General features: G+C 66.3%; 46 protein-coding genes, 1 pseudogene and 1 riboswitch (2 of these 48 only partly in view). Of the genes and pseudogenes, 29 read left to right on the forward strand and 18 right to left on the reverse strand.

Annotated features, from left to right (window positions below):
* The 8 genes and pseudogenes from ftsW to lpxC all read left to right on the forward strand — a co-directional run.
* Window positions 1-322, forward strand: partial view of a putative lipid II flippase FtsW gene (ftsW, locus tag ACZK29_RS03280; RefSeq protein ID WP_106549217.1) — the 3' end only. It extends 998 nt beyond the left edge of the window; only the last 322 of its 1,320 coding nucleotides appear in the window; the start codon falls outside the window, past its left edge; the stop codon is at window positions 320-322.
* On the forward strand, window positions 319-1,404 hold the full coding sequence (murG, locus tag ACZK29_RS03285; RefSeq protein ID WP_111205193.1) for an undecaprenyldiphospho-muramoylpentapeptide beta-N-acetylglucosaminyltransferase: 1,086 nt from the start codon (window positions 319-321) through the stop codon (window positions 1,402-1,404). Before ftsW ends, murG begins: the two co-directional genes overlap by 4 nt.
* 40 nt (window positions 1,405-1,444) lie before the next feature.
* Window positions 1,445-2,881, forward strand: a complete 1,437-nt coding sequence (gene murC / locus ACZK29_RS03290) for a UDP-N-acetylmuramate--L-alanine ligase (RefSeq protein ID WP_111205194.1) — start codon at window positions 1,445-1,447, stop codon at window positions 2,879-2,881.
* Entirely contained in the window at window positions 2,878-3,840 is a 963-nt protein-coding gene (locus ACZK29_RS03295) for a D-alanine--D-alanine ligase (RefSeq protein ID WP_111205195.1), read from the forward strand. The genes murC and ACZK29_RS03295 overlap by 4 nt, the downstream gene beginning before the upstream one ends.
* A pseudogene (locus tag ACZK29_RS03300) lies at window positions 3,837-4,514 on the forward strand (cell division protein FtsQ/DivIB); the annotation flags it as partial. The gene ACZK29_RS03295 and the pseudogene ACZK29_RS03300, both read left to right, overlap by 4 nt.
* A 68-nt stretch (window positions 4,515-4,582) precedes the next feature.
* On the forward strand, window positions 4,583-5,818 hold the full coding sequence (ftsA, locus tag ACZK29_RS03305; RefSeq protein ID WP_005408083.1) for a cell division protein FtsA: 1,236 nt from the start codon (window positions 4,583-4,585) through the stop codon (window positions 5,816-5,818).
* Between the two features lie 170 nt (window positions 5,819-5,988).
* Entirely contained in the window at window positions 5,989-7,224 is a 1,236-nt protein-coding gene (ftsZ, locus tag ACZK29_RS03310; protein ID WP_049428898.1) for a cell division protein FtsZ, read from the forward strand.
* A 193-nt stretch (window positions 7,225-7,417) separates the two neighbouring features.
* Window positions 7,418-8,329, forward strand: coding sequence for a UDP-3-O-acyl-N-acetylglucosamine deacetylase (lpxC, locus tag ACZK29_RS03315; RefSeq protein ID WP_004143722.1), 912 nt, complete (start codon window positions 7,418-7,420; stop codon window positions 8,327-8,329).
* 282 nt (window positions 8,330-8,611) lie between these two features.
* Here lpxC and ACZK29_RS03320 read toward each other — a convergent pair whose 3' ends face one another.
* Window positions 8,612-9,061, reverse strand: coding sequence for a DciA family protein (locus ACZK29_RS03320; RefSeq protein WP_111205197.1), 450 nt, complete (start codon window positions 9,059-9,061; stop codon window positions 8,612-8,614).
* Window positions 9,062-9,073: 12 nt separating this feature from the next.
* Here ACZK29_RS03320 and ACZK29_RS03325 point away from each other — a divergent pair, with 12 nt between their 5' ends.
* From ACZK29_RS03325 to ACZK29_RS03335, 3 genes are all read left to right on the forward strand, one after another.
* A complete protein-coding gene (locus ACZK29_RS03325) occupies window positions 9,074-10,030 on the forward strand; it encodes a M23 family metallopeptidase (protein ID WP_033834438.1) in 957 nt (318 codons plus the stop codon).
* Window positions 10,031-10,234: 204 nt separating this feature from the next.
* Window positions 10,235-12,967 (forward strand): preprotein translocase subunit SecA, encoded by a 2,733-nt coding sequence (gene secA / locus ACZK29_RS03330; protein ID WP_111205198.1) that lies wholly within the window; start codon window positions 10,235-10,237, stop codon window positions 12,965-12,967.
* A gap of 101 nt (window positions 12,968-13,068) precedes the next feature.
* Entirely contained in the window at window positions 13,069-14,025 is a 957-nt protein-coding gene (locus tag ACZK29_RS03335) for a Nudix family hydrolase (RefSeq protein WP_164146636.1), read from the forward strand.
* A gap of 87 nt (window positions 14,026-14,112) precedes the next feature.
* Here ACZK29_RS03335 and ACZK29_RS03340 read toward each other — a convergent pair whose 3' ends face one another.
* Both ACZK29_RS03340 and metF read right to left on the reverse strand, forming a co-directional pair.
* Window positions 14,113-14,697: a DUF4124 domain-containing protein gene (locus tag ACZK29_RS03340; protein WP_111205200.1), complete on the reverse strand. Its 585-nt coding sequence runs from the start codon at window positions 14,695-14,697 to the stop codon at window positions 14,113-14,115.
* A gap of 40 nt (window positions 14,698-14,737) precedes the next feature.
* Window positions 14,738-15,565: a methylenetetrahydrofolate reductase [NAD(P)H] gene (gene metF / locus ACZK29_RS03345; RefSeq protein ID WP_111205201.1), complete on the reverse strand. Its 828-nt coding sequence runs from the start codon at window positions 15,563-15,565 to the stop codon at window positions 14,738-14,740.
* Window positions 15,566-15,768: 203 nt separating this feature from the next.
* Between metF and ACZK29_RS03350 the strand changes: the two genes are divergently transcribed.
* The 3 genes from ACZK29_RS03350 to ACZK29_RS03360 are packed head-to-tail and all read left to right on the forward strand — an operon-like array spanning window position 15,769 to window position 18,494.
* Window positions 15,769-16,695, forward strand: coding sequence for an alpha/beta fold hydrolase (locus tag ACZK29_RS03350; RefSeq protein WP_111205202.1), 927 nt, complete (start codon window positions 15,769-15,771; stop codon window positions 16,693-16,695).
* 24 nt (window positions 16,696-16,719) lie between these two features.
* The gene (locus ACZK29_RS03355) at window positions 16,720-17,766 is read left to right on the forward strand and encodes a sensor histidine kinase (protein ID WP_478446669.1); all 1,047 of its coding nucleotides are present in this window, start codon (window positions 16,720-16,722) and stop codon (window positions 17,764-17,766) included.
* Window positions 17,763-18,494 carry a LytR/AlgR family response regulator transcription factor gene (locus ACZK29_RS03360; protein ID WP_459047841.1) on the forward strand — a complete coding sequence of 244 codons (732 nt, stop codon included), beginning with the start codon at window positions 17,763-17,765 and terminating at the stop codon, window positions 18,492-18,494. The genes ACZK29_RS03355 and ACZK29_RS03360 overlap by 4 nt, the downstream gene beginning before the upstream one ends.
* A gap of 6 nt (window positions 18,495-18,500) precedes the next feature.
* Here the strand turns inward: ACZK29_RS03360 and ACZK29_RS03365 are convergent, their stop codons facing one another.
* Window positions 18,501-20,018: an amidohydrolase family protein gene (locus tag ACZK29_RS03365; RefSeq protein WP_478446670.1), complete on the reverse strand. Its 1,518-nt coding sequence runs from the start codon at window positions 20,016-20,018 to the stop codon at window positions 18,501-18,503.
* Between the two features lie 135 nt (window positions 20,019-20,153).
* Here ACZK29_RS03365 and ACZK29_RS03370 point away from each other — a divergent pair, with 135 nt between their 5' ends.
* Window positions 20,154-20,711, forward strand: a complete 558-nt coding sequence (locus ACZK29_RS03370; protein ID WP_478446671.1) for a DUF3228 family protein — start codon at window positions 20,154-20,156, stop codon at window positions 20,709-20,711.
* A 75-nt stretch (window positions 20,712-20,786) separates the two neighbouring features.
* On the opposite strand, the gene ACZK29_RS03375 is transcribed toward ACZK29_RS03370, so the two are convergent.
* Complete coding sequence (locus tag ACZK29_RS03375) at window positions 20,787-21,272, reverse strand: hypothetical protein (protein WP_478446672.1); 486 nt, start codon at window positions 21,270-21,272, stop codon at window positions 20,787-20,789.
* The gene (gene ybaK / locus ACZK29_RS03380) at window positions 21,272-21,745 is read right to left on the reverse strand and encodes a Cys-tRNA(Pro) deacylase (protein ID WP_106549233.1); all 474 of its coding nucleotides are present in this window, start codon (window positions 21,743-21,745) and stop codon (window positions 21,272-21,274) included. The genes ACZK29_RS03375 and ybaK overlap by 1 nt, the downstream gene beginning before the upstream one ends.
* Before the next feature lie 154 nt (window positions 21,746-21,899).
* Between ybaK and ACZK29_RS03385 the strand changes: the two genes are divergently transcribed.
* Together ACZK29_RS03385 and ACZK29_RS03390 are read left to right on the forward strand one after the other, a co-directional pair.
* The gene (locus ACZK29_RS03385) at window positions 21,900-23,975 is read left to right on the forward strand and encodes a DEAD/DEAH box helicase (RefSeq protein ID WP_478446673.1); all 2,076 of its coding nucleotides are present in this window, start codon (window positions 21,900-21,902) and stop codon (window positions 23,973-23,975) included.
* A gap of 123 nt (window positions 23,976-24,098) precedes the next feature.
* Window positions 24,099-24,626 (forward strand): DUF2290 domain-containing protein, encoded by a 528-nt coding sequence (locus ACZK29_RS03390; RefSeq protein WP_478447065.1) that lies wholly within the window; start codon window positions 24,099-24,101, stop codon window positions 24,624-24,626.
* A gap of 177 nt (window positions 24,627-24,803) precedes the next feature.
* Here ACZK29_RS03390 and ahcY read toward each other — a convergent pair whose 3' ends face one another.
* Window positions 24,804-26,249, reverse strand: coding sequence for an adenosylhomocysteinase (gene ahcY / locus ACZK29_RS03395; RefSeq protein WP_014036003.1), 1,446 nt, complete (start codon window positions 26,247-26,249; stop codon window positions 24,804-24,806).
* A gap of 36 nt (window positions 26,250-26,285) precedes the next feature.
* Window positions 26,286-26,369, reverse strand: a riboswitch (S-adenosyl-L-homocysteine riboswitch).
* Between the two features lie 120 nt (window positions 26,370-26,489).
* Here ahcY and ACZK29_RS03400 point away from each other — a divergent pair.
* Window positions 26,490-29,006 (forward strand): S9 family peptidase, encoded by a 2,517-nt coding sequence (locus ACZK29_RS03400; protein ID WP_111205208.1) that lies wholly within the window; start codon window positions 26,490-26,492, stop codon window positions 29,004-29,006.
* A 309-nt stretch (window positions 29,007-29,315) separates the two neighbouring features.
* On the forward strand, window positions 29,316-32,027 hold the full coding sequence (ppc, locus tag ACZK29_RS03405; RefSeq protein WP_111205209.1) for a phosphoenolpyruvate carboxylase: 2,712 nt from the start codon (window positions 29,316-29,318) through the stop codon (window positions 32,025-32,027).
* A gap of 88 nt (window positions 32,028-32,115) precedes the next feature.
* Here the strand turns inward: ppc and ACZK29_RS03410 are convergent, their stop codons facing one another.
* On the reverse strand, window positions 32,116-32,622 hold the full coding sequence (locus ACZK29_RS03410; protein ID WP_010481883.1) for an acyl-CoA thioesterase: 507 nt from the start codon (window positions 32,620-32,622) through the stop codon (window positions 32,116-32,118).
* A 139-nt stretch (window positions 32,623-32,761) separates the two neighbouring features.
* A complete protein-coding gene (gene metK / locus ACZK29_RS03415) occupies window positions 32,762-33,973 on the reverse strand; it encodes a methionine adenosyltransferase (protein ID WP_164146633.1) in 1,212 nt (403 codons plus the stop codon).
* Between the two features lie 324 nt (window positions 33,974-34,297).
* Here metK and olsF point away from each other — a divergent pair, with 324 nt between their 5' ends.
* From olsF to ACZK29_RS03430, 3 genes are all read left to right on the forward strand, one after another.
* The gene (gene olsF, locus ACZK29_RS03420) at window positions 34,298-36,013 is read left to right on the forward strand and encodes a bifunctional ornithine lipid synthase OlsF (RefSeq protein ID WP_478446674.1); all 1,716 of its coding nucleotides are present in this window, start codon (window positions 34,298-34,300) and stop codon (window positions 36,011-36,013) included.
* Window positions 36,010-36,810, forward strand: coding sequence for a UDP-2,3-diacylglucosamine diphosphatase (locus ACZK29_RS03425; RefSeq protein WP_478446675.1), 801 nt, complete (start codon window positions 36,010-36,012; stop codon window positions 36,808-36,810). Before olsF ends, ACZK29_RS03425 begins: the two co-directional genes overlap by 4 nt.
* Before the next feature lie 114 nt (window positions 36,811-36,924).
* Window positions 36,925-37,983 carry a metal-dependent hydrolase gene (locus ACZK29_RS03430; protein WP_164146632.1) on the forward strand — a complete coding sequence of 353 codons (1,059 nt, stop codon included), beginning with the start codon at window positions 36,925-36,927 and terminating at the stop codon, window positions 37,981-37,983.
* Window positions 37,984-38,033: 50 nt separating this feature from the next.
* Here ACZK29_RS03430 and ACZK29_RS03435 read toward each other — a convergent pair whose 3' ends face one another.
* The 5 genes from ACZK29_RS03435 to ACZK29_RS03455 form a co-directional block, all read right to left on the reverse strand.
* Complete coding sequence (locus ACZK29_RS03435; RefSeq protein WP_478446676.1) at window positions 38,034-39,044, reverse strand: glycosyltransferase family 2 protein; 1,011 nt, start codon at window positions 39,042-39,044, stop codon at window positions 38,034-38,036.
* Window positions 39,041-40,867, reverse strand: a complete 1,827-nt coding sequence (locus ACZK29_RS03440; RefSeq protein ID WP_478446677.1) for a DUF7657 domain-containing protein — start codon at window positions 40,865-40,867, stop codon at window positions 39,041-39,043. Before ACZK29_RS03440 ends, ACZK29_RS03435 begins: the two co-directional genes overlap by 4 nt.
* A 162-nt stretch (window positions 40,868-41,029) precedes the next feature.
* A complete protein-coding gene (locus ACZK29_RS03445) occupies window positions 41,030-41,857 on the reverse strand; it encodes a class I SAM-dependent methyltransferase (protein WP_478446678.1) in 828 nt (275 codons plus the stop codon).
* A gap of 60 nt (window positions 41,858-41,917) precedes the next feature.
* The gene (gene dusB, locus ACZK29_RS03450; protein WP_478447066.1) at window positions 41,918-42,913 is read right to left on the reverse strand and encodes a tRNA dihydrouridine synthase DusB; all 996 of its coding nucleotides are present in this window, start codon (window positions 42,911-42,913) and stop codon (window positions 41,918-41,920) included.
* Window positions 42,914-43,327: 414 nt separating this feature from the next.
* Window positions 43,328-44,245 carry a LysR family transcriptional regulator gene (locus tag ACZK29_RS03455; RefSeq protein ID WP_478446679.1) on the reverse strand — a complete coding sequence of 306 codons (918 nt, stop codon included), beginning with the start codon at window positions 44,243-44,245 and terminating at the stop codon, window positions 43,328-43,330.
* Between the two features lie 92 nt (window positions 44,246-44,337).
* On the opposite strand from ACZK29_RS03455, the gene ACZK29_RS03460 reads away from it, so the two are divergent.
* On the forward strand, window positions 44,338-45,558 hold the full coding sequence (locus ACZK29_RS03460; RefSeq protein ID WP_478446680.1) for an MFS transporter: 1,221 nt from the start codon (window positions 44,338-44,340) through the stop codon (window positions 45,556-45,558).
* 64 nt (window positions 45,559-45,622) lie between these two features.
* Here the strand turns inward: ACZK29_RS03460 and ACZK29_RS03465 are convergent, their stop codons facing one another.
* Window positions 45,623-46,588 (reverse strand): ribokinase, encoded by a 966-nt coding sequence (locus ACZK29_RS03465; protein ID WP_478446681.1) that lies wholly within the window; start codon window positions 46,586-46,588, stop codon window positions 45,623-45,625.
* Window positions 46,589-46,613: 25 nt separating this feature from the next.
* The gene (locus ACZK29_RS03470; protein WP_111205213.1) at window positions 46,614-47,912 is read right to left on the reverse strand and encodes a NupC/NupG family nucleoside CNT transporter; all 1,299 of its coding nucleotides are present in this window, start codon (window positions 47,910-47,912) and stop codon (window positions 46,614-46,616) included.
* A 193-nt stretch (window positions 47,913-48,105) separates the two neighbouring features.
* On the opposite strand from ACZK29_RS03470, the gene ACZK29_RS03475 reads away from it, so the two are divergent.
* From ACZK29_RS03475 to ACZK29_RS03495, 5 genes are all read left to right on the forward strand, one after another.
* Window positions 48,106-49,077 (forward strand): aldo/keto reductase, encoded by a 972-nt coding sequence (locus ACZK29_RS03475; RefSeq protein WP_111205228.1) that lies wholly within the window; start codon window positions 48,106-48,108, stop codon window positions 49,075-49,077.
* A 271-nt stretch (window positions 49,078-49,348) separates the two neighbouring features.
* The gene (gene hemP / locus ACZK29_RS03480; protein ID WP_005412278.1) at window positions 49,349-49,543 is read left to right on the forward strand and encodes a hemin uptake protein HemP; all 195 of its coding nucleotides are present in this window, start codon (window positions 49,349-49,351) and stop codon (window positions 49,541-49,543) included.
* A gap of 153 nt (window positions 49,544-49,696) precedes the next feature.
* On the forward strand, window positions 49,697-51,889 hold the full coding sequence (locus ACZK29_RS03485; protein ID WP_478446682.1) for a TonB-dependent hemoglobin/transferrin/lactoferrin family receptor: 2,193 nt from the start codon (window positions 49,697-49,699) through the stop codon (window positions 51,887-51,889).
* Between the two features lie 4 nt (window positions 51,890-51,893).
* Window positions 51,894-52,493 carry a ChuX/HutX family heme-like substrate-binding protein gene (locus ACZK29_RS03490; protein ID WP_106550134.1) on the forward strand — a complete coding sequence of 200 codons (600 nt, stop codon included), beginning with the start codon at window positions 51,894-51,896 and terminating at the stop codon, window positions 52,491-52,493.
* Between the two features lie 73 nt (window positions 52,494-52,566).
* Window positions 52,567-53,493, forward strand: a complete 927-nt coding sequence (locus ACZK29_RS03495) for a DUF6607 family protein (protein ID WP_111205216.1) — start codon at window positions 52,567-52,569, stop codon at window positions 53,491-53,493.
* A 99-nt stretch (window positions 53,494-53,592) separates the two neighbouring features.
* On the opposite strand, the gene ACZK29_RS03500 is transcribed toward ACZK29_RS03495, so the two are convergent.
* Window positions 53,593-56,106, reverse strand: coding sequence for an ABC transporter permease (locus ACZK29_RS03500; RefSeq protein ID WP_478446683.1), 2,514 nt, complete (start codon window positions 56,104-56,106; stop codon window positions 53,593-53,595).
* The gene (locus ACZK29_RS03505; RefSeq protein ID WP_478447067.1) at window positions 56,103-56,750 is read right to left on the reverse strand and encodes an ABC transporter ATP-binding protein; all 648 of its coding nucleotides are present in this window, start codon (window positions 56,748-56,750) and stop codon (window positions 56,103-56,105) included. The genes ACZK29_RS03500 and ACZK29_RS03505 overlap by 4 nt, the downstream gene beginning before the upstream one ends.
* Window positions 56,751-56,825: 75 nt before the next feature.
* Between ACZK29_RS03505 and ACZK29_RS03510 the strand changes: the two genes are divergently transcribed.
* Window positions 56,826-56,995, forward strand: partial view of an arylesterase gene (locus ACZK29_RS03510; RefSeq protein WP_459047830.1) — the beginning only. 475 nt of this gene lie beyond the right edge of the window; the window shows 170 of its 645 coding nt (coding positions 1-170); the start codon lies at window positions 56,826-56,828; the stop codon falls past the right edge of the window.

Consider the following 56,995-nt stretch of genomic DNA (forward strand, 5'->3'; position numbering starts at 1 on the left):
CGTGAACCTGGGCATCCTGCCGACCAAGGGCCTGACCCTGCCGCTGATCTCCTCCGGCGGTTCGTCGGTGCTGATGACCTGCGTGGCGATGGGCCTGCTGCTGCGCGTGTCCTATGAACTCAAGCGCGCCGAGCGCCGCCAGGCGGTGCGCATCGGTGGCGCCGAAGACGTTGCTGCCGAGCCGAGCGACGAGCCGGCCGCGCCGGTGGCCGCCAGCGTCCCGATGAGCGCCGAGCCGGTGGCTGCCGCTGCGCCGAACGCTGCGCGTGGCACCAGCCGCCTGCAGTCGCGCATCGAACCGACCTTCGGGAGGCTGTCATGAGCAGCGCTTCCAGCGCCCGCCCGGTGATGATCCTGGCCGGAGGTACCGGCGGTCATATCTTCCCCGGCCTGGCCGTGGCCCGCGTGCTGCGCGAACGTGGCGTGCCGGTTACCTGGATGGGCGCCGAAGGTGCGATGGAAACCCGCCTGGTGCCGCAGCACGACATCGCGATCGACACGCTGGCCATCACCGGCCTGCGTGGCAAGGGCAAGCTGGCGTTGCTGGCTGCGCCGTGGCGGCTGATGCGTGCGCTGCGCGCGGCTGGCATGATCATCCGCAAGCGCCAGCCGCGTGCAGTGGTGGCCTTCGGTGGCTTTGCCTCCGGCCCCGGTGGCATGGCCACGCGCCTGCATGGCCTGCCGCTGATCGTGCATGAGCAGAACCGCGCACCGGGCCTGACCAATCGCATCCTGTCGCGCTATGCGCGCCGCCTGCTGACCGGTTTCCCGGGCACCTTCGCCGCGCGCGAGGAGTTCGTCGGCAATCCGGTGCGTGCGGAAATCGCCGCCATCGCACCGCCGGAACAACGCTTCGCCGACCGCCACGGCCCGCTGCGCGTGCTGGTGGTGGGTGGCAGCCAGGGTGCACGTGCACTCAATGCCGGCGTGCCGCAGGCGATTGCCGCGCTGGGCGCCGGCGTGCCGGTGCAGGTGCGCCACCAGAGCGGCGAGAAGATGCATGCCGAGGCGGTCGAGGCGTATGCCAAGGCCGGCGTGCAGGCGGAAATCACGCCGTTCATCGCCGACATGGCCGAGGCCTTCGCCTGGGCCGATCTGGTCGTATGCCGCTCCGGCGCGTCCACGCTGGCCGAGCTGTGCGCGGTCGGTGTCGGCAGCGTGCTGGTGCCATTCCCCGCTGCCGTCGACGATCACCAGACCCGCAATGCGGAGTACCTGGTCGAGCGCGGTGCGGCGGTATTGCTGAAGCAGGACGGAACGCTGGCCGACGGCATTGCCGCACTGCTGCGCGATCTGTCCGAAAATCCCGCCCGCCGCATGCAGATGGCGCAAGCCGCGCGTGCCCTGGCCAAGGTCGATGCCGCCGAGCGCATCGCCGATATCATTCTCGAGGAAGCTGTATGAACAAGGCATGCCACCGCGCCTGCCCTGCGCGAGGCCGCGCATGATCCGTCGCCTGCACGACACCAACGACCTGGTGCGCGCGTTCCCGCGCGTGCATTTTGTCGGTATCGGCGGCACCGGCATGAGCGGTATCGCCGAAGTGATGCTGACGCTGGGCTATGAAGTGTCCGGCTCGGACAACGCCGACAACGGCGCGACCCGCCGCCTGGCCAGCCTGGGTGCGCGCATCATGCGCGGCCATTCGGCGGCCAACGTGCTGGGCACCGACTGCGTGGTGGTCTCCAGCGCGATCCGCGAAGACAACCCGGAACTGATGGAAGCGCGCAGCCAGCGCATTCCGATCATGCCGCGCGCAGCCATGCTGGCCGAGCTGATGCGTTTCCGCCGCGGCATCGCGGTGGCAGGTACCCATGGCAAGACCACCACCACCAGCCTGACCGCTGCGGTGCTGAGCGAAGGCGGCCTGGACCCGACCTTCGTGATCGGCGGCCAGTTGCTGGCGGCCGGTGCCAACGCCAAGCTGGGTGGTGGCCAGTGGCTGGTGGCCGAGGCCGACGAAAGCGATGGCAGCTTCCTGCGCCTGAACCCGCTGATGTCGATCATCACCAACATCGATGCGGACCACCTGGAGAACTACGGCAACGATTTTGCCCGTGTGCAGGCCGCGTTCGCCGAGTTCCTGCAGCGCCTGCCGTTCTACGGCCTGGCGGTGCTGTGCATCGACGACCCGGAAGTGGCTGCGCTGGCTGCCAAGACCCCGCGCCACGTGATGAGCTACGGCATGAGCCCGCAGGCCGACGTGCGCGCCGAGAACGTGGTGCAGGAAGGTTCGCGCATGCGCTTCACCCTGCGCTTGCCGCAGGGCACCAGCCAGGAAGTGGTACTGGCACTGCCGGGCAGGCACAACGTGCTGAACGCACTGGCCGCCGCCGCAGTGGGCTGGCAGCTGGGCGTGGCCCCGGATGCCATCGCCCGCGCGCTGGAAGCATTTGCCGGTGTCGGCCGTCGCTTCAACGATCTGGGCGAAGTGACCACTGCCAGTGGTGCCAAGGTCCGCATCATTGATGACTACGGTCATCACCCGAGCGAGCTGGAGGCCGTGTTCGCCGCCGCCCGTGGTGGCTGGGCCGACAAGCGCCTGGTGGTGGCCTTCCAGCCGCACCGCTACAGCCGTACCCGCGACCAGTTCGACAAGTTTGCCGCCGTGCTGTCCAGCGTCGATGCGCTGGTGTTGAGCGAGGTCTACCCGGCCGGTGAAGAGCCGATTGCCGGTGCCGATTCGCACGCGCTGGCCCGCGCCATCCGTGCGCGCGGCCGCAGCGAGCCGGTGGTGGTGGGCAAGGCTGCCGAACTGGCCAGCGTGCTGCCGGATGTGCTGCAGGACGGTGACCTGCTGCTGATGATGGGGGCGGGCGATATTGGCGCCGTGGCCACCCATATCGCCGTGGAAGGTTTCAAGGCGGAGGGTGAAGCGTGAGCACGCTGACGTTCCCGCCGCTGCGCGTGACCGACCCGGCCGTGTTCGGCCGCGTCGCCGTGCTGCTCGGTGGCAGCTCCAGCGAACGCGAAGTGTCGCTGGACTCCGGCCGCAACGTACTGGAAGCGCTGCAGTCGCGCGGTGTCGATGCGTTCGCGGTGGACGGCATTCCGGCGCTGGCCAAGGCGCTGGCCGTCGGTGGCATCGACCGTGTGTTCAACATCCTGCACGGCCACAACGGTGGTGGTGAGGACGGCATCGTGCAGGGCCTGATGGACGCCTTCGGCGTGCCGTACACCGGCTCGAACGTGCTGGGCTCGGCGCTGAGCATGGACAAGATCCGCACCAAGCAGGTGTGGCTGTCGCTGGGCCTGCCGACCCCGCAGTACCGGAAGGTCGATGCGTCCAACGTGCATGCGCTGGCGGCCGAACTGGGCCTGCCGGTGGTGGTGAAGCCGGCCAACGAAGGTTCAAGCGTAGGCATCAGCCGGGTGACCGATGATGCCGGCCTGGATGAGGCCGTGGCGCTGGCCGCGCGCTACGACGGCCAGCTGCTGATGGAGCAGATGGTGGTCGGCGACGAACTGACCGTGGCCATTCTCGGTGACGTTGCGCTGCCGTCGATCCGCATCGTGCCCAAGGGCCAGTGGTACGACTACAACGCCAAGTACATCGCCGAGGACACCCAGTACCTGTGCCCGGGCCTGGACGGTGACGAAGAAGAAGAAATCCGCCGCGTCGCGCTGGCGGCGTTCCGCGCTGCCGGTTGCCGTGGCTGGGGTCGCGTGGATGTCATGCGTGATCGCAGCAGCGGCCGTTTCTTCCTGCTGGAAGTGAACACCGCGCCGGGCATGACCAGCCATTCGCTGGTACCCAAGGCGGCCGGCCAGGCCGGCATCAACTTTGAAGAGCTGGTGTGGCGCGTGCTGGAACAGACCCTGGAGGCCTCGCACGCATGAACGCGGTGCTGCGCATCTTCGTCTGGCTGTTGGCGCTGTCGGTGGTTGCACTGCCGGTGGTGGCCGTGGTCAATGGCTGGGTCGGCGCCGAGCGCTGGCCGCTGGCGAAGCTGCGCGTGCACGGTGAGTTCAAGCGTGTACCGGCCGAACAGCTGCAGCAGGTACTGCTGCCGTATGCGCGCGCCGGGTTCTTCGCGGTCAAGCTGCAGGATGCCCAGGACGCACTGGAAAAGCTGCCGTGGGTGGAAAGCGCGCGGGTACGCAAGCAGTGGCCGGATGTGCTGGAAGTGACCCTGGTCGAGCACAAGCCATTCGCGCGCTGGGGCAACGACCGCCTGGTCTCCGAGCAAGGCAAGCTGTTCCCCACGCCGAAGAAGCTGGCCGACCTGGCGCTGCCGGAACTGGACGGTCCGGACAGCCAGACCGCAGAAGTGATGAAGCTGTACAGCGACTCGCGTGCATTGTTCGCACCGGCCGGCGTCGATGTGCGCCGGGTGACGATGGATGCACGCGGCAGCTGGTCGCTGGTGCTGAGCAACGGCACCGAAGTGGTGGTGGGCCGTGACGACGCGCGCTCGCGCATGCAGCGCTTCGTCAAGGTGCTGCCGCAGTTGAACCGCCAGGACGCGCCGATCGAGCGCGCCGACCTCCGTTACACCAATGGTTTCACGCTGAGCTGGGGTACCCCGGCCACGCCGGCGAAAACGCCGGCGACCCCGGCCAGCAGGACGCAGGAAAGGACATGAATCGCAAGGGTGACAAATCGCTGATCGTTGGCCTGGACATCGGCACCTCCAAGGTGGTGGCGCTGGTGGGCGAGTATTCGCCGGGCAACCCGATCGAAGTGATCGGGATCGGCTCGCACGAGTCGCGCGGTTTGAAGCGCGGCGTGGTCGTGGACATCGAATCGACCGTGCAGTCGATCCAGCGCGCGGTGGAAGAAGCCGAGCTGATGGCCGGCTGCGAGATCCGCTCGGTGTACGCCTCGATCTCCGGCAACCACGTGCAGTGCAAGAACTCGCCGGGCATCGTGCCGATCCGCGACGGGGAAGTGACCTGGGGCGACCTGGATCGCGTGCTCGATGCGGCCAAGGCGGTGGCGATTCCGGCCGACCAGAAGATCCTGCACGCGATCCCGCGCGAGTACGTGCTGGACGACTCGCAGGAAGGCATCCGCAACCCGGTCGGCATGACCGGCGTGCGCCTGGAGGTGCATGCGCACCTGGTGGTGTGCGCGCAGTCGGCCGCGGCCAACATCAGCAAGTGCGTGCAGCGCTGCGGCCTGCAGGTGGACGACCTGGTGCTGTCCTCGCTGGCGTCCAGCGTGGCCGTGCTGACCGCCGACGAGCGCGAACTGGGCGTGGTGCTGGTCGACATGGGCGCCGGCACCACCGATATCGCCGTATTCGTGCAGGGCGCGATCTGCCACACCGCCTCGCTGCCGATCGCTGGCGACCACGTGACCAACGACATCGCGCACATGCTGCGCACGCCGACCCCGGAAGCCGAGCAGATCAAGGTGCGCTATGCCTGCGCCCTGGCCCAGCTGGCCACCGCCGAGGAAAGCATCCAGGTGCCGTCGGTGGGCGACCGCCCGCCGCGCCGCATGCCGCGCCATTCGCTGGCGCAGGCGGTGCAGGGCCGTTACGAGGAGATTTTCGAGATGGTGCAGGCCGAACTGCGCCGCTCCGGCTTCGAGGAACTGGTGCGTGCCGGCATGGTGCTGACCGGCGGCGCTTCGAAGATGGAAGGCGTGGTCGAGCTGGCCGAGGAAATGCTGCAGATGCCGGTGCGCGTGGGCATTCCGCAGCACGTCACCGGGCTCGGCGAAGTGGTGGGCAACCCGGTGCATGCCACCGGCGTGGGCCTGCTGCTGATGGGCAGCCAGATCGAGCACCCGCGGCGGCCGTCGCTGCCGACCGGGCGCGCCGGAAGCATGTTCAAGAAACTCAAGACCTGGTTCCGCGGCGAGTTCTGACGCTGAACCCGTAATACCGGGCCTGGCCCGGTCGCAGTACCCGCAGTACCCGCATCACAACGCAACACCGGCAACACACAACCCACACAGCCGCAACGTCGGCATGCAGCAGGACGGCAGGACGCCCGAATGCTCATGCCAGCCAAAGCGGATACAACGAGGACACGGACATGGCGCATTTTGAACTGATCGAAAAGATGGCACCCAATGCGGTGATCAAGGTGGTTGGCGTGGGCGGCGGCGGCGGCAATGCCGTGGCGCACATGGTCAACTCGGCAGTGGATGGCGTGGAATTCATCACCGCCAACACCGACTCGCAGGCCATCAAGAATTGCGGTGCCAAGCTGCAGCTGCAGCTGGGTACCAACGTGACCAAGGGCCTGGGCGCAGGCGCGAACCCGGAAGTCGGCCGCCAGGCCGCGCTGGAAGACCGTGAGCGCATCATGGACGCCCTGCAGGGTGCGGACATGGTGTTCATCACCGCCGGCATGGGCGGTGGCACCGGTACCGGCGCTGCACCGGTGGTGGCGCAGCTGGCCAAGGAAATGGGCATCCTGACCGTGGCCGTGGTCACCAAGCCGTTCCCGTTCGAAGGCCGTCGCCGCATGCAGGTGGCGCTGAAGGGCATCGAGGAACTGAGCCAGCACTGCGACTCGCTGATCACCATTCCGAATGAGAAGCTGATCACCGTGCTGGGCCGCAACGCGACCATGATCCAGGCCTTCCGCGCCGCCAACGACGTGCTGCAGGGCGCCGTGCAGGGCATCGCCGACCTGATCGTGCGTCCGGGCCTGATCAACGTCGACTTCGCCGACGTGCGCACCGTCATGTCCGAAATGGGCCTGGCGATGATGGGTACCGGCACCGCCCGTGGCGATGACCGCGCCCAGGCCGCTGCCGAATCGGCCATCCAGAACCCGCTGCTGGACGACGTGAACCTGGCCGGTGCCAACGGCATCCTGGTCAACATCACCGCCGGTGCGGACTTCACCATGGCCGAGTTCGACGAGATCGGCCGCACCATCGACGGCTTCGCTTCGGAAGACGCCACCGTGGTGGTCGGCACCGTGCTCGACCCGGACATGCAGGACGAAGTGCGCGTGACCGTGGTTGCCACCGGCCTGAACCGCGTGTCGGCCAGCAAGACCCAGCGTCCGGGCGAGCGTGCGCCGATCAAGCTGGTCCGCAACGCCACCACCGGCCAGCCGGAGTTCGGCGACTTCGACAACGGCGGCGACGCCGTGTCCAAGGCCGTGGGCGGCATGGGCCTTGGCCTGCGTCGTGCCAGCAGCGACACCGCTTCCGCTTCTGCGCCGTCGGCTCCGGCCGCTTCGGCTCCGGCGGCCGCTGAACTGCCCAACGATTACCTGGACATCCCGGCGTTCCTGCGCCGTCAGGCGGACTAAGCGGCCCGGGCCCGGGGTTGTCCTCCCCGGGTTGCGCCACCATGTCCTGAAAACGCGGGCGCCGGGCCAGGATGGGCCCGGCCGCCCTGCTTCATGTGCGTCCCATTGGCGCGCCGGTGTGTCCTGCCTGCCTTTCAGCCGGGGTAGGGGACCGTGCGTGTTAATCTAATGTGTCACTTCCGGTCCATCCCCCATGATCCAGCAACGCACCCTCAAGAACACGATCCGCGCCACCGGCGTTGGCCTGCACAGCGGTGACAAGGTCTACATGACCCTGCGCCCGGCACCGGTCAACCATGGCATCGTGTTCCGCCGCGTGGACCTGGACCCGGTGGTGGAAGTGCCGGCCAAGGCCGAGCTGGTCACCGAAGTGACCCTGTGCACCGGCCTGACCTGCAACGACGCCAAGATCCAGACCGTCGAACACCTGATGTCGGCGCTGGCCGGCCTGGGCGTCGACAACATCATCGTCGAACTGTCCTCGGCCGAGCTGCCGATCATGGACGGTTCGGCCGGCCCGTTCGTGTTCCTGCTGCAGTCGGCGGGCATCGTGGAACAGGATGCGCCCAAGCGCTTCATCCGCGTGCTGAAGACCGTGGAAGTGACCGAGGGCGACAAGGTGGCCCGCTTCACCCCCTATGAGGGCTACAAGCTGGGCTTCACCATCCAGTTCGACCACCCGATGATCCCGGCCAAGCAGTCGCGCCAGGAAATCGAGTTCTCGACGCTGGCCTACACCAAGGAAATCTCCCGCGCGCGCACCTTCGGCTTCATGCGCGACCTGGAATACATGCGCGAGCGCAACCTGGGCCTGGGCGGTTCGATGGACAACGCCATCGTGCTGGACGAGTTCCGCGTGCTCAACGAAGACGGCCTGCGCTACGCCGACGAATTCGTGCGCCACAAGATCCTCGACGCGATCGGCGACCTCTATCTGGCCGGTGGCCAGGTGCTGGGCGCCTACGAGGGCTTCAAGTCCGGCCATGCGCTCAACAACAAGCTGGTGCGGGCACTGATGGCCGACGCCACCGCCTGGGAATGGGTCAGCTTCGACTCGCCGGCCACGCCGGATCCGGTCGAATACGCCACGCCGGCCTACGCCTGATTCCTGCAGGTTGTTGAATGTAAAGACAAAAGCGCCGCCCGGAAGGGCGGCGTTGTCGTTTCCGCAACGCGCATCGCATTCAGCATGCTTGACGGCCATCAAGGCCGGTTCGAGGTCACGGTTTTGTGAACCTGTTGGATCGGAAGCCTGAATTTAACGCGGTTTTAACAACAATCTAACGACAGGCCCCCGGATGGCAGCTAGGATGCGACCCGGCCCCCGAAATGTTTCACGCCGTGGTGACACGCGCGACGGGGAGCGGAGCCGGATGCTCCGTTGTCGTCAGGACTGCTTCTTCGGCTTCGAAGGAACGTCCTGCAGGCAAGCCAAGGCGTCGCGTAGCCCTTTGTGCGTGGCGGCTGAAACTGCGTGGGGGCCATTCCGGTTGTCGATCGCTGGGGAGCGTGAGGGAGTGGTGGACGCAGTCTTGATGGTCACCCTGGTGGCCTTCAGCCCGATGGAACGGGCCGCGTCGAGCAACTGGGCCTCGGCAAGCCGCAACTTGGCATGCCAGACCGGGGACTCGACGAGAAAAACGAGGTGTTCCCCGTCCACATTGGCCAGCCGGCAACGGCTGCGCAGAGGTGGCGGCAACTGGGGGCGCAACTGACGGTCCAGCGCGTCGAGCCACAAGGCACGCCGCAGCGGGTTCCCGCTTTTGTCCGCCATCACCGCATCCAGCGCCGGTTTCGGCACTGACGCGGGGCGAACGCTGGATTTCGGCTCAGACATGAAAACTCACTGATGGCATTCAAAAAGATCGTAATCAAAACGCGTGAAGGACAGGCCAAGTCGTCGCCGATCGCGCGTTTGCGGTTCTATTTCGAGGACCGCCCCCGTGCCCTGCTGGGCAGCGTGCTTGGGGTAGGCTGCATTATCGGCCTTGCTGGCGGCATTGGCGCCAGCGCGCTGAATGATTCCCGGCTGCAGGCCAAGGTCGAGCGCCAGGATGCGGAACTGGCCAAGGTCAAGCGCGATGCGCAGACCCAGGTCAACGCGCTGGCGGCCCGCCTCGGCGAGCTGCAGGCGCAGGCCACCCGCCTGAACGCCCTTGGCGAACGGCTGACCCAGATGGGCAAGCTGGAAGATGGCGAGTTCGACTTCAACGAGACCCCTGGCCTCGGTGATGGTGACGCCGGCGGCCCGACCAGCGACATCCCGGTCAAGGACGTCAACGCCGACTTACAGGTGCTGGAGCAGCGCTTCGCTGCTTCAGGTCGCCAGCTGTCGGTGATGGAATCGCTGATGTTCGACCACCAGCTGCAGCAGAACGCCGTGCCCTCGCGCATGCCGATCCGCAACAGCTACGTGACCTCCGGCTTCGGCACCCGTGCCGACCCGTTCGGCCGCGGTGCCGCCACCCACAAGGGCATGGACTTCCACGCCAAGGTCGGTGACCCGGTGATGGCCGTGGCCGAGGGCGTGGTCAGCTTCGCCGGTGTGAAGGGCGGCTACGGCAACGTGGTCGACGTCGACCACGGTAATGGCTACGTCACCCGCTACGCGCACAATTCGCGCTTGGTGGTGAAGGCCGGTGACCTGGTCCGTGCGGGCCAGGAAGTGGCCAAGGCCGGTTCCACCGGCCGTTCGACCGGCGCCCACGTGCACTTCGAGGTGTGGGAGAACGGCAACGTGGTCAACCCACGCAAGTTCCTCGGCGACGGCGGCAACACGCCGGTCGGGCGGGTCAGCCGCGGTTGATTCCAACGCCGGGCATGGCCCGGCGCTACCGGTTTGCCGAATCCGGGGCGATCGCGACCCGATCGGCGCTTGAAACCTCAGCCGCCCGTCCCAAGCTACAATGGGTGTTGCCATCGACAGGGCGCCAGGCGCCCTGTTTCGTTTGCGGCGGACGGATCCCAAGGGGGAGGCCGGGCGTCGTGTCCATCCAACCCGGTTCCTTCAATGATCAACAGCCTGCTTACCCGCGTATTTGGCAGTCGTAACGAACGACAGCTGCGCCAGCTCAACCGCATCGTCGCCAAGATCAATGCGCTGGAGCCGGAGATCGAGAAGCTTTCCGACGAGCAGCTTCAGGCCAAGACGCCGGAGTTCAAGCAGCGCATCGCCGACGGTGAAGCCCTGGACAAGGTGCTGCCGGAAGCCTTCGCGGTCTGCCGCGAAGCCGGCCGCCGCGTGCTGGGCATGCGCCACTACGACGTGCAGCTGATCGGCGGCATGGTGCTTCACCTGGGCAAGATCGCAGAAATGCGCACCGGTGAAGGCAAGACCCTGGTGGCGACCCTGCCGGTGTACCTCAACGCACTGGAAGGCAAGGGCGTGCACGTGGTCACCGTGAACGACTACCTGGCCCGCCGCGACGCCGCGCAGATGGGCAAGCTGTACAACTGGCTGGGCCTGAGCGTGGGCGTGGTCTACCCGGGCATGCCGCACAGCGACAAGCGCGAAGCCTATGCCGCCGACATCACCTACGGCACCAACAACGAATTCGGTTTCGACTACCTGCGCGACAACATGGCGCTGTCCAAGGCCGACCGCTACCAGCGCGGCCTGCACTACGCCATCGTCGACGAAGTCGACTCCATCCTGATCGACGAAGCGCGTACCCCGCTGATCATCTCCGGTCCGGCCGATGACTCCCCGGAGCTGTACATCCGCGTCAACCGCGTCGTGCCGAACCTGGTCAAGCAGGAAGCGGAAGACGGCGAGGGCGATTTCTGGGTCGACGAGAAGGGCAAGCAGGTGCACCTGTCCGAAGCGGGCATGGAGCACGCCGAGCAGCTGCTGGTCGAAGCCGGCATCCTCGATGGCGAGACCGAAGGCCTGTACGCGGCGCAGAACCTGACCGTCGTGCACCACCTCAATGCCGCGCTGCGCGCGCACGCCATCTACCAGCGCGACGTGGACTACATCGTGCGCGACGGCGAAGTGGTCATCGTCGACGAATTCACCGGCCGTACCCTGGCCGGCCGCCGCTGGTCCGACGGCCTGCACCAGGCGGTGGAGGCGAAGGAAGGCGTGCCGGTCCAGCGCGAGAACCAGACGCTGGCCAGCATCACCTTCCAGAACCTGTTCCGCATGTACAAGAAGCTGTCCGGCATGACCGGTACGGCCGATACCGAAGCGTTCGAATTCCAGAGCATCTATGGCCTGGAAGTGGTGGTGATTCCGACCAACCGCCCGACCATCCGCAAGGACAGCCCGGACCAGGTGTTCCTCAACCGCAAGGGCAAGTTCAACGCGGTGCTGGCCGACATCGAAGAGTGCGCCAAGCGCGGCCAGCCGGTGCTGGTGGGTACCACCTCGATCGAAACCTCGGAAATGCTGTCCGAGCACCTGAGCAAGGCCGGCGTGAAGCACGAGGTGCTCAACGCCAAGCAGCACGACCGCGAAGCGACCATCGTCGCCAATGCCGGTCGTCCGGCCGCCGTGACCATCGCCACCAACATGGCCGGCCGTGGTACCGACATCGTGCTGGGCGGTTCGCTGGAAGCCGAGATCCACGCCCTGGGCGAGGACGCGACCGACGAGCAGAAGGCCGCGGTCAAGGCCGAATGGCAGAAGCGCCACGATGCGGTGAAGGCTGCCGGCGGCCTGCACATCGTCGGCACCGAGCGCCACGAATCGCGTCGTATCGACAACCAGTTGCGTGGCCGTTCGGGCCGCCAGGGTGACCCGGGTTCGTCCCGCTTCTACCTGTCGCTGGAAGACAACCTGATGCGCATCTTCGCCTCCGACTGGGTGCAGAAGGCCATGCGCATGATGGGCATGAAGGAAGACGACGTCATCGAGGATCGCCTGGTCAGCCGCCAGATCGAAAAGGCGCAGCGCAAGGTCGAGGCCCACAACTTCGACATCCGCAAGAACCTGCTGGACTTCGACGACGTCAACAACGACCAGCGCAAGGTGATCTACGCCCAGCGCGACGAGCTGCTGGACGCCGAGTCGGTGAAGGGCAACGTCGACGGCATCCGCGACGACGTGATCTTCGATGTGGTCGCCCGCTTCGTGCCGCCGAACTCGATCGACGAGCAGTGGGACCTGCGTGGCCTTGAGGCGACCCTGGAGTCGGACTTCGGCCTGCAGATGTCGCTGACCGGCCTGGTCAAGGAACACGAGGAACTGGACGCCGAGGCGATTGCCGCCAAGGTGCAGGAACGCGTCAACCAGCACTTCGCCGAGAAGGAAGCCGGCGTGGGCGAAGAGACCATGCGCGCGCTGGAGAAGCACGTGATGCTGACCGTGCTGGACCAGAGCTGGAAGGAGCACCTGGCGCGCATGGACTACCTGCGCCAGGGCATCTATCTGCGTGGTTACGCGCAGAAGCAGCCGAAGCAGGAATACAAGAAGGAAGCCTTCGAGCTGTTCTCGGACATGCTGGAGAACGTCAAGCGCGAAGTGGTGACCCTGCTGTCGCGCGTGCGCGTGCGCAGCGACGAAGAAGTGCAGGCGCTGGAAGCGGCCGAGCGCCAGCAGGTGGAAGCCCGCCTGCGCCAGTCGCAGTTCCAGCACCAGGACATGGGTGGCTACAGCGCCGACGAGGAAGCCGCGCAGGTACAGGCCGCCCAGCAGGGCGTGGCGCAGCTGCAGCGCGACGAGCCGAAGATCGGCCGCAATGATCCGTGCCCGTGCGGCAGTGGCAAGAAGTACAAGCACTGCCACGGCCAGCTGAGCTGATCCCGAAGAGCCCCGCGAAAGCGGGGCTTTTCTTTTGCGGCGCATGATCCTGGCCAGATCCGAGATTGCGCGGGCCGCCCTGTTCTGGGCATGCTTCCCCCATGCCTTCCCCCACCCGATCGATCCATGTCGTGGCCGCCGTCATCACCGACGCCCGTGGCCGCGTGCTGCTCAACCGCCGAACCGAGAACCGCGACATGGCCGGCCTGTGGGAGTTTCCGGGCGGCAAGCGCGAATCCGGCGAGACCTCCGAACAGGCGCTGGTGCGCGAACTGCGGGAGGAGCTGGGCATCGAGGCCGATGTCGGCGAGTGGCTGATGGACGTGCCGCAGCGCTACCCGGACAAGCACCTGACCCTGGAAGTGCGCCATGTGCGCAGCTGGAAGGGCACGCCACGCGGGCGCGAGGGCCAGGCGATCACCTGGGTGGCGCCGGACAAGCTGGGCCGCTATTCGATGCCGCCGGCCGATCTGCCGGTGGTGGCCGCCCTGCGCCAACCCGACCGCTACCTGATCACCCCGGCGCCGGCCGACGATGATGACGGCGTACAGCAGTGGCATGAGCAGCTGCAGCGTGCGGTAGCAGGCGGCCAGCAGCGCATCCAGCTGCGCCTGCCGCCGGCGCATCCGCAGCGGCAGGCGATGGTCGAGCAGGTCGTGCGTGCGCATCGCCGCAGCGGTGTGCAATGGTTGCTCAATCGCGATATCGAACTGGCGCGTGCGTTGGGCGTGGGCGTACACCTGGGCAGCGAACAGGTGCTGGAACTGTCGCAGCGTCCACTCCCCGAAGGCCAGCTGGTGGCCGCATCCTGCCACGACCTGCAGCAGCTGCAGGCCGCACAGCAGCTGGGCTGCGACTTCGCGGTGCTTGGCCCGGTGCAGGCCACCGCCAGCCATCCCGATGCCTCGCCGCTGGGTTGGGATGCCTTTGCCGAACTGCGTGCGCAGGTATCGCTGCCGATCTACGCCCTGGGCGGCATGGGCAGCGGCCACATCACCGAAGCACGTCGCCACGGCGGGCAGGGCATCGCCGCCATTCGTGGGTTGTGGCCGGAGTAACGCCGCGTTGGTCGCCGGGCATGGCCCGGCGCTACCCTGTGGAATGGAAACAGTAGATCCACGCCATGCGTGGATGGATGCCCGCGATCACAACGTGATCCAGAAACACCCGTACTGCCGCCGCAATCCCAGCACCGTCGAGGCGCGCGCAACGCTGCCCGGCAACGTCTGCTCCAGGCGCAGGCCGACCGGATGGCGCGCGGCCGGCGGCTCAGGGTCGGAGCCCTGCGCAGCAGGGCTCTGACCCTCCTCCGGCACTGCGACCTGGTCCTGCCGCGGATACACCGGCACCACGTCCACCAGCGGCCGCCGTGCCAGCGATTCCAGTTGGCCGAGAATGCGCTGCGCGCTCGCGTCGGACACCGGGCCCCACAGGTACAGTGAAGACAGCCGATTGACGTCGTTGCTGAGGATGCCGTTGCGCAATGCGTCCACGAGCTCGCTCAGCCGGCGCGGGCAGCGTGCACCCAGCGTGTCGCGCGGTGCGGTGTTGCCGGTGGGGGAGGGCGGCGGCAGCCGTGACCGTGCGCCCACGCTGTCGCAGGGCCGGTCGGTATACACGCTCTGGCCCTGCGCATCGGTGCAGCGGTTCAGGCGCGAGGACTGCGCGTGGGCAACGTGGGCCATCGCGCACAGCGGCAACAGCACCAGCAGGAGGGAAAGGCGGATCATCAGCGAAGGGTAGCGCTGATCAGGTCCGCATGGCGTGCTTTCAGCCCCGCAGCAGTTTCAGCACTGAAGTGGTCGGCTTGGCCAGGTTCAAGGTGTAGAAATGCAGGCCAGGCGCGCCACCTTCGATCAGGCGCTGGCACAGCCTGGCCACCACTTCGGTGCCGAACGCGCGTACAGACTCGGCGTCATCGCCGTAGGCCTGCATCTTGCGGCCGATCCAGCGCGGAATTTCCGCGCCGCACTGCTCGGAGAAGCGGCGCAGCTGGCTGAAGTTGGCGATCGGCATGATGCCGGGCGTGATCGGCACCTGCACGCCGAGCCGGCGCACTTCATCGACGAAGTGGAAGTAGGCATCCGGGTTGAAGAAGTACTGGGTGATCGCCGCATCGGCACCGGCATCGATCTTGGCCTTGAAGTGCTTCAGGTCGGCCAGCGCATCGGTCGCCTGCGGATGTGTTTCCGGATACGCGCCCACTTCGATGTGGAACGCATCGCCGTGCTCGGTGCGGATGAACTCGATCAGCTCGGCGGCATAGCGCATGTCGCCGGGGAAGCCCATGCCCGAGGGCAGGTCACCGCGCAGCGCGACCAAGCGGCGGCAGCCGATGGCGCGGTACAGCTTGAGCAGTTCGCGGATCTCCTGGCGGGTGCCACCGACGCAGGACAGGTGCGGCGCGGCGTCGAACCCATGGTGCTGGTTGAGGTGGCGCACGGTCTCGGAGGTATAGCTCAGGGTCGAGCCACCGGCGCCGAAGGTACAGGACACGTACTCGGGGCCATAGTCCTTCAGCTTGGCCGCGGCGCGGTCCAGCTGGCTGCGCTGTTCGTCGGTCTTGGGCGGATAGAACTCGAAGCTGATGGCGGTCATGGCGCGGGCGGCGGCGGCAGGTGCGAAGCAGTATATCGCTTCATCAAGATGGATGTTTGACAATCGCGTGAGGGCCCGCCATCCCCAGCCTGCGACCGTTCGCCCCGCCGTCCGGCCGCTGCTCCGAAATCGCAACCGGTATGCGTCGGCCGGGCCCACGCTGCTCCCATCCCGGCAACACCCACCCGCTGAAGGAGCATACGATGAAGATCTTCCTGGCACTCTGGTACGCAATGAAGGCGCTGGCCCGGCTGGCGATGATCGGCATGGCGATGGCCGTGCTGGGCTCCGGTCCGGCCCATGCGGCCGCCGCCACCGGCACCGGCAAGGTGCAGGTCGAAGTGGTCGGCAAAGGTCGCCCGCTGCTGATGATCCCCGGCCTCAACAGCAGCGCCGAGGTCTGGCGCGAGACCTGCCTGGCGCTGGAGAACGTGCAGTGCCACCTGGTGCAGCTGCCGGGCTTTGCCAGCGCCGCGCCCGCCGACCCGCGCCCGGCCGAATTCCTGCCGGCCATGCGCGAGCAGTTGCTGGCCCACTTGCATGACCAGCACCTGGGCCCGGTGGTGGTGATCGGACACAGCCTGGGCGGTCTGCTGGGCCTGCAGATGGCGCAGGCCGAGCCGAAGGCGGTCAGCGCGTTGGTGGTGGTTGATGCATTGCCGTTCCTGCCGGCGGCGCGTGACCCGAACGCCACCGCAGACAGCGTGCGGCCGATGGCCGACCAGCTGCGCAAGGGCATGCTCGCCGCCGATGCCGCGCAGTGGCAGGCGCAGCTGAAAGCCGGCCTGCCGGGCATGACCCGCGACCCGCAGCGGCAGGCCGAACTGGGCCGCTGGGGCGAAGCCAGCGACCGCCAGACCACGGCTGATGCCATGCATGCGGTGATGACCACCGACCTGCGTGACAGCATCGCTTCGATCAACGCGCCGACGCTGGTGCTGGGCAGCTGGGCCGGTTACCAGCCGATGGGGGGTACCGAGGAAAGCACCCGCGCGGTGTTCCTGGCCCAGTACGCCAAGCTGCAGGGCGTACAGGTGGCGATGAGCGCGCAGGGCTTCCACTTCCTGATGTGGGATGATCCGCGCTGGCTGCAGGAGCAGGTGCAGGCCTTCCTCGACCGCCACCCCTGAGTTTCAACACGCCTCGGAATGGACATGCGGGATTCCTCTTCGTCGGTACGCTTCTGGCTGCTCAATGCACTGGTGTGGGCGCTCTACGGCGCTGCGGGCCTTGGCTTGCGGCATGCCTATCTCGCCGACGCCGGAAGTGCCGGTGTACTGATCACGGTCGGCCTGGCGGTGACCCTGTTCGGGTGCAGTGGCGGCATCCGCGCCTTGGCCCTGCGCGCCGGCTGGTGGTCGCGCGGTACCGTCGGGTTGCTGCTGCGACTGGCGCTGTCAGTGGCCGTGGGTGCCGCGCTGGCGCAGGCGTTGGTGAACATCGCGCTGCACGCAGCGCTGGCCTGGGGATGGGTAGGCATCGGGCGCCAGGTGGCCGACTTCAGCCCCAAGGCGCTGCTGCTCTACTGGTACACCACGGCGGTGATGCTGGCACTGTGGACCGCACTCTGGGCGAGCCTGCACAGCCTTCGCCGCATACGCGGTGCCGAACTGGCGCGCCTGCGTGCCGAAGCCGAACGCAGTGCGCTGGAACGTGACGCGCTGCGTGCGCGGCTCAATCCGCACTTCATGTTCAATGCGCTGAACAATCTGCGCGCGCTGATCCTGGAGGATCCCGAACGTGCGCGCGACATGGTCACGCGGTTGTCGCGGACGCTGCGCCAGGCGCTGGCGCACAACCGCAGCGAGCAGGTCACCCTGGCCGAAGAACTGGCGGTGGTGGACGACTACCTGGCGATCGAGGCCATCCACTTCGAACAGCGCCTGCAGGTGCAACGGCATATCGATGCGGGCGCGACGCAGGCGCTGCTGCCGGCAATTGCGCTGCAGCTGCTGGTCGAGAACGCGATCAAGCACGGCGTCGCCAGTCGCCCGGGTGGTGGCGAGGTGCGGATCCATGCCACGCTGGCCGATGATGTGCTGCGGTTGCAGGTGGACAATCCAGGTGCCACCGGCAGCGAACCCACCCATGGCCATGGCGTCGGCCTGGCCTACCTGCGTGCGCAGCTCGGTTCGCGCGGCCGTTTCACACTGCAGCCGGTCGGCGACCGCATGCAGGCCCTGCTGGAGATTCCGCAATGAGTGGCGTGCTGCGCGTGTTGATCGTGGATGATGCGCGGCTGGCGCGGCAGGAGCTTCGCACGCTGTTGTCGGCGTTGCCCTGGGTGCAGTGCGTGGGCGAAGCCGACGATGTGCCCGCCGCGCGCGAGGCGATCGCCACGCTGGCGCCGGACCTGGTGCTGCTGGACGTGCAGATGCCCTCCGGCAGCGGTTTCGATGTGCTGGACGGTCTGGAGACGGTGCCGGCGGTGGTGTTCGTCACCGCCTACGACACCTATGCCGTGCGTGCGTTCCAGGCCAATGCGCTGGACTATCTGGTGAAGCCGGTGGAAGCACCCCGGTTGCTGGAGGCGCTGGAGCGGGCACGTCAGCGCGAAGTGGTTTCAGCCGAGGCGCCAGAGTTGCGTGGCACGCTGGGCGTGCAGGACCAAGTGTTCGTGCGCGAGGGCGAGCGCTGCTGGTTCGTGGCGGTGTCCGAGATCCGCCGGCTGGTGGTGGATGGCAACTACACCCGGTTGTGGTTCCGCGACCAGAACGCGTTGCTGACCCGCAGCCTGAGCGCGCTGGAAGCACGCCTGCCGCAGGATCTGTTCTTCCGTGCCAACCGCAACACCCTGGTCAACCTGCGCCGCATTCGTGGCGTAACGCCAAGCATTGCCGATGGCTACGACCTGACGCTGGACGACGGCAGTGAAGTGGACGTGTCGCGGCGGCAGGCGCGGGAACTGCGCGAGCGGATGGCGTTGTAGCGGTCGCTACAGCTCGGCGCTGACCGGGCTGGTGAGGAAGCCCCACAGCAGGCGTGCCATCACTGCTGGAGAACGCGCCTGCGAACGCGCATACACCAGCAACGCATCCAGCCGCGGGCGGTCGTAGAGATGGCCGGCCAGCAGCACCGCGTGGATGCGACGGGTGTTTGCGCTGTCCTGCAGCGGGTCGCCATCGAGGAGGACCAGATCGGCGGCCTTGCCGACCTCGACGCTGCCATGTGATGCCTGCAGCTGCAGATGGCGCGCGGCCTGCAGCGTGGAGGCACGCAGTACGTCGGCCCGGCTCATGCCGGCATGCCGCAGCCACTGCAGTTCATCGTGGTAGCGGAAGCCGCTCAGCCCGGTATCGGTGCCGACCAGCACGGTGACGCCGGCACGATGTGCGGCACCGGTGAGCGCGAGGCCATGCGCGAAGTAGGCCTTCAGTGCGTCTTCGCCGCGCAACCCGGGGTAGCGACTTGCGGTTGCCTCCAGGTCGTCACGCCAGGCCCAGCGTGACAGTGGATCCAGGTAGGCCAGGCGTGGATCGTTGATGAAGGCGGGATCGCGTGCGCGCGCATCCTCCTCCCGGGTGACATGGGTCGGTACGAATGCTGCGCCGCTGGCCTGCATCAGGCCGAACGCTTCGTCGCAGAGCGCGGGCTGGTAACCACTGACCATCCGTTCGGCCAGAGCGGTCGGGTCTTCGCCGTCGAGGGTGCCACCACGCCAGGCGGCTGCATGGTCGAAGCAATGCCGTACGAACAGATGGGCGTGTTCGAAGCTGCGCTGCCCCGCCTGCAAGGCCTCTTCCAGCCGCACCGCCCTGGGCAGGTGTCCAACCAGTGGGCGGTGCAGCTGACGTGCTTCGGTGGCCAGCCGCTGGTAGGTATCCGCACGCAGCCGGTTGTAGACCTTCAGCGCGTCGACACCTCGCGCGCTGTACGTGCGTGCCCGCAACGCGCCAGCCTCCGGCGAGAGCGACGGATCCTCGAAATAGAAGCTGGCGACCTGTACGAAGCGTGGTGCGGCCTGCTGTCCGGCGATGGCCTGCGCGGTCCAGCGGCGCTTGTCGGCCACGCAGGCGATCAGCGGGTCGGTAGCCTGCGGGCAGTCCATCATGTCGCGGGTGCCGGTAATGCCATTGGCCAGCATCAGCGGGAACTGCAGTTGCGGTGACAGTTGCAGTGCATGGGTATGCATGTCCCAGAAGCCGGGCACCAGCCAGCGGCCGCCGGCATCGAGCACGGGCAGCGCCGTGTCGTGTGCATCATTGCCGATGGCGGTGATGATGCCGTTGCGCAGCGTGACGCTGGTCGGCTCGCCTGCAATGCCGTTGTGCACGTCCACCACCCGTACGTTGACGATCACGCGGCTGTTGCCGGGGGCGGGCAGGGGAGGTGCCGGCAGCGGCCAGAGCAGGGCGGCGGTGAACATCAGCGGTGGTGCCAGCAGGAGGGCTGCCAGCACGCGTGGCCAGCGACGACGGCGAGCAGGACGGGGTAACGCGCGTGCTGCATCCATGAGCCGACGGTCCTTGTAGTGGGTCGTCAGCAGGGTGCGGCAACATGGGGGCCGCTGCCAGTGACCATCGGCATCCCGCCCGCCGTGCCTCCGCGGCGGTTACCCTGTGCAGCAGATTCCCCATCACGCCGCGCCATGTCCATCGTCCTCACCGATTTCGCCCGTCCCCGCCTGTTCCCGCGCGTGCCGCGCGGCAACACCATCCAGGACTGCACTGCCGAGCAGTTCGAAGCCCACCTCAACACGCATGCGCCGATGAAGGTGCTCGATGGCTACGCACCATTCTGCAAGCTGTTCGTCTATGAGAACTGGACCAGCACGCGCTGCCTGACGGTGCCGATCACCGATGCCAACCGCCACCAGCTGCGCAGTGGCTACGAGGCGCGCAATCGTGACGAGCTGCCGGTGCTGGTGCGCTGGTTCGAAGGCGTGGAATCGCCGCGTGCGAACTACCTGGTGGTGATCCTGTACAGCGCCGAGCAGCTGGCGAAGGAAGGTTCACCGATCGAGGCCGACTGGGGCATCGTCGGCTGCATCTACACCGCCGAGCCGGAAGAAGTGCCGATGGCGCCGATCACGATGATGCGCAATGCGCTGGGGGTGGAGGAGGGTGGCTCCGGCGTGCCGCTGGATCGCGAGGCGTACCGGCGTTCTGTCGAGTTCTGGGAGAACAACGCGAACTGGCGGCCGTGAGCGACATTTGTCATCCACGCATCGCGTGAATGTACCGACCGCAGTAGAGCCACGCCATGCGTGGCTGCTTGGACTTCAGACGGCGTTCCATTCCCACCACGGGTAGTGGTACTCGCGGTCGATGGCCTGCCAGCGTTGGCCGCACTGGGTGCAGGCAACGGTATGGCAATCGCCCCAACCATCCTCGGCCTGCTGCAACGAGATCAGCTGCACCTGCCCTTGTTCGATCAGGCGACGCGGATCGAAGAACGGGTAGCCGGGATTGAGCACGCACAGGCAGCCCTCGCGTGCCTGCCAGTAGCGCAATCGTTGCAGCGCGGCCTTGAGGTGGGCCTGGTTGCTGATCAGCATGCCGCCGAGCGCGATGCCCTGGCAGTGCTGTTCGATCAGGTCCGCATGCGCGGCCAATGCATCCAGCGAGGACGCGGTGAACAGCCGTGCGACCGTGCGTGCAGCGTCGGAGATGCGCTTGCCGTCGCGCGACAGCAGGTCCCGCAGCAGGACGTCGGCCTGGGCATCCTCAAGCCGGGGCGACGGCGTCGCGGACCACGGCCAGCGCATCAACGCGCCTTTCCGATCGCCGCGTAGTGGCCGGCGGTCAGCCGCAGCAGATCGGTGGGTGCCAGTTCCACTTCCAGGCCACGGCGTCCGGCACTGACATGCAGTGCGGGCAGCGCTTCGGCACTGGCATCCAGGAACGTGCGCAGGCGCTTCTTCTGCCCGAGCGGGCTGATGCCACCGACCAGGTAACCGGTCGCGCGCTGTGCGGCATCGGCGGCGGCCATCTCGCACTTCTTGCAGCCGGCCGCTTCGGCCAATGCCTTCAGGTCCAGCTGGCCGGCCACCGGCACGATGGCCACCAGCAGTTCGTGTGCCTCGGTGCTGGCCAGCAGGGTCTTGAACACTTGGGCCGGGTCGAGGCCGAGCTTGTCGACAGCTTCGCCGCCATACGATTCGGCGTGGGCGTCGTGCACGTAGCTGCGCACGGTGTGGGCGATCTTCTCGCGCTTGAGGAGGTTGATGGCCGGGGTCATGGCTGCATCGTAGCGCGCGCTGGGCGCGTTGCCTTGACCGAGACTATTGGTGACGGAGATTTTACTGGCTCCAACGCAATCAGGCTCAACGATTGGATATGATGAAGTGAAGGACTGCGTGCATGTCCAGTTTGGCCTATGCCGGAGAAGATAAATGGCTTTGCAGGTTTTTCCGAAAGATTCTGTCGTGCGCGGTAACGCCGGCCTTCGCCGGTTGATTGAACATCTCAAAGAGAAGCAGGAAGAGCTTGGTCTATCTGACTCTTTGCTTTTCTATGGTTTTCCTCTCTTTAGGGAGGATGACAAATTGCTTGTGGCTGACGTCGTTGTCGTATCTCCGTTGCTTGGAGTTGTGCTTATTAGTGCGCCAGTTTCGGTCGGTTCGGGGACGGCTGATCAGCTGGAGGGAGCTTTCAGTCAAATATTTTCACGCCTGGTGAGATATCCGAGGCTTCGTCTCGGAAGAGCACAGCTAAAATTTGGCATTGATGCCTTCTTGTGGGTGGAAGAAGGTAATGTCGATGATAGTGTGGTAGTTGGCTTTGCTGGTCTTGATGCGAAAATAAAATCGCTTTTGAGTGAGGGTGAGATCGAGCCGGATGTTTTCGAAGAGCTTGTTTCAGTAATCGACGGCTCCAAGTCGCTGTTGAAAGCAAAAGAGCGAAAAATCCAAGGATTTTCTGAAAGTTCTCGCGTTGCTGACATCATCAGATTGGAAGACGAGATTCGAAGATTTGATCGGGATCAACGTGTTGCATACATGAGCGAGATTGCCGGTCTTCAGCGAATTCAGGGTCTTGCTGGCTCGGGAAAGACGGTTGTGCTTGCGTTGAAGGCTGCTCTTACCGCTATTAGGGAGCCTGACGCAAATATTGTCGTTACGTTTTATACGAAGAGCTTGTATCAACATATCAAGCAGCTCATTACTAGATTTTACAGAATGCATGAAGATCGGGATCCAAACTGGGATCGTCTGCAGGTTCTGCATGCTTGGGGTGGAGCAACAAACGATGGACTGTACTACCAGGTGGCAAGGAGGTATGGGCACGATCCTCTTAATTTTGCTCAGGCGAAGGCTATTTCTGCCCGGCCATTCGCAGCAGCCTGTGAACGGCTTTTGGCGGACGTAAGTATTTCATCTGTTTACGATTATGTTTTTGTTGATGAGGCTCAGGATTTTCCTCCTGAATTTATGAGCTTGGCACTTAGGGTCGCCTCTGACGAGCGATTGGTTATTGCTTATGACGTCTTTCAGACAATATTTGATGTGGAAATTCCTACCGCGGCCACTCTTTTTGGGGTGAACGAGGACGGCCAGGCTGTGGTGGAATTTGATGAACAAATTGTCCTTCATAAGTGTTATCGCAATCCGCGTGAGATACTGCTCTGTGCCCATGCTATCGGTTTTGGAGTTTACGGATCAAAGATCGTCCAGATGCTCGAGTCAAAGGAGCATTGGGAGGATTTTGGATATGAGGTGAAGGGGGAGCTTGCGTTCGGGGAGAGGGTTGTCATTGAGCGCCCTAGGGAAAATTCTCCGTCATCGATCAGTGATACAAATTCCATTGATCAAATCATAGCTTGTCAGGCTTTTGGTGACTTCAATGACGAAGTTGAATTTGTTGCTGATAGGATAAGGCGGGATATTCAGGAGCAGGGTATATCAGCTGAGGATGTTCTTGTGATTAGCGCGGATGATCGGAATGCTAATACATATCTCCGCGCGATATCGAATGCCCTCGGTTCGCTCGGCATCAGGGTAAATAACATTCACTCCGCTGGATTTGAGTTGCGGGACTTTCAGCGGGGAGGGGAAGTTACTCTTTCTACAATTTACAAAGCCAAGGGTAACGAGGCGTACTCTGTTTATTTGGTTGGTATTGATGCTCTGTTTGCTAGGCCCACGCCGCGCTCAAGAAACATGGCATTTACTGGTATGACTCGCGCGAAGGGATGGCTTTGTGTTACGGGCATGGGGGCTGCAGCGCAGAGTTTCGTTCAGGAGTTATCCGCAGCAAAGAGTAAATTTCCGCATCTTGAGTTCACTTATCCAACTGAACAAGAGTTGGTCTTCATGAAGAGAGATTTGATCAGTATTGAGCCTTCCGTAATCGAGGCGGAGATAGACTCTCTGGGTGATGGGTTGGAGTTAGACGACTTTGAGCGAATTTTGCGCAAAAAGTTGAAGGAGGTGCAGGCTGGTCGCAAATCTAGAAAGCGACTCAATTAAGCTATGTACACTCCAGTATTGAGGCCCATTGCTAGGGAGTCGGGCTTTCCTGTGGCAGAGTTTGGCGATGACTCTTTTATTCTCAGAAACGAAATTATTCGAGATTTGAGGGTTATGAGCTACATGGAGCAGTGGAAATATTTGTACGAGAACAGGTATTTCCACGTAAAGCTGTCCGATCATTCACTTTTGGTTTTTAGTGAAGGTGAGCGCCCGTCTTACAGTTATATTCATTGCCCTCTGGATGTCGTAACTTTTGCTGATTACCTGAAGACGATTGGCGTTGCGGATAGTCCATCGAGCCGCAGGGTTCATGAGGATGATTACTTGATGGTTCTCTATACGGCGTCAGTACGTCCTCACGTCACTCCCATTCGTTTTGACTATGATGAACGAGGCTATGAAGAAGGCGTTCATCCAGTAGCTCATATCCATCTCGGGTTAATGAATCAAGTTCGGATAAGTTGCAACAAGATGTCGCCATTGGCATTTATGCTTTTTGTTATGCGGCATATGTATCCGGACAGTTGGAGGCGCCTAATAGGGCGTAGAAATTCGGCCTCGTTGATGGCGAACATTCGGTCGGCAAAGTTCAACGTTCCTGTCGCGTTCGTTAAGGAGCTCGATTTGATCGAACTTCGGTGTACCTAATTTGCAGGAAGAGCTGGCACGTTTAGTTTCCTTATTTACCCTCGAGCTGGCGGAGATCGTGGAGGAGAGGACGATCTAGCCGACCGCGCGCCAACGCAGAACGGGCGCCCGAAGGCGCCCGTTCCGTGTGTCGCACGCACCGGAAGTGCCGGCCGCTGGCCGGCACCGCGCACGGCATCAGTAGCGGTAGTGGTCCGGCTTGAACGGGCCTTCCACCGGCACGCCGATGTAGTCAGCCTGTTCCTGGCTCAGGGTGGTCAGCTTCACGCCGATCTTTTCCAGGTGCAGGCGGGCCACTTCCTCGTCCAGCTTCTTCGGCAGCAGGTAGACCTTCTTCTCGTAGCTGTCCTTGTTCGCCCACAGGTCGATCTGTGCCAGGGTCTGGTTGGCGAAGCTGTTGGACATCACGAAGCTCGGGTGGCCGGTGGCGCAGCCCAGGTTCACCAGGCGGCCTTCGGCCAGCAGGAAGATCGCGTTGCCGTTCGGGAAGATGTACTTGTCCACCTGCGGCTTGATGTTGACGTGCTTGATGCCGGCGAACGACACCAGCGCATCGACCTGGATCTCGTTGTCGAAGTGGCCGATGTTGCAGACGATGGCCTGGTCCTTCATCGCGCTCAGGTGCTCGATGCGGATGATGTCCTTGTTGCCGGTGGTGGTGACGTACAGGTCGGCACGGCCCAGGGTCGATTCGATGGTGTTGACTTCATAGCCTTCCATCGCCGCCTGCAGGGCGCAGATCGGGTCGATCTCGGTGACGATCACGCGCGCGCCATAGGCACGCAGCGAGGCGGCGCAGCCCTTGCCGACGTCGCCGTAGCCGCAGACCACGGCCACCTTGCCGGCCAGCATCACGTCCATCGCGCGCTTCAGGCCATCGGCCAGCGACTCGCGGCAGCCGTACAGGTTGTCGAACTTGCTCTTGGTGACCGAGTCGTTGACGTTGATCGCCGGAATCAGCAGGGTGCCGGCCTGGGCCAGCTGGTACAGGCGGTGCACGCCGGTGGTGGTCTCTTCGGAGACGCCCTTCCAGTCCTTGACCACGCGGCCCCAGTAACCCGGGCGCTCCTTGGCGACGCGCTTGAGCAGGTTCTTGATGACCTGTTCTTCGTGCGAGGCGGAGGCGGTGTTGACCCAGTCGCTGCCGTTTTCCAGCTCGTAGCCCTTGTGGATCAGCAGGGTCACGTCACCGCCGTCGTCCACCACCAGCTCCGGGCCGGTCAGGGTGCCATCGGCCAGGGTGAAGGTCAGCGCGTCCAGGGTGCAGTCCCAGTACTCTTCCAGGGTCTCGCCCTTCCAGGCAAACACCGGGGTGCCGGTGGCGGCGATGGCGGCGGCCGCGTGGTCCTGGGTCGAGAAGATGTTGCACGAGGCCCAGCGCACGTCGGCGCCGATGTCCTTCAGGGTCTCGATCAGCACCGCGGTCTGGATGGTCATGTGCAGCGAGCCGGTCACGCGCACGCCCTTCAGCGGCAGCTCGGCCTGGTACTTGCGGCGGATCGACATCAGGCCCGGCATTTCGTGCTCGGCGATGTCCAGTTCCTTGCGGCCCCAATCGGCCAGCGTGATATCGCGGATCTTGTAATCACCTTCGGTGGAGAAGGTCTTGGCAACAGCGTTCATTCGTGTGCTCCGGTTGTGGACGAGCGGGTGCTCGCATCTAGCCGGGCGCCGTTGTTACAAAGCCACCTTACCGAGCCTGGCCGGGCCTCGTGGGATCCGGTCGCAGCGCCCCTCGGCAGGGGAGAACCCCCATTATATCGCGGCCTCGGCATGACATCCGGATGACCCAACCATCGGCAGATGGGGCGGCGTGCACGGCCTGTTAAGGTCAGTGTTTTCACGCATCACACAGGTGGAACGATGAGCATGCACGCGCGCCGCACACGGCGCTGGACCGGCCTGGTCCTGTCGATGGGACTGCTGGCGGTGGCCCCGCTGGCCTGGGCTGCGGCCCCGCAGCCCGCGTCAGCGCAGGCGCAGGGCGCCAACGGCTATGAGCTGCCTTCGGCCGCGCTGCAGGCGGTGGTGGACGCGCCCCGTGCGCCCTCGTTGTACCTGTCGCCACGCCGCGACGTGGCCGCGATGATGCAGATGCCGTCGCTGCCGTCGATCCAGGTGGTGGCGCAGCCGGAACTGAAGCTGGCCGGCCTGCGTATCAACCCGCGCACGTTCTCCGACAGCCGCTTCAGCTTCGGCGAGAAGCTGTGGCTGATGAACGTTGCCGACGGCAAGGAACGGCCGATCAGCGGCCTGCCGGCCAAGCTGTCGATCGCCAGTGTGATGTGGTCGCCGGACCAGAAGTGGCTGGCCTTCAACCAGGTCGATGCCGCCAGTGGCGCCAATGAACTGTGGCTGGTGGACGTGGCCGGTGGCAGTGCCCGCCGTCTGGTTGCCGGCCTGAACACGGTGATCGGCAGCGGCTACCAGTGGCTGCCGGACAGCCGCGGACTGGTGGTGTTCACCCGCCCGGCCAACCTGGGTGCGGCGCCGGCTGTCGACGGCATCCCGACCGGCCCGGCCGTGCAGCAGACCAGCCAGGGCGGCGGCGTGGTGTCGATCCGTACCTACCAGGACCTGCTGAAGAACGAGGCCGACGCGCGTCAGTTCGATTACTACGCCACCACCCAGCCGATGGAAGTCAGCCTGGATGGCAACACCCGCGCGATTGGCGCGGCCGGCATCTTCATGGGCTTCTCGGTGTCGCCGGATGGCCGCTTCGTGCTGCGCCAGCCGGTGCAGCGGCCGTATTCCTACGTGGTGCCGGTGAGCAGTTTCCCGCGCCGCATCGAAGTGATCGACCGTGCCAGCGGCAAGCTGGTGCACACCGTGGCCGTGCGTCCGCTGGTGGAAGGCCTGCCAACCGGCAACGACGCCGAAGTGACCGGCGTGCGCGACATCAGCTGGCGCGGTGATGCCGATGCCACCCTGGTCTGGGCCGAAGCGCAGGACGGCGGTGATCCGAACCGGGAGGCCAAGGTGCGCGATGCGGTGTTGATGCAGGCGGCGCCGTTCGACAAGCCGCCGGTGACCCTGGCCCAGCTCGGCAGCCGTCTGGTGGGTATCAACTGGGGCCGTGGCGACCTGGCCCTGCTGACCGAGTCGTGGTGGAAGACGCGCAAGACCAGGACCTGGCTGATTGCCCCGGACAATGCCGGTGCCGAGCCGCGCCTGCTGTGGGATCGTGACGCGCAGGACCGCTATTCCGATCCGGGCCGTCCGCTGTTGTCCAGCGACGACCGCGGCCGCTCGCTGCTGCAGACCAGCCCGGATGGCGGCAGCCTGTATCTGGCCGGTGCCGGTGCATCGCCGGAGGGCGACCGCCCGTTCGTGGACCGCTTCGACATCTCCACGGGCAAGGCCACCCGCCTGTTCCACTCGCAGGCGCCCAGCTACGCCGCGCCGGTGGCGCTGCTGGACGACCAGGGCAGCTCGCTGCTGCTGAGCCGTGAAAGCCCGGATGAGCCGGCCAACTTCTACGTGCAGTCGCTGGCCGATGCCGGTGCCGCACCGCGCGCGCTGACCCATTTCGCCCATCCGCTGCCGCAGCTGAAGGGTGTGCAGAAGGAGCAGATCCGCTACAAGCGCAAGGACGGCGTCGACCTGACCGCGACCCTGCTGCTGCCGCCGGGGTACGACCCGAAGCGCGACGGCCCGCGGCCGCTGCTGATGTGGGCCTATCCGGGTGAGTTCAAGAGCGCGGCCGCGGCCAGCCAGGTGACCGATTCGCCGTACCGCTTCAACGCGGTCAGCTACTGGGGCCCGCAGGCGTTCCTGGCCAAGGGCTACGTGGTGCTGGCCAGCCCGTCGATGCCGATCATCGGCGAGGGCGACAAGGAACCCAACGACACCTACATCGAACAGCTGGTGGCCAACGCGCAGGCGGCGGTGGATGAAGTGGTGCGCCGTGGCGTGACCGATCGCGATCACATCGCCATCGGTGGCCATTCCTACGGTGCGTTCATGACCGCCAACCTGCTGGCGCACACCCGCCTGTTCAAGGCCGGCATCGCGCGCAGTGGCGCCTACAACCGCACGCTCACGCCGTTCGGTTTCCAGGCCGAGGAACGCAACTACTGGCAGGCGCAGGATGTCTACCAGAAGATGGCCCCGTTCAACTACGCCGACAGGATCAAGGATCCGATCCTCTTCATCCACGGCGTGGACGACAACAACTCCGGCACGTTCCCGATCCAGAGCGAGCGCATGTTCGCCGCGGTGAAGGGCCTGGGTGGCACCGCGCGGCTGGTGATGCTGCCCAACGAATCGCATGCCTACCGCGCACGCGAATCGATCATGACCATGTTGGCCGAAAGCGAGCGTTGGCTGGAGCAGACCATCGGCCCGGCCGAGCAGGGCAAGGCGAAGAAGAAGCGCTGATACCTGCATGAGGGCGGCCCCTGCAACAGGGGCCGCTGTGACGCGACGGGGTAGAGTCGACTGGGTAGAGTCGACTGTTAGTCGACTAGCGCGCGCAGCGCGGGTTTTCGAAGACCTGACAGGAGAGCAGTCGACTAACAGTCGACTCTACCCAGTCGGTGTTTCCCGCGCGGTGGTTCCAGTCGGTGTTTCCTCTCCGGTCACATCCGGCGATGCATGCAGATGAAACCATTCTTGCATCGCAGCACGACGCCCGATCTGGGATAGGCTTGGGGCCTGGATCCGTTGACCGAGGCCTGTGCGTCGCCGATGAACGAGTACCGCAGCAGCATCGAGTTTGCTTCTCCCGATCTTCCGCTTCGCGATGATGTGCGCCGGCTTGGCGCACTGGTCGGCGACCTGCTGGTCGAACAGGTGTCGGCCGCGTTTCTTGATGACGTCGAGGACGTGCGTACCCGCGCCATCGCCCGTCGCGAAAACCAGGCGCCGCTGTCGGAGCTGGCCGATGGCCTGGCCGGGCGCACGCCGCAGCAGGCCGAAACCATGGTGCGTGCGTTCAGCACGTACTTCCAGGTGGTCAACATCGCCGAGCGCGTGCATCGCATCCGCCGTCGCCGTGACTATCAGCGCGCTGGTACCGCAGGTGCACAGCCTGATGGCCTGCAGGACGCGCTGCAGCACCTGAAGGCGCAGGGCGTGGGCCTGGACGAACTCGCGCAGTGGCTCCCGCGCATCGACATCGAACCGGTGTTCACCGCGCACCCGACCGAGGCGGTGCGCCGCGCGCTGCTGGAAAAAGAGCAGCTGATGGTGGCCAGCCTGGTCGACAACCTCGACGGCCAGCGCACGCCGGGTGAGGCCGCCGCTGATGCCGCGCGCTTCCGCATGGCGCTGACCGCCTCGTGGCAGACCACCGATTCCTCGCCGGTGCGGCCCACCGTCGACGACGAACGCGAGCACGTCGGGTTCTATCTGGTGCAGGTGCTGTACCGGGTGATCCCGGTGCTGTACGAATCGCTGCAGCAGGCGCTGCGCGATACCTATGGGGAAGAACTGCCGTTGCCGCGCCTGCTGCGTTTCGGTACGTGGGTGGGCGGCGACATGGACGGCAATCCGAATGTGGATGCCCACACCATCCGCAACACACTGGATGCGCAGCGGCAGGCCGTGCTGGGGCGCTACCAGAAGGAACTGCTGCAGCTGGCCAGCCTGCTCAGCCAGTCTACCGAGCGGGTGGGCGTGAGTGATGCGTTGCAGGCACGCGTGGCGCAGTACCAGCAGCTGCTGCCGCAGGTGCAGTCGCGCCCGCGCCATGCCGACATGCCGTACCGCCTGCTCAACGATCGCATGCGCGCGCGCCTTCAGGCCACGCTGGATGATGGCGAAGGCAACTACGCTGGTCCGGACGAGCTGATCGAGGATCTGCAGCTGATCCTCGACAGCCTGCGTGCGAACCGCGGCGAGCATGCCGGTGGCTTTGCCGTGCAGCGCCTGCTGTGGCGGGTGAAGACCTTCGGCTTCCATCTGGCGCGGTTGGACGTGCGCCAGGAGTCGAGCGTGCATGCGCGCGCGCTGGGCGCCGTGCTGGGCGGCGAGGAGGCCTGGCAGGCGCTGGATGCACTGGGTCGTGCGCGGCTGCTGGGCCCGCATGCCAGCGGTGAAACGGCATTGCCCAACGGTGACGACGAAGGCAACCAGCGGCTGGATGCGGTATTCGCGGCACTGGCCGATGCACGCGCACGCCATGGCGGTGATGCGCTGGGCAGCTACATCATCTCGATGGCACACGACCGCAGCGATGTGCTGGCGGTGCTGGCGCTGGCACGCCGTGGCGGGCTGGTGGAAGAGAACGGATCAGTGCCGCTGGATATCGCGCCGTTGTTTGAAACGGTGGACGACCTCAAGCGCGGTACCGCCACGCTGCGCGACCTGCTGGCCGACCCGGTGTATCGCGGCCATCTGCGCGCGCGCGGCGACGTGCAGATGGTGATGCTGGGTTATTCGGACAGCAGCAAGGACGGCGGTATCGCCGCCTCGCGCTGGGGCCTGCAGCGCGCGCAGGTGGAACTGCTGGAGGTGGCGGCCGAGGCGGGCATCCGGCTGACCTTCTTCCATGGCCGCGGCGGCTCGATCAGCCGTGGCGGTGGCAAGACCACGCACGCAGTCGACGCGTCGCCGCGCGGCAGCATCGACGGCCGCCTGCGGGTGACCGAGCAGGGCGAGGTGATCCATCGCAAATACGGTATTCGTGCGTTGGCGCTGCGTTCGCTGGAACAGGCCACCGGCGCGGTGCTGCGCGCCAGCCTGCGCCCGCGCGCGGCTGAGCCGCGCGAGGACGACTGGCGGCCGGTGATGGACGTGGTGTCCGCTGCCAGCAGCGAGGTCTACCGTGGCTTCGTCGGCCAGGCCGGCTTCATGGACTACTTCCGCACCGCCACGCCGATCGATGTGATCGAACGGATGACGCTGGGCTCGCGGCCGTCGCGCCGGCTCGGCCAGGACGCCGCGCTGGGCAACCTGCGCGCGATTCCCTGGGTATTTGCCTGGAGCCAGGCGCGGGCGGTCATCCCGGGCTGGTACGGCGTGGGCAGTGGCCTGCAGGCGGCCGTGGATGGCGGCCACGAGGGTACCTTGCGCGAGATGGCGCGTGACTGGCCGTTCTTCCGCACCTTCCTGGACGACATCGCGATGGTGCTGTCCAAGGGCGATATCACCATCGCAGAGCAGTTCTCGAAGCTGTCGGGCGAACTGCACGAACGCTTCTTCCCGCAGGTGCAGCGCGAGCTGGACCTGACACGGCACTGGTTGCTGGCGCTGATGGACCAGCAGACATTGCTGGACCACGATGCGCGGCTGGCGCTGTCGATCCGCCTGCGCAATCCCTACGTCGATCCGATCAGCGTGCTGCAGGTGGATCTGCTGCAGCGCTGGCGGGCCAGCGGCCGCGAGGACGACGACCTGCTGCGCGCGCTGGTTGCGTGCGTGAACGGTGTTTCGCAGGGCGTGCAGAACACGGGGTGATCTGGCTTTGGTAGTGCCGGCCGCTGGCCGGCAACGTCATGATGTTCGGCAGCACACGGGGCGTTGCCGGCCAGCGGCCGGCACTACCTCACTCTTCAGGCGAAGGCGGGTTCGACGCCAGTAGTTCCAGGTGGCGCTGTTCCATTTCCTGGCGCAGCTGGCGGCGGATCTGCGCGGCGGCCTGGCGGCGCTTCTCGTCGGATGTGGCCGGCTGCAGGGGCGGTACCGGCGTCGGCCGGCCTTCCTCGTCCACCGCCACCATCGTGAAGAAGCAGCTGTTGGCGTGGCGCACGCTGCGCTTGAGGATGTCCTCGGCCACCACCTTGATGCCGATCTCCATCGACGAGGTGCCGGTATGGTTCACCGAGGCCAGGAAGGTGACCAGTTCGCCCACCGCGATGGGCTGGCGGAACATCACCTGGTCCACCGACAGGGTGACCACGTAGCTGCCGGCGTAGCGGCTGGCACAGGCATAGGCGACCTGGTCGAGCAGCCGCAGGATCGCGCCACCGTGGACCTTGCCGGAGAAATTGGCCATTTCCGGCGACATCAGCACGGTCATGGACAGCTGGTGGGTTTTCAGTTCGGTCGACATGGGGCGATTGTATCGGCAACCGGTAGTGCCGGCCGCTGGCCGGCAACCCCGCGATTGTTTCCGGAGACCATGAAAAAGCCGGCCAGCGGCCGGCTCTACCAGAAAGCAGAAGGGCCGCTCGCGCGGCCCTTCGTGTTTCTTACTTCAGCTTCGCATCGGCGCGCAGGGCGGCGGCGCGGTCGGTCTTCTCCCAGGAGAAGGCCGTGGCGCTGACGGTCTCGCCTTCGCCGTTGAGGTAGCTGAACTCCTTCGGCTTGCGGCCGAAGTGGCCATAGGCCGCGGTCTGCTGGTACATCGGGTGTACCAGGTCGAGCATCTTGATGATGCCGTACGGGCGCAGGTCGAAGTGCTTGCGGATCAGCTTCTCGATCTTGTCGTCGCTGATCTTGCCGGTGCCGAAGGTGGTGACCGAGATCGAGGTCGGCTCAGCCACGCCGATGGCGTAGGAGACCTGCACTTCGCAACGGTCGGCCAGGCCGGCGGCAACCACGTTCTTGGCGACGTAGCGGGCCGCGTAGGCAGCCGAACGGTCGACCTTGGACGGGTCCTTGCCGGAGAAGGCGCCACCACCGTGACGGGCCCAGCCGCCGTAGGTGTCGACGATGATCTTGCGGCCGGTCAGGCCGCAGTCGCCCACCGGGCCGCCGATCTCGAACTTGCCGGTCGGGTTGATGTGGAACTTGGTGCCCTTGTGCAGCCACTTGGCCGGCAGCACCGGCTTGATGATCTCTTCGCGGACGGCCTCGATGAGGTCCTTCTGCTTGATGCCCGGGGCGTGCTGGGTCGACAGGACCACGGCGTCGATGGCCGAGACCACGCCGTTTTCATAGCGCAGGGTGACCTGGCTCTTGGCGTCCGGACGCAGCCACGGCAGCGGCGAGTTCTTCTTCTTGCGGATCTTGGCCTGCTGCTCGACCAGGCGGTGCGACAGGTGGATCGCGGCCGGCATGTAGCTGTCGGTCTCGTTGGTGGCATAGCCGAACATCAGGCCCTGGTCGCCAGCGCCCATTTCTTCCGGCTTCTTGCGGTCCACGCCCTGGGCGATGTGCGGCGACTGCTTGCCTATCAGGTTCAGCACGCCGCAGGTGGCGCCGTCGAAACCGACGTCGGAGCTGTCGTAGCCGATGTCCGTGATGACCTTGCGGGTCAGGGCTTCCAGGTCGATCCAGGCGCTGGTGGTGATTTCACCGGCGACAATGGCAACACCGGTCTTGACCATGGTTTCGCAGGCCACGCGGGCGCGCTGGTCCTGGGTCAGGATCGCGTCCAGCACCGCATCGGAGATCTGGTCGGCAACCTTGTCCGGATGGCCTTCGGAGACCGACTCGGAGGTGAAGAGATAGCTGGACATCAGGCGTAATATCCCTTGATTCGGATGGAAAGATGGGCGCGCATGATACACGGGGTGCGCCGCCTGTGCATTGTGAACCTGTACCGGTTGCCGGTGGTTAAGCCCGCGTAGGCCCGGCAAGGGCCGTCCTGACGGGATTGGGCCCCAGCCTCGAGGCCCAGTGTTCCACCAGCGTGACAACGGGCGGGGTGGCCAGGGGGCCGGTTGCGGCCCCGCCCCGGGCGGGTCGACCGTCATCGTTCTGCCCCAGAACCGCCATCTGGCTGCCGTCTGCCGGGCGCAGGCTGTCGGCCAATCCGGCCGCCGGGCATGAGTGGATCCGCCATGCAGGAACTTGAACAGCGTCTCCAGCAACGCTTTCCCGATTGGTTCCATGGCCGTCGTGGCCAGCTGGCGCGGCCATTGCTGCGCAGCGTCGGGCGCTGGTCGCGGTTGGACCAGATCGAAGCTTTCCTGCAGCGCAGTGCAGGATTGCGCGGATTCAGCTTCGTCGCCGCCGGGCTGGAGTTCATCGATGGCCAGTACCAGGTGGACCCGGCCGCGCTGGCGAAGATCCCGGCCACCGGCCGTCTGCTGATTGTTGCCAATCATCCGTCCGGGGCACTGGATGCACTGGCGCTGCTGGACGCGGTCGGCCGCATCCGCCGCGATGTGCGGATCGTGGCCAACGACCTGTTGGGGGCCATCGCGCCCCTGCAGGACCTGCTCCTGCCGGTGCGCATTCTCGGCGGCAAGGCCCAGCGTGGCAGCCTGCACGCCGTGGAGGAGGCGCTGGCGGCCGAGCAGTGCGTGATCGTATTCCCGGCTGGCGAGGTCTCACGCCTCTCGCTGCGCGGCATCCGCGATGGCCGCTGGCAGCGGGGGTTCGTGCGCTTTGCCCGCGCCGCCGGTGCGCCGGTGCTGCCGGTGCGGGTGGAGGCGCGCAACTCGGCGCTGTTCTATGGCGCCTCGACCCTGTTCAAGCCGGCCGGTACCGCGCTGCTGGCGCGCGAGATGTTCACCCGCCGTGGCCGTCCGCTGCGCCTGTGCATCGGTGAGCCGATGCAGCTGGGCAAGGGCGGTGACCCGGGCGCGCAGCTGTTGGCCGTGCGCCGCGCGCTGTATGCGCTGGGCCGTAATGGGGCGGCGGGCGATGCCGCTGCTGTTGCAGGTCCGGAGCCGCTGGCGTCGCCGGTACCACCTTCGCAGGTTGCCGCCGGCATTGCCGCAGCCACCCAGCTGGGCCAGACCGCTGACGGCAAGCAGATCCTGCTGGCGACCTGCAGCGCCGATTCACCGCTGCTGCTGGAACTGGGCCGCCTGCGCGAGCTGACCTTCCGCCAGGTAGGCGAGGGCACAGGGCGCAGCCGCGACCTGGACGATTACGATCCGCGGTACGAACACATCGTGATCTGGGACGCAGCCGCGCAGCGCATCGCCGGCGCCTACCGGATCATGCGCGGCGCCCAGGCACTGGCCCGGCACGGCCTGTCCGGGCTCTACAGCGCATCGTTGTTCCGCTATTCCGACGACGCCATCACCCACATCGCCGAAGGCCTGGAACTGGGCCGCAGCTTCGTGGTGCCCGACTACTGGGGCAGCCGCAGCCTGGACTACCTATGGCAGGGCATCGGCGCCTACCTGCAGCGCCGGCCGGGCATCCGCTACCTGTTCGGTGCGGTGTCGATCAGTGCGGCGCTGCCGCGCGATGCGCGCGAGCAGCTGGTGGCGTACTACCAGCGCTACTACAGTGGCACCGCCGGTCTGGCCGAATCGAACCGCCCGTTCCAGTACTTCGCCGCGCCGCCGAGTTTTGGCGAGCTGGATGCAGGCGCCGCGTTCGATGTGCTCAAGGCCAATCTGGCCGCACTCGGCACTGGCGTGCCGACGCTGTATCGCCAGTACACCGATCTGTGCGAACCCGGTGGCGCGCGCTTCCTCGCCTTCGGTGTCGACCCGGACTTCAGTGATTCGATCGACGGCCTGATCGAAGTGGACCTGTGCGCGATCCGGCCGAACAAGCGCAAACGCTACCTGCGTGATGCGGGGACGCCGGCATGAGCACGCTGGCGAACCTGTCGCCACACCGGCGCGCAGTGTTCGTCTCCGACGTGCATCTGGGGTCACGTCACTGCCATGCCGCCGAACTGGCACGTTTTCTCTCGCAGCTGCGCTGTGAGCGTCTGTACCTGGTCGGCGACATCATCGACCTGTGGTGGATGGCCCATCGCCGTGCCAACTGGCGGCAGTCGCACAGCGAGGTCATCCAGGCCCTGCACGCGCTGCGCCGTGCCGGCACCGAGATCATCTACATTCCCGGCAACCACGATGCCTCGCTGCGCCAGGTGTGCGGGCTGATGCTGCCAGCGATGCAGGTGCGCCGCCGCGCCATCCATGTGACCGCCGATGGTCGCCGGCTGCTGGTCGCGCATGGCGACGACTACGACGGCGTGACCCACTTCGGCGGCCTGCAGGAAAAATTCGGCGACTGGCTGTACTACCGCATCCTCACCGGCAACCAGGCGCTGAATGCAGTGCGGCGCCGGCTGGGCATGCGCTACTGGTCGCTGTCGGAATTCCTGAAGAAGCGCAGTGGTGCGGCCGAACGCTACATCGAGCGCTTCGTGCAGGCCGGGCTGGACGACGTGCGCCGGCGTGGCCTGGATGGCATCGTCTGTGGCCATATCCACCGCGCCGCGCTGGTCGAACGCGACGGCCTGGTCTATGCGAACGATGGTGACTGGGTGGAAAGCCTGACCGCGCTGGCCGAAGACCACGACGGCGCGCTGCGTCTGCTCGACCACAACGGGCAGACCCTGGTGGAACTGCCGGGCGCGCGGTTGTCGCAGGCGGCGTAACCCGCGTCTGTCCCCTTGTAGAGCCGAGCCCATGCTCGGCTGCCGTTGCGGGCAACAAAGAGCAGCATGGGCTCGGCTCTACATGCACCGCCCGCAAGCCGCTAGCATCGGCCAATGGATTCCCTGACCCAGATCGTGCTCGGCGGCGCCGTCGCTGCTGCCATCGCTCCGCCCGGCCATCGCCGCGCGGCCCTGCTGGCCGGTGCCGCGCTTGGCACCCTGCCGGACCTCGATGCCCTGTGGCTCGGCTTCACCGCCACCGACCCGCTAGCGAACATGGTCGAGCACCGCAGCTTCAGCCATTCGCTGCTGGTGCTGCCCTGGGTGGCGGCACTGATCTGGTGGTTGTTCAAGCGCTTCGGCAACGGCCGCGTCGCGCAGTCACCGGTGCGCTGGTTCTGGGCGATCCAGCTGGCGCTGGTGACCCACCCGGTGCTGGATGCGTTCACTGTCTATGGCACCCAGTTGTGGTGGCCGCTGCGGCCACATCCAACCATGGGCTCCAGCGTCTTCATCATCGACCCTGCATACACGGCGTGGCTGCTGCTGGGCTGCGTGTCGGCCTGGTTCGGTCGTACCCGGCCGTGGGCGGGCAAAGTGCTGGGGGTGTCACTGCTGGTCAGCAGCGCATACCTGGGCTGGGGCTTGGTGGCCAAGGCCCAGGTCGACCGCGTCGCGCAGCAGAGCCTGGCCGCGATGGGCCTGGCCGACGCGCCGCGCTTCTCGGTACCGATGCCGTTCAATACGCTGCTATGGCGGGTAGTGGCGATGACGCCCAATGGCTACGTGGTCGGAGACCGCTCGCTGGTCGCCGATCATGGGCCGATGCAGTTCGAAGGCCATCCCTCCAACGTGCAGGCACTGCGCGAGGCGCAGGCGATTCCGGCGGTGCAGCGACTGCAGTGGTTCAACCGCGGCTTCATGCGTGCGCAGGTCGTTGACCGGCGCTTGGTGTTGAGTGATCTGCGCATGGGCCTGGAACCGGATTACACCTTCAACTTCGCCGTGGCCGAACAGGTGGACGGGCAGTGGCGGCCGATCGTGCCCGAACAGCTGCGCGTGGACTACAGCAGCCCGGCAGCACGCGCCGACGCGGGGCGCCGGCTGGCCGCGATGTGGCAACGCATCTGGCACGAGCCGGCAGCCGCCGCGCCCGGCGCTGCACACCCGTAGATCCACGCCATGCGTGGATGGCGCGAACAACAGCCACGCATGGCGCGGCTCTACTGCTGCTGGCGGTTGAGCTTGATCGAACGGTTCAGCACCTGGCGCGGCACGTTGGCGATGTCAAAGCCAACGAACGCCAGCAGGAACTGCAGCCCGGAGATCAGCGCGACCATGGCGATCATGATGGTACCCACCGGCGTGGCGACATCGGCCTGGGCCGACCGCACCCAGTGGTACAGCCCGAACAGCCCCCCGAAGGCGAGCAGGCTGCTGCCCGCGACCAGCTCCAGCGACGCGATGCTGAGGTCGCGCAGGAAATAGTTGTAGGCAATACGCTTGAGCGTGTTGCGCAGGTGCTTGAAGGTGAACTCACCCAGGATGCGACCGATGCGCAGGTTGCTGGTTTCGTCGCCGTAGTGGGCATCCATTGCCACATCCTGCACGACCGCGCGCACGGTGTTCAGTCGGAACAGCATGTCGGTCTCGAAGAAATAGCGGTTGCTGACCGCCTCGAGCTTCAGGTGGCTGGCGACCTTGGCATGGATGGCGGTGTAGCCGTTGGTCGGATCGAACACCTGCCAGTACCCGGACGAAGCCTTGGTCATGAAGGACAGCAGCAGGTTGCCCAGGCGCCGCACCGGGGGCATGCGACGGATGTGGGTCAGGTTCCAGAATCGGTTGCCCTTGGTGTAGTCGGCATGGCCGTCGGCGATCGGCGCGACAAAGTCCATCAGCAGCGCCGGGTCCATCTGCCCATCGCCATCGACCTTCACCAGAATGTCCATGCCATCTGCGATGGCCGCGCGGTACCCGGTCTTGATCGCGCCGCCGACGCCCAGGTTGTGCTGATGGAACAGCACGGCGATACGCGGGTCGTTGGCTTCGGCCTGGATCAGGCGGCCGCTGCCGTCGGGGCACGCATCATCCACGCAGTAGATCGCCGTTACCGCATCATCGATCGCCGCGAGGACGGACAGCACGTGGCGGGTCACTTTGTAGCAGGGGATGATTACGGCGATCCGAGCCGGCGTGGATGCGGAGGTCGTAATGGTGGTCATCGGAGTCATGGGGCTGGATGGGCCAGCAGGGCCTTTGCCGGCAGTTCCACCAGATCCCCCTGCAGCACCCGTGGTGCGTCGCCCTCAGGCGCTACCGTGATGTGGTGGTAGCGGTTGAAGGTGAAATTGAACGCCTCGTCGGGCATCAATGGGAAGTACCGGCGGAAGTATTCCATCTGTGGCAGGTACAGCACATGGTTCACGGCGGGAATACCAACACCCGGCAGGAGGGCCCCGAACCCACCGGGAGCCACCAGCGCGCCTTCGGGCGTGGTGGCTGAGCCCCGGGCTTGCAGGGAGTGCAGGACGGCAGCGCGGTCCATCGCAAAGATCGGCCCGGCAGGCTGCACAGGGTTGAACAAGCCATTGCCCAGCAGATTGGCCAAGGCGGCGGTGGCCAGGACCAAGGTGGCCGCATGCGCCGACAGCTTTGGGCGGCGGGCGGCAACGGCCAGTCCGATCAAGCACAGATAGGGAAGGGCATCGGCGGCGCTGTGCAGGCGGCTGAACTGGCCTTCGCCGAACAGGAACTTGGCCACGCTGCCAGCCATCAGCAGCGCAGCCAGCAGCAGCAGACGCCTGCGCTCCAGGCGTACGCCGCACCGCACCAGGATCATCGCGCAGCCGATGTTGAGCAGCAGGCCGAACGCCAGCAGCGCGCGTGCGGGTGGCACCATCGAGAGTCCGGTCAACTTGCCGACCAGAACGGGCACGGGCAGGAAGATCCAGCAGGCGATCAGCAGTACGCCAGCGGCGAGGGCCAGCACGCTGCCGCGGTGGCCCCGCACCCATTCGCGCAGTCGTGCGCCATCAGCAAGGACCAGAGTGAACAGCGGCAACAGGCTGCCGAGTACGGCGATCTCGCACTCGTTGGAGCCTTTGAACATTGGCAGCGGTGCAAACCGGTAGGTCATCAGGTTCGGGAAGACGTGCGCGAACAGGGACGTCAGCCCGACCCCACCTCCGGCGCTCTGGCGCTGGCCCGGATAAACCGTGTTGCGAACGATCGGGATGATGTCGTGGAAGTAACCGATGAACACGGCCAATGCGAGCGCGCCTGCGATGCCGGCATCGATCAGTCGTGGAAGCGTGAGGGCATCGCGACGGAAGGCCAGGACCAGCACCGCCATGGCCAGCAGCGAGGAAATGATGAAGGGCGGATAGGACACTGCGATCACCCAGACAGCGAGGGCGTACGCACTGGCCAGGATGCGAACCCAGCGATTGCCGATGCACAGCCAGGCTGCGGCGGCCCAGGGTGCCAGAGCGAAGGCACCGGCATTGCTGGTCCACCAGACCTGCACGAATGGCGCGAAGAACAGCGTGGCCGAAACCAGCACTGCGGCTGGTACCGGCATCCGCAGTTGGCGCAGGAACAGGGCCCATCCGCTCAGGAAGGCCATGGCCATGAACATGAAGAAGAACGAATAGGCGTTCGCTGCTGGCAACACGAAGAACGCCCAGTGGTAGGGCTTGAACAGCAGGCCCCAGTCGAGCAGCGGCAGCGCCTGGAAGGTGCGCAGTGACTCGTGGTACGGCGAGTGTGCGTTGAACTGGCCGAAATCGTTGTTGACCGCGATCTGGATGTAGGGCGTGAACACGATCCACTCATCGCTGCGGATCATGCGGGCGCTGCCAAGTACCGGGTTCTGTGGCGCCAGGCCGAGATACTCGTAGGCCAGCGAGTAGGAGGATGGCGTCAGCGCGAATGCGACGTAGAGAATGCACAACAGCGCGATGATCCCGGCGAGCAGGCGCGTCTGGCTGGGCAGGAGCCCGCCCGGCAGGTTCACATCATGGGTGGAGAAAGGCGTTCGTCCGCTGTCACTCATCATGCGCTCGCAGGTAAGGTCCATCCATGCGCGACGTACCCGCACACCGATGCCTGAGGGCAATAGAGGGGGATCCCGGCACGCGCCGTTCCGAGGCCGGGACTGCGGGATTCTAGCCGGTTGCCGCCGGAGCCGCAGGCCATCCTGTGGCGAGGATGGGCCTCAATACACCGTCGCGCGGCCCTGCACGAACGAGTAGAAGAACACCGCGTTCGGGTCGTTCTGCACCAGGCGGAACTCGCGGCGCATGCCCTCCACGGTTTCCTCGTCCACCGAGCCGGCCTGCAGCAGCTGGTCGGCGGCCGACAGCAGCAGCTGTTCCCAGAACGCGATCATCGTCTTGCGACGCGCCGGCTCGCGGTTGTCCAGGTGGATGGTCTTGATCTCGGTGTGCACGTCGCGGAAGCCGCCGGCCAGCAGCAGGTTGCCCAGCTTGGCGCCGACGAATGGATCGCCACCATGGTCGTACTGGAAATCGTTGAAGGCCATCCAGTAGCGCCAGATATGCGGCGAATACGGGTCGAGCAGGAACGAGGCGTTCATCACCTCGGTGATGTAGACCGGCGACCCCGGGGCGAGCACGCGACGCACTTCACTCAACACGCGTGCCGGTGACGGAACGTGTTCCAGCACCCAGCACAGGAACGCCGAATCGAAGCTGCGCGCCTCGAAGGGCAGTTCGCCGGCGTCAGCCTGTTGCAGGGTGTAGCGGTCGCTGCACCATGGTGTGCGCGACAGGTTCGCGCGTGCAGTCTCCAGCTGGGTCTCGCTCAGGTCCACGCCGGTCACGTGCAGTTCCGGGAAGCGGCGCAGCAGGATCTCGGTCTGCGCACCCACGCCGCTTCCGACTTCCAGCAGGCGCCGCGCGCCGCTGTAGTCGATCTGGCCGAAGATGCTCGATTCCAGCAGGCGCGCCTGGGTCATCAGGCGCTGCTGCTCGGTGCCGGAGAACCCGTGCAGGTAGGTCGGGGAGGAGATCGGCGGGGTCATGACGGCGGGCTCTTGTAGCGTCGAGCTGGCTCGACTGTTCGGAAACGCGGGGCTGGCGGCTCAGGCCGCCGAAGGCAGCGCCGGTTCCCCGGCGATCAGGCGGTCGAAGTACTCGGTGGTCAGTGCGACCTGGCTCTGCGGGTCTTCGGCGCGGTTGACCACGGCGCGGAAGGCAGCATTCTCCGGCCGGTCCTTTGCATACCAGCCCAGGTGCTTGCGCGCGATGCGCACGCCCTGCGGCTCGCCATAGAACGCATGCAGCGCGTGCAGGTGGCCAAGCAGGATGTCGCGCACTTCCGCCAGTGATGGCGGTGGCAGTTCCTCGCCGGTGGCCAGGTAGTGCGCCACCTCGCGGAAGATCCACGGGCGCCCCTGCGCCGAGCGGCCGATCATCACCGCGTCCACGCCGGTTTCCTTCAGGACATAGGCAGCCTTCTGCGGCGAATCGATATCGCCGTTGGCGATCACCGGAATGCGCAGCGCGGCCTTGATCTCGGCGATGGTGCCGTACTCGGCCTGGCCGGTGTAGTGCTGGTCGCGGGTGCGGCCATGTACCGCCAGCGCCGCGATGCCGCTGTCCTCGGCGATGCGCGCGATCAGCGGGCCATTGCGATGGTCGCAGTCCCAGCCAGTGCGGATCTTCAGCGTGACCGGCACGTCCACCGCGTTGACCACGGCTTCGAGGATGCGCGCCACCAGCTGCTCGTCGCGCATCAGTGCCGAACCCGCCCAGGTGTTGCACACCTTCTTGGCCGGGCAGCCCATGTTGATGTCGATGATCTGCGCGCCGTGGTCGACGTTGTAGCGCGCGGCCTCGGCCAGCTGCTGCGGCTCGGTGCCGGCGATCTGCACACTGATCGGTGCCGGCTCGCCGTCATGGTCCATGCGGTGGATGGACTTGCGCGTGTTCCAGAAGCGCGGGTCGCTGATGGTCATTTCCGAGGCGGCCAGTCCCGCACCCAGCCGTTTGCACAGCAGGCGGAAGGGCTTGTCGGTGACGCCGGCCATGGGCGCCAGCACGACGTTGGGGGCAATGGTGTACGGGCCGATCTGCATGCGCCCATTGTAGGGCGCGGGCGGCGGTACGGCCGTGTCGGCGCGGCTCGGGTTCAGGCCGATCGGCACCGACCTCATGCCGTACCGGCATCAGCAGATGCTTGACGGTTGCTTCCGCCGCCCCCAAAGGGCGGGAGATGGTGGGCGGCTTGGTGAAGGCCAATGCCGCCGGGCTGGGGATGTGGCGAGACGGGGTAGAGTCGACTGTCAGTCGACTATCGCGCGAAGCGCGGGGTTTCCGCGGCCTGGCCGGAAAGCAATCGACTACCAGTCGACTCTACCCGGTCGCGCCGCCCCCGGCTGCCAGGCCCGGCGTTGCCCAGGCTTGGGAATGCCGCCAGCCTGGGTAGAGTCGATTGTCAGTCGACCAGGCTGCGATGGCACTGCCTGCGGTCGTCCCTGTTGGCGCTTCGCTCAGCGCGGCGGATCGATCTGCAACCCGGCGCCGAGACGGTCCAGGGCCACGTCCACGCGTGGCAGCCGTTGCCGACCCTGCGGCCACAGCAGGCGCAGCGGCAGGCCGCGGCAGTCCAGCGACGGCAGGATCGAGACCAGGCTGCCGCGCGCCAGCGCGTCATCGACCAGCCAGGTGGCCAGCTGCGCGATGCCGAAGCCGGCCTCGACCGCCGCCACCTGGGCCTCGGCGCTGCCAACCACCAGGCGCGCGCGGGCCTGCATCGGTGTACTGCGCTGCCTGCGATCAGCCACCTGCCATGGCCCGATGCTGCCGTCCGCGCGTCCGAACAGCACACCGTCATGCCCGGCCAGCTCGGCGGCCGAGCGGGGCTGGCCATGCCGAAGCAGGTAGGCTGGGGAGGCGCAGAAGCGCAGGCATTCGTAACCGAGCAGGCGGTTGCCCAGCGTGGCGGGCAACGGCTCGGGACCGCCGATGCGTACGGCGAGGTCGACGCCGTCCTCGGCAAGGTCGCTGAAGCGGTCGCTGAAGGTCACCTGCGGATGCAACTGCGGAAACTCGGCGGCCAGCTGCAGCAGCAACGGCCAGACTTTGAGGCGCCCGAAGGTGGCCGGCGCATCCACCCGCAGGCGGCCCACGGGCGCGTCTGCGTGCGAGACCAGCACCGACTCGGCATCGGCCAGCTCGCCCAGCACCCGCACGCAGGTGCGGTAGAAGCCCTCACCGGCCTCGGTCAGGCGAAGGCGGCGCGTGCTGCGTTCGAACAACCGCGCGCCCAGGCGTGCCTCCAGCCGTGCGATGGTCTTGCCCACCGCCGAACTGGTCAGGTGCAGGCGTTCGGCGGCGGTAGTGAAGCTGCCGGCATCGGCGGTGGCGACGAAGGCCTCGATGCCGCGCAGGCGCTCGGTGGGAAGCATCGGGAATTTCTGTCCGGAATCGATGGAAGACATAGCAGCAATCGGAATCCGGGGAGGAAATAGGCTGGCGGCCCCTGTTCTGATGCCCACCCATGTCCTCCCTCGATTCCGCCGTGGGCGCTGTCCACGCAAACGCCCGCGCACGCCTTTCGGTTGTCCTGCTGTCGGTGTCCGCCTTCGTCATCGTCACCACCGAGTTCCTGATCGTCGGCCTGTTGCCCGCGCTGGCGCGCGACCTTGGCCTGGGCATCGCCCGTGCCGGGCAGCTGGTTACCTTGTTCGCGTTCACCGTGATGCTGGCCGGGCCACCGTCGACCGCGCTGCTGTCACACGTCGGCCGGCGCCGCCTGTTCGTGGCCATCCTGCTGTTGTTCGCAGGTTCCAACGCGCTGGCCGCGATGGCTACGCAGCCGTGGCTGCTGGCGCTGGCGCGGGTGCTGCCGGCACTGGCCCTGCCGGTGTTCTGGGGCACCGCCAGTGAGACTGCTGCGCAGCTGGCCCCTGCAGGGCAGGGAGGTCGTGCGGTCGCGCGGGTCTACCTGGGTATCACCGCCGCAATGCTGTTCGGTATCCCACTGGGTACGTTGGCCGCCGACGCCCTCGGTTGGCGCGGCAGCTTCTGGCTATTGGCGGCCCTGTCGCTGTTGATGGCGGGCGCACTGGCGTTGTGGATGCCGGACATCGTGGCCGGACCGCGGCGCGCGCTGCGCGAACAGGCACGAGTGCTGCGCCAGCCGCAGTTGCTGGGCCATGTGCTGCTGTCGGTGCTGGTGTTCACCGCGATGTTTGCTGCCTATACCTACCTGGCCGATGTGCTGGAGCGGCTGATGCAGGTACCGGCGGCACAGGTGGGCTGGTGGCTGATGGGCTTCGGAGCTGTCGGGTTGATCGGCAATGCACTGGGTGGGCGCTGGGTCGATCGTGCGCCGCTTGGCGCGACCCTGGTGTTCTGCGCGGTGCTGGCGCTGGGCATGCTGGCCAGTGTCGGGCTGGCCGGCCACGGCATGTTCGTGCTGATCGCACTGGCTCTGTGGGGCGTGGCGCATACCGCATTGTTCCCGCTGTGCCAGGTGCGGGTGATGCGTGCGGCGCCCCAGGCGCAGGCGCTGGCCGGAACCTTGAATGTCTCGGCGGCCAATGCAGGCATCGGCCTGGGGGCGCTGTTGGGAGGCGGCGCCATCGAACGCTTCGGCCTCGCTTCGCTGGGCGCTGTGGCCGCAGCCGTGGCGTTGCTGGCGATTGCCGCAGGCCTGTTGCTGCGACGGCTTGCCCGGTCTCGTGCATCCACGCATGGCGTGGATCTGCCCCATTGAAAGGCAAACGGAAAAGCCCGGGTGTCTGCACACCCGGGCTTCTTCATCCACGTACGGCGTGGATTTACTTTGCTTCGGAATCGGCCGGGGTGAAGCGCGGCATCGCCGCTGCAGCGCCTTCCTTCTCGGTCGAGCGACCGGCGAACTGGTTGGCGAAGCGCACGTGGCGGGCGAACGGGGCGTCGGCCACCTGCGCCAGCGACGCGGCCAGCGCACCGTTGAAGGCGTCACCGGCACCGGTGGTGTCGATGGCCTGCACCTGTTCGGCACCGACACGGTAGTACGGCTGGTTATCGCCGCGCAGGTTCTCGTCGGCATGCGAGACGAACACGCCCACCGACCCCAGGGTCACCACCACCGTGCCGTTGCCGACCAGCTTGCGGCACAGCGCATGCAGGCTGGCGCCATCCAGTGCGGCCACGTCGTTGGCATCCACGCGCTCGCCGACATGGCGGCCGAGCAGGGCGGCGAACTCGGTCTCGTTCGGGGTGATCACATCGGCCAGCTTGAGCAGGCCGATGGTCGAGGGCGCGTCGGCCGGTGCGGTGTTGAGCACCGTGGTGACGCCGGCCTCGCGGGCCGTGGCCAGCGCCGCTTCAATGGTCTGCACCGGCGATTCCAGCTGCACCAGCACCACCTTGGCGCTGGTCAGCAGGGCCTGCTGCTGTTGCAGGAAGTCGGTGCTGAGCGCGGCGTTGGCGCCCGGGCCGATCACGATGGTGTTGCGGCCGCGCGCGTCCACATAGATGCCGGCGGTGCCGGTCGGCTCGCTGCTGGTTTCGGCGATCAGGCCGAAACCATCCTGCGCGGCCAGTTCGCGTGCGGTGGCGCCACCGGCGTCATCGCCCAGCGCGCACACGAAGTGCGTCTCGGCGCCGGCACGGCAGGCGGCCACGGCCTGGTTGAAGCCCTTGCCACCCGGGCCGGTGCTGTAGCGGCCGGCAATGGTCGCACCCGGTGCCGGCAGCGACTCGCACCGCCACACGTGATCGACATTGAAGGAACCGACGACAACGACACTGCTGCTCATAGGGAATCTTTTCTCAACCAAGGGTTCAACTGAAGTGCGTCAGCACGCCGGCGATGGTCGCCGTCATGAAGGTGGCAATGGTACCGCCCAGCACTGCGCGCAGGCCGAACTTGGCCAGGTCGTGGCGACGTTCCGGGGCCAGGCCACCGATGCCGCCGATCTGGATCGCGATCGAGCTGAAGTTGGCGAAGCCGCACAGCGCGTAGGTGGCGATCAGGCGACCTTCGCTGGACAGGCTGACGCCAGCGACCTGGCCGTTCACGATCTGCGACAGCTCGGTGTAGGCCACGAACTCGTTGATCACGACCTTCTGGCCGATCAGCGAACCGACGGTGGTGGCATCGGCCCACGGGGTGCCGATCACCCAGGCGATCGGGGCCAGCAGGTAGCCGAAGATGGTCGACAGGTTGGTCGGCTTGCCGATCTGCGCGGCCAGGCCGGTCACTTCACCGATCCAGGTCAGCGGGGCGTTCAGCAGCGCGATCAGGGCGATGAAGGCCAGCAGCATCGCACCGATGTTCAGCGCCAGCTTCAGGCCGTCACCGGCGCCGGCGGCGGCCGCATCGATGATGTTGCTGGAGGTCTTCTCCACTTCCATCTTCACCGTGCCGCGGGTCAGCGGGGTGCCGGTTTCCGGGATCAGCAGCTTGGCCACGACCAGGGTGGCGGGGGCGGCCATGATGCTGGCGGCCAGCAGGTGCTTGGCGTAGAACGCCTGCTGCACCGGGTCGCCACCACCGAGCATGCCTACGTAGGCCGCCAGCACGCCGCCGGCGATATGCGCCATGCCGCCGATCATCATGGTCAGCAGTTCGGACTGGGTCATCTTGGCGATGTACGGGCGCACGGTCAGCGGCGCCTCGGTCTGGCCGATGAAGACGCTGGCGCAGACACTGGTGGTCTCCGCACCGGACACGCGCATCACCTTGGTGATCGCCCACGCCATCACGCGCACGATCGCCTGCATGATGTTCAGGTGGTACATCACGCCCATCAGCGCCGAGAAGAAGATGATGGTCGGCAGCACCTGGAAGGCGAAGATGAAGCCGTAGTTCTTGGTATCCATCAACGAGCCGAAGATGAAACCGGAACCCTCGTTGACGAAGCTCAGCACCTTGACGAAGCCGTGGCCCAGCGCGTCGAACACGTCGCGCCCGCCCGGCACCAGGATCACCAGCGCCGCGAAGGCGATCTGCAGGGTGATACCGGTGGCAACCAGCTTCCAGTCAACCGCACGCTTGTTATTGGAAAACAACCAGGTGATGCCGATCAGCACCGCCAACCCGAACAGGCCGAAGCCGATCCTGCCCAAACCTTCGACCATGTGAGTGACTCCCCTGGGGCGTCGCGAAAAACGGGAAGCCTAGTGCAGGGCCGGGGCCGGGGCAAGGAAAAGCAGCGTGCGCGCACCCATCGGTACCGATCAGGCCAGCAACGGCAAGGGCTTGCGGCCGGCGGCGGCAGGTAGAATGGGGATCGATCCCGGCCCGGATGCGGGCCCGCAGCAGGAGATTCGCATGCAATACCGTCGCCTGGGTTCCACCGGCCTGCCGGTTTCCGCCCTTTCCTTCGGCGCCTGGGTGACCTTCGGTGACCAGATCCCGCGCGATGAGGCCCGCAACCTGGTGGCCGCCGCCTGGGATCATGGCGTCAACTTCTTCGACAACGCCGAGGGCTATGCCAACGGCCGCGCCGAACAGGTGATGGGCGACGTGATCAGCGACCTGCGCCTGCCGCGCGACGGCTTCTGCGTGTCCAGCAAGGTGTTCTTCGGCAGTGCCAAGGACCCGCGTCCGACCCAGCGCGGCCTGTCGCGCAAGCATGTGACCGACGCCTGCCATGCCGCGCTCAAGCGCCTGCGGGTGGACTACCTGGACCTTTATTACTGCCACCGCCCGGATCCGGACGCGCCGATCGCCGAGACCGTGCACGCCATGGATACCCTGGTGCGGCAGGGCAAGATCCTCTACTGGGGCACTTCGGAGTGGTCGGCGGTACAGATCCAGCAGGCGCTGGATTTCGCCGAAGGGCACAACCTGCAGGGCCCGTCGATGGAGCAGCCGCAGTACAACCTGCTGCACCGCGAGCGGGTGGAGGTCGAGTACGCACCGCTGTACGCCCGCGCCGGGCTGGGCACCACCATCTTCTCGCCGCTGGCCTCGGGCCTGCTGACCGGCAAGTACGATCAGGGCATTCCGGCCGATGCGCGGCTGGGCCGGGAAGGCATGGAATGGCTGCAGGACCTGGTGCTGGGCACCGACGCCGAGACCCGCCTGGCCCAGGTGCGGCGTTTCAGCGAAGTCGCGCGCGCGCTGGGCCACGCCCCGGCCACGCTGGCCATCGCCTGGTGCCTGCGCAACCCCAATGTCTCCAGCGTGATCCTCGGCGCCAGCCGGGTCAGCCAGCTGCTGCAGAACCTGCAGGCGTTGGAAGTGCTGGAGCAGGTCGATGCGGCCGGCTGGGCCGAGGTCGAAGCCGTCTTCGCCTGAACCCCGGGGCCGACCGGGCCTGGGGGCCTCGGTCGGGCCGGCTCGGGCTCGGGCCTCGGTTGTAGAGTCGACTGCTTCGAATAACCGACTGCTTCGAGCAACAGCAGTCGACTGACAGTCGACTCTACACATATGCTGCCAATTGATTGACAACATCTATCGAATTTCAGAATTCGATCATTAAGCTCATCAATCAAATTGAGAATGGTTGTTGATTGTCAACTGAGAATCATTATCATTTAACTCGTCCCTCGCACGAGTCCAGATGCTCATGAATGCTCAACCTGTACTGCTGCGCCCCGAAACGCTGACCCTCCGCGATCGTCCGGTCCGTGTCGTTCCGCCGGAAGAGGTCATCGACAGCGAAGCCCTGCTCAAGGGCCGTCGTGAAATCCTGATCCAGCACGGCGACCGCTTCTATCGCCTGCGGCACACCAGCAACGACAAGCTGATCCTGACCAAGTAATCGCGGCCTGGTCGCCCGCCCCCCTCCCTCCTGCCGGCAGCGCCGACAGGGTGGGCGACCCGTCCGCTCCCGCTCTCTCCCCCTCGGTCTACCGCGTGCACCTTCAGGGTGTCCCGGTAACCGGGGGTTCCCCTGCCTGACCGAACGAGCCCGATGACCCGCCCTACCGCCCTTTGCCTCGCTGTCTGGATGGCGTTGCCGCTGTCCGCCAACGCTGCCACCGCCGCCAGCGCCGCGCCCGATGCGCGCGAATTCGACCGCGTGCAGGTCACCGCCACCCGCACCGAACGCGCGGTCAGCGACGTCGCCGCTACGGTCGACGTGATCGACCGCGAGCAGATGGACCGGCACCTGGTGCAGGACATCAAGGATCTGCTGCGCTACGAGCCGGGCCTGTCGGTCAGCCGCAGCGCCGCGCGCTTCGGACTGGGCAGCATCCGTATCCGTGGCCTGGACGGCAACCGCGTGCGGGTGCAGACCGATGGCATCGCGATGCCGACCAGCTTCAACATCGGTTCGTTCTCCAACGCCAACCGCAACTTCACCGATCTGGACACGCTCAAGCGCGTGGAGATCGTGCGTGGCCCGGCCAGCTCGCTGTACGGTTCCGATGCGCTGGGCGGCGTGGTCGCCTTCGTCACCAAGGATCCGGCCGATTACCTGAAGGATGGCAAGGACAGCTACGTCGGCCTGAAGTTCGGCTACGACGGTGAATGGAAGGGCCTGCTCGGCGGTGTCACCACGGCGTTCGGCGGCGAGCACTGGAGCGGCATGGTCAACATCAACCATCGCCAGGGCCAGGAAACCGACAACAAGGGTGACGTGCGCAGCAACGACAACACCCGCACCGCCCCCAACCCGCAGGACCGCGACGGTCGCAGCGGCCTGGCCAAGCTGGTCTATGCACCGAGCGAGGACCAGCGCTTCCGCCTGACCGTGGAAGGCAATGAAGACAAGACCGAGACCAACGTACTGTCTTCGATCGACCGCACCACCACCACCGGCATGAAGGCGCGCGACAAGCAGAATCGCACCCGCGTGTCGTTCGCGCATGAAATGGATGCGCTGGACAAGGCCTTCGCCGATAGCCTGCACTGGCAGCTGTATACCCAGCACAGCGAAACCACCCAGATCACCGATGAGGACCGTGCCAACCGCAGCCGTCGCCACCGCGAGTTCAATTTCGACCAGCGCGTGTACGGCCTGCAGGCGCAGTTCAACAAGGCCTTCAGCACCGGCAGCGTCGAGCACGCGCTGACCTATGGCTTCGAGGGCGCACGCACCGAGATCCGCCAGAAGCGCGATGGTTTCCAGGTACTGGCCAACGGCCAGACCAGCACCACCATCCTGCCCGATGCGTTCCCGGTACGCGATTTCCCGATCAGCAAGACCACCGAGCTGGGCCTCTATGCGCAGGATGAAATGCGCATGGCCGGCGGCCAGCTGTCGCTGGTGCCGGGGGTGCGCGTGGACCGCTACGAGCTGAAGCCGGAGGTGGACAACATCTTCGCCGAGGACAATCCCGGCGTGCCGGTGGCGAAGCTGACCAAGACCAGCGTTTCGCCCAAGCTCGGGATGGTCTACCGCTTCACCGACGAATGGTCGCTGTTTGCCGGTTACTCGCACGGCTTCCGTTCGCCGCCGTACAACGACGTCAATCTCGGCTTCACCAACTTCGCCTTCGGCTACACCGCCATTCCCAATCCGGACCTGAAGCCGGAAACCAGTGATGGCATGGAACTGGGCCTGCGCTTCCTGTCGCCGGCTGCCTACGTCAGCGTCAGCGGCTACTACAACGAGTACAAGGACTTCATCGAGTCGCAGTCGCTGGTCGGTACCAACGCGCAGGGCCTGATGGTGTTCCAGTCGCGCAACATCGCCGACGCCCGCATCTACGGCGCTGAACTGAAGGCTGGCGTCGACTTTGGCCAGATCAGCCCGACCCTGCAGGGCTGGGCCCTGCGCAGTTCCGTGGCCTGGTCGCGCGGCGACAACAAGACCGAGGACACCCCGCTGGATTCGGTCGACCCGCTGCGCGGCACCGTCGGCCTGATGTACGACACCGATGCCTGGGGTGTTGAACTGGCCGGCACCTTCGTCAAGCGCAAGGACCGCATCGCCTCGGCCACGGTCTACCGCCCGGCCGGCTATGGCGTGGCCGACCTGATGGCACATTGGAACTTCGCCCCCGGTGCGACCTTCAACGTAGGCGTGTTCAACCTGGGCGACAAACGCTACATCGATTGGTCCAACGTGGGTTCGACGCTGTCGCCGACCAGCCGCGTGCTGGATCGCTACACCAGCCCGGGCCGTACCTTCTCCGCCAGCCTTGCCGTTTCCTGGTGACCTCATGAGCCGAGCATTGTCCGCACGCAGGAATGACTCCATCGCCGCGCCACACCGCGCGGCATGGCCGACCCCGGCACAGCTGGCCACGCTTGGCACCGTGCTGTGTCTCTACCACGCCGACGGCAACGAGCTTGGCGGCTGGCGCCAGGCGGTGCGCGTGCATGCCTGCCAGGGCGTGGACAGCGAGGGCCTGCGCGAAAGCCTGTGCTTCCTTGACGGCCGTGGCCGCTGCGTGTGGCGCCTGTACCTGCTGCCGGACAGTGATTTCCTGGCCTGGGACCGATTGGTGGCCGCGCTGCCACCGGGCCCACAGCACGACAGCGACGGCAGTGTCGGCGAGCGCCTGTGGCGGCGGCTGGCCGGTCATCTCGGCGGCCAGCGTTGGCGCCTGTGTGCGCTGCGCCTGCATGCCGCCGATGATGGCCGCACCCTCGCGGCCAGCCTGTCGACGCTGTCGTCGCTGGGCGCAGCCACCGCACGCCGCATCGCCCGCCTGGAAGGCGCCGAGGGCGAGCTGGCCATCGACGACTGCTGCTGTGCCGACGCCGCGCGCCGGCCGGCACCGCGGATTCCCGGCGACCTGCCGCTGATCCGCCTCTGATCTGTTTCTGATGGAACGCCCGACGGCCATGGATGGCCTCTCAACGAACCTGCAACCCCGAAGGAAGACCCCGATGAAATTCCAGACAGCCAGCGTCCTGCTGTTGCTCGCCGCCAGCGGCGTGGCCAGCGCGCAGCCCTCCGACATCGCCCGCGACCACGACAGCATCCTGGCCATGCAGGGCGAGTACGCCGTGGATTTCGCCTTCGACGAAACCGTGCTGCTGAAGCCGGGCTACGAGCGCGCGCCGGCGATGCGCAGCGGCGGCAATGAAATGGTCATCGTGGTCGAGGACACCCCGAAGCGCATCGTGCTGCAACACCTGCTGCTGGACGAGAAGAGCGGCCACATCACCAAGCACTGGCGCCAGGACTGGGTCTACGAGGCCCCGAGCCGTTTCGAGTTCAGTGCCGACCAGACCTGGCGGGTGCGCAGCATCCCGGCGGCAGTGAACCAGGGTGCCTGGACCCAGTGCGTGTATGAGGTAAGCGATGCACCGCGCTACTGCGGCACCGGCAAATGGACCTACACCAACAACGTGCCGAGCTGGACCAGCGACCTGAGCTGGCGTCCGCTGCCGCGTCGTGAGTACACCAAGCGCAGCGACTACAACGCGCTGGCGGTGGTCAATCGCCACACCCTGACGCCGAACGGCTGGACACACGAGCAGTTCAACACCAAGGTGCAGCGCAATGCCGACGGCAGCCAGGTGGAGATCGCACGCGAGTTCGGCTTCAACGACTACGTGAAGACCACCGAGATCGACTTCACCCCGGCGCGCGACTATTGGAAGGCCACCGCTGGGTATTGGGCCAAGGTCCGCCAGCGCTGGGACGGTTTCCTGGCCCAGGCCCCGGGCGTGCACCTGAAGACCAAGATCGATGGCATGGCGATGATCATTCCGCTGTTCACCCAGGCCGAAGAGATCCAGTCCGGCAAGAAGGTGAAGGACAAGCAGATCGACGAAGTGTTCGCCAAGTACGTGGAAAAGGCCCGGTAAGGTCGAGCCTGGCTCGACGGCCTGGTAGGTGCCGAGCTGGCTCGGCACGCTCTTCCGTGCATCCACGCATGGCGTGGATCTAGCGGGTCCGGCGTCGCGTCAGGCCTCGCGCAGGGCCAGGGCTGGCGAGGTGTGCAGGATGCGCCGCGTGCCCCACCAGCCGGCCAGCAGGCTCAGCCCGATGCCGACCACGCCGCCCAGCAGCAGTCCTGGCCACGGTGGCAGCAGCGGTAGTTCGAACACCTTCTGCGAGACCGCCACGCCGATGGCAGCGGCGGCACCGACCGCCAGCAATGCGGCCAGCGTACCCAGTGCGCCGAATTCGACCAGTACCGCTCCGCGCAGCTGGCGACGGGTTGCGCCCAGCGTGCGCAGCACCGCACTGTCGTAGCGGCGCTCGCCCGCCGTGGCCTGCAGCGCGGCCAGCAGCACCAGCACGCCGGCCAGCAGGCTGAATACCATCACCAGCTGCACTGCCTGTGCCACGCGTTCCATCACATCGCGCACCTGCGAAATCACCGCATCCACATCCAGCAGTGACAGGTTCGGCTGCGCACGCACCAGCTTGCCGAGCCCGGCCGCCTTGCCGGCCGGCAGGTGGAATGCCGACAGCAGGTTGTGCGGGGTGTCACCCACGGCGTTGGGGTTCAACAGCACGAAGAAGTTGGGCCGGAAGGTGTTCCAGTCTGCCTTGCGCACGCTGGTTACGGTGAATTCGCGTTCCTGCTCGCCCACTGCAATGGTGATGCGGTCGCCGGGGTACACGCCGTAGCGTTTGGCCCAGCCGATTTCCACCGAGGCTTCCGGTGCGGTGCTGTCGGCCTTCCAGAACGTGCCATTGACCAGCGTATTGGCCGGTGGGAAGGTGCTGCGCCAGCTGAAATTCAGTGGCCGGTTCTCGTCATCGTCATCGCGCTGGCCGCCCTGCGCCGGTTGCCCGTCCTGACCGGGCTCGCGGTCCACGCGCAGCGGCGGCTTGCCGTTGATGGCGATCAGGCGCCCGGTGGCCATCGGTTCGATGCTGGCGTCGTTGGCACCCAGCCCGCGCAGCGTTGCCAGCACACTGTCGCGCTGTTCGGGCTGGATGTTGATCAGGAAGTAGTTCGGCGTGTCCGCCGGCAGCCGCTCGCGCCACTGCTGCAGCAGGCCTGGGCCGGTCACTGCCAGCAGCAGCAACGCGCACAGCGACAGCGACAGCCCGACCAGCTGCATCACCGCCAGCAGCCGGCGCCGGGTCAGTGCGGCCAGGCCCAGTCGCCAGTTGCCATGCAGGCGATGCTGCAGGCCGCGCATCAGCTGCAGCAGCACGAAGCCGACCACCCCGGCCGCCACCGCCAGCGCGGCCAGGCCACCCAGCACCCACAGCGCCAGCTTGAGGTCACCGGTGACCTGCACCGCCAGCAACAGGCTTGCCCCCAGCGCGGCCACATAGGCCAGCAGCGAGGCCGGCGGCAGGGCAGCGAAGGAACGGTTGAGCACGCGCATCGGCGGCACCCCGCGCAGGCGCAGCAGCGGTGGCAGGCCGAAGCCGAACAGCAGCAACAGACCGATGCCGGCACCGGTCAGCGCCGGCATCGCTTCCGGCAGCGGCAGGCGCTGCGGAACAAGGCTGCCCAGCACCTGTACCAGCCCTTCCTGCGCGGCCATGCCCAGGCCGATGCCAAGCGCACAGGCCGGTACCGCCAGCATCAGCAGCTGCAGTGCCAGGCCGAGCAGGATGTCGCGCTGGCGCGCACCGAGGCAGCGCAGGATCGCCACCTGGTCGATGCGGCGGAGGGCGAAGCGGTTGGCCGCCAATGCGGTGGCCACGCCGGCCAGCAGCACCGCCAGCAGCGCGCTCAGGCCGAGGAAGCGGCCGGCCAGGTCGAAGGCCTGGCGCACGCCGCGCTGGGTGTCATCCACGCTCAGCAGGCGCAGGCCCTTCACCTGTGGCAGCAGCCACTCGCGCAGGGACGCGACCTGCCCCGCCGGTCCTGCAAACATCAGCCGGTAGTTGATGCGGCTGCCGGGGCCAAGCAGGCCGGTGCCTTCCACATCGGCGCGGTTGACCAACAGGGTGGGGGAGAGCGTCAGCAGGTCGCCACCGGTATCCGGTTCGGCCTCGATGATGCCGGCGATGCGCAGCGTGCCAGCGCCGAACTCGAGATCATCGCCGGCCTTCAGTCCCAGCCCCTGCAGCAGGCGTGGATCGGCATAGGCCTGGCCCTTGGGCGGCATGCCGGCGCTGGCGATCAGCGCGCCACCGGGCGTGCTGCGCACCCGCAGCGTGCCACGCAGCGGATAGCCGGCCTGCACCGCCTTGATGCTGGCCATCTGGCTGGCATCGCCATGGAACAGCACGCTGCCGAAGCTGGCGATGCGGGTGTGGGTCAGTCCACGGCGTTGCGCTTCGTCGGCGAATGCCTGCGGTGGATCGTCGCGCCCTGCAATGCCGAGGTCACCGCCGAGCATCTCCGCCGCGCTGCCGGTCAGCGCCAGGTTGACCCGGTTCACCAGCGTACCGACCGCGGTCATCACCGCTACGCCCAGTACCAGCGCGGCGAACACGGTCAGCAGGTCGCCGGCCAGGGCCTCGCGACGCAGCGCGCGCCACGCATGCCGCAGCAGGTTCATGCCTGGGCCCCATGTTCAACCGGCAGCAGGCGGCCGTCGTCGATGCGGTGGATGTACTGGCAGCGCTGGGCCAGGCGCAGGTCATGGGTGACCAGCACCAGGGTGGTGCCGCTGCCTGCGTTCAACTCGAACAGCAGGTCGCTGATGTGCTGGCCGGTGGCATGGTCGAGCGAGCCGGTCGGTTCGTCGGCGAACAGGATGCGCGGGCGGGTGACGAAGGCGCGCGCCAGGGCCACGCGCTGCTGTTCGCCACCGGACAGCTGGCGCGGGTAGTGACGGGCGCGATGGGAGAGGCCGACCTGGGCCAGCACTTCATCGACCCGCGCGCGATCCTCGCGCCCGGCCAGTTCCAGCGGCAACGCCACGTTCTCGGCGGCGGTCAGCGCCGGCAGCAGGTGGAAGCTCTGGAACACGAAGCCGACCTCGCGCGCGCGCAGCTGGGCACGTGCTTCCTCGTCAAGGTGGCCCAGGTCCTGGCCGGCCAGCGCGATATGCCCGCGGCTGGGCAGGTCCAGTCCGGCCAGCAGGCCGAGCAGGGTGGTCTTGCCGGAACCTGAAGCGCCGACGATGGCCACGCTGGTGCCTTCATGGACGGTCAGGGTGATGTTGTCCAGTATGTGGACTTCACCCTCCGGGCCCTGCACGGACTTGCCGACCTGGTCGACGGCGATGGCGACGGGCGCGCTGCGGGGGGACAGGCTGTCGATGAGGAGACTCCAATGCGCAAGACGGGATGGAGCCGGCAAGCCGGCGCGATGATGGTGCTGCTGCTAGCGTTCCTGCTGTTGCCGGGGCTGGCCTGTGCCAAAGGTCCGGCCGGTACCGTGCTGGTGCTGGGCGACAGCCTCAGTGCTGCCCACAATATCCCCGCCGACGCCGGCTGGGTCAG

The organism is Stenotrophomonas sp. 89682_Sma (assembly GCF_056481405.1).

Excerpts from the sequence above, each read along its gene's own strand:
- murG (WP_111205193.1), top strand. The coding sequence starts at position 319 with ATGAGCAGCGCTTCCAGCGCCCGCCCGGTGATGATCCTGGCCGGAGGT.
- murC (WP_111205194.1), top strand. The coding sequence starts at position 1,445 with ATGATCCGTCGCCTGCACGACACCAACGACCTGGTGCGCGCGTTCCCG.
- ftsA (WP_005408083.1), top strand. The coding sequence starts at position 4,583 with ATGAATCGCAAGGGTGACAAATCGCTGATCGTTGGCCTGGACATCGGC.
- ftsZ (WP_049428898.1), top strand. The coding sequence starts at position 5,989 with ATGGCGCATTTTGAACTGATCGAAAAGATGGCACCCAATGCGGTGATC.
- lpxC (WP_004143722.1), top strand. The coding sequence starts at position 7,418 with ATGATCCAGCAACGCACCCTCAAGAACACGATCCGCGCCACCGGCGTT.
- ACZK29_RS03320 (WP_111205197.1), bottom strand. The coding sequence starts at position 9,061 with ATGTCTGAGCCGAAATCCAGCGTTCGCCCCGCGTCAGTGCCGAAACCG.
- ACZK29_RS03325 (WP_033834438.1), top strand. The coding sequence starts at position 9,074 with ATGGCATTCAAAAAGATCGTAATCAAAACGCGTGAAGGACAGGCCAAG.
- secA (WP_111205198.1), top strand. The coding sequence starts at position 10,235 with ATGATCAACAGCCTGCTTACCCGCGTATTTGGCAGTCGTAACGAACGA.
- ACZK29_RS03335 (WP_164146636.1), top strand. The coding sequence starts at position 13,069 with ATGCCTTCCCCCACCCGATCGATCCATGTCGTGGCCGCCGTCATCACC.
- ACZK29_RS03340 (WP_111205200.1), bottom strand. The coding sequence starts at position 14,697 with ATGATCCGCCTTTCCCTCCTGCTGGTGCTGTTGCCGCTGTGCGCGATG.
- metF (WP_111205201.1), bottom strand. The coding sequence starts at position 15,565 with ATGACCGCCATCAGCTTCGAGTTCTATCCGCCCAAGACCGACGAACAG.
- ACZK29_RS03350 (WP_111205202.1), top strand. The coding sequence starts at position 15,769 with ATGAAGATCTTCCTGGCACTCTGGTACGCAATGAAGGCGCTGGCCCGG.
- ACZK29_RS03355 (WP_478446669.1), top strand. The coding sequence starts at position 16,720 with ATGCGGGATTCCTCTTCGTCGGTACGCTTCTGGCTGCTCAATGCACTG.
- ACZK29_RS03360 (WP_459047841.1), top strand. The coding sequence starts at position 17,763 with ATGAGTGGCGTGCTGCGCGTGTTGATCGTGGATGATGCGCGGCTGGCG.
- ACZK29_RS03365 (WP_478446670.1), bottom strand. The coding sequence starts at position 20,018 with ATGGATGCAGCACGCGCGTTACCCCGTCCTGCTCGCCGTCGTCGCTGG.
- ACZK29_RS03370 (WP_478446671.1), top strand. The coding sequence starts at position 20,154 with ATGTCCATCGTCCTCACCGATTTCGCCCGTCCCCGCCTGTTCCCGCGC.
- ACZK29_RS03375 (WP_478446672.1), bottom strand. The coding sequence starts at position 21,272 with ATGCGCTGGCCGTGGTCCGCGACGCCGTCGCCCCGGCTTGAGGATGCC.
- ybaK (WP_106549233.1), bottom strand. The coding sequence starts at position 21,745 with ATGACCCCGGCCATCAACCTCCTCAAGCGCGAGAAGATCGCCCACACC.
- ACZK29_RS03385 (WP_478446673.1), top strand. The coding sequence starts at position 21,900 with ATGGCTTTGCAGGTTTTTCCGAAAGATTCTGTCGTGCGCGGTAACGCC.
- ACZK29_RS03390 (WP_478447065.1), top strand. The coding sequence starts at position 24,099 with ATGGAGCAGTGGAAATATTTGTACGAGAACAGGTATTTCCACGTAAAG.
- ahcY (WP_014036003.1), bottom strand. The coding sequence starts at position 26,249 with ATGAACGCTGTTGCCAAGACCTTCTCCACCGAAGGTGATTACAAGATC.
- ACZK29_RS03400 (WP_111205208.1), top strand. The coding sequence starts at position 26,490 with ATGAGCATGCACGCGCGCCGCACACGGCGCTGGACCGGCCTGGTCCTG.
- ppc (WP_111205209.1), top strand. The coding sequence starts at position 29,316 with ATGAACGAGTACCGCAGCAGCATCGAGTTTGCTTCTCCCGATCTTCCG.
- ACZK29_RS03410 (WP_010481883.1), bottom strand. The coding sequence starts at position 32,622 with ATGTCGACCGAACTGAAAACCCACCAGCTGTCCATGACCGTGCTGATG.
- metK (WP_164146633.1), bottom strand. The coding sequence starts at position 33,973 with ATGTCCAGCTATCTCTTCACCTCCGAGTCGGTCTCCGAAGGCCATCCG.
- olsF (WP_478446674.1), top strand. The coding sequence starts at position 34,298 with ATGCAGGAACTTGAACAGCGTCTCCAGCAACGCTTTCCCGATTGGTTC.
- ACZK29_RS03425 (WP_478446675.1), top strand. The coding sequence starts at position 36,010 with ATGAGCACGCTGGCGAACCTGTCGCCACACCGGCGCGCAGTGTTCGTC.
- ACZK29_RS03430 (WP_164146632.1), top strand. The coding sequence starts at position 36,925 with ATGGATTCCCTGACCCAGATCGTGCTCGGCGGCGCCGTCGCTGCTGCC.
- ACZK29_RS03435 (WP_478446676.1), bottom strand. The coding sequence starts at position 39,044 with ATGACTCCGATGACCACCATTACGACCTCCGCATCCACGCCGGCTCGG.
- ACZK29_RS03440 (WP_478446677.1), bottom strand. The coding sequence starts at position 40,867 with ATGAGTGACAGCGGACGAACGCCTTTCTCCACCCATGATGTGAACCTG.
- ACZK29_RS03445 (WP_478446678.1), bottom strand. The coding sequence starts at position 41,857 with ATGACCCCGCCGATCTCCTCCCCGACCTACCTGCACGGGTTCTCCGGC.
- dusB (WP_478447066.1), bottom strand. The coding sequence starts at position 42,913 with ATGCAGATCGGCCCGTACACCATTGCCCCCAACGTCGTGCTGGCGCCC.
- ACZK29_RS03455 (WP_478446679.1), bottom strand. The coding sequence starts at position 44,245 with ATGCTTCCCACCGAGCGCCTGCGCGGCATCGAGGCCTTCGTCGCCACC.
- ACZK29_RS03460 (WP_478446680.1), top strand. The coding sequence starts at position 44,338 with ATGTCCTCCCTCGATTCCGCCGTGGGCGCTGTCCACGCAAACGCCCGC.
- ACZK29_RS03465 (WP_478446681.1), bottom strand. The coding sequence starts at position 46,588 with ATGAGCAGCAGTGTCGTTGTCGTCGGTTCCTTCAATGTCGATCACGTG.
- ACZK29_RS03470 (WP_111205213.1), bottom strand. The coding sequence starts at position 47,912 with ATGGTCGAAGGTTTGGGCAGGATCGGCTTCGGCCTGTTCGGGTTGGCG.
- ACZK29_RS03475 (WP_111205228.1), top strand. The coding sequence starts at position 48,106 with ATGCAATACCGTCGCCTGGGTTCCACCGGCCTGCCGGTTTCCGCCCTT.
- hemP (WP_005412278.1), top strand. The coding sequence starts at position 49,349 with ATGAATGCTCAACCTGTACTGCTGCGCCCCGAAACGCTGACCCTCCGC.
- ACZK29_RS03485 (WP_478446682.1), top strand. The coding sequence starts at position 49,697 with ATGACCCGCCCTACCGCCCTTTGCCTCGCTGTCTGGATGGCGTTGCCG.
- ACZK29_RS03490 (WP_106550134.1), top strand. The coding sequence starts at position 51,894 with ATGAGCCGAGCATTGTCCGCACGCAGGAATGACTCCATCGCCGCGCCA.
- ACZK29_RS03495 (WP_111205216.1), top strand. The coding sequence starts at position 52,567 with ATGAAATTCCAGACAGCCAGCGTCCTGCTGTTGCTCGCCGCCAGCGGC.
- ACZK29_RS03500 (WP_478446683.1), bottom strand. The coding sequence starts at position 56,106 with ATGAACCTGCTGCGGCATGCGTGGCGCGCGCTGCGTCGCGAGGCCCTG.